This is a genomic window from Nonomuraea sp. NPDC005650, from assembly GCF_040605375.1.
GTDB lineage: Bacteria > Actinomycetota > Actinomycetes > Streptosporangiales > Streptosporangiaceae > Nonomuraea.
Map to the genome: position 1 here is coordinate 1 of NZ_JBEXCR010000010.1, position 57,084 is coordinate 57,084.

51 protein-coding genes, 2 tRNA genes, 1 rRNA gene and 1 riboswitch (1 of these 55 only partly in view) are annotated in these 57,084 nt (G+C 70.3%); of the genes, 25 read left to right on the forward strand and 29 right to left on the reverse strand.

The features are described 5' to 3' along the window. The 7 genes from ABZS69_RS18475 to ABZS69_RS18505 form a co-directional block, all read right to left on the reverse strand. Window positions 1–89 (reverse strand): 16S ribosomal RNA (locus ABZS69_RS18475); the annotation flags it as partial. Between the two features lie 425 nt (window positions 90–514). Continuing rightward, on the reverse strand, window positions 515–3,079 hold the full coding sequence (locus ABZS69_RS18480) for a valine--tRNA ligase (protein WP_355373422.1): 2,565 nt from the start codon (window positions 3,077–3,079) through the stop codon (window positions 515–517). Between the two features lie 81 nt (window positions 3,080–3,160). Next, on the reverse strand, window positions 3,161–4,444 hold the full coding sequence (clpX, locus tag ABZS69_RS18485; RefSeq protein ID WP_188192332.1) for an ATP-dependent Clp protease ATP-binding subunit ClpX: 1,284 nt from the start codon (window positions 4,442–4,444) through the stop codon (window positions 3,161–3,163). Window positions 4,445–4,628: 184 nt separating this feature from the next. Next, window positions 4,629–5,252 carry an ATP-dependent Clp protease proteolytic subunit gene (locus tag ABZS69_RS18490; protein WP_355373426.1) on the reverse strand — a complete coding sequence of 208 codons (624 nt, stop codon included), beginning with the start codon at window positions 5,250–5,252 and terminating at the stop codon, window positions 4,629–4,631. A 14-nt stretch (window positions 5,253–5,266) separates the two neighbouring features. After that, the gene (locus ABZS69_RS18495) at window positions 5,267–5,899 is read right to left on the reverse strand and encodes an ATP-dependent Clp protease proteolytic subunit (protein ID WP_355374172.1); all 633 of its coding nucleotides are present in this window, start codon (window positions 5,897–5,899) and stop codon (window positions 5,267–5,269) included. 344 nt (window positions 5,900–6,243) lie between these two features. Beyond that, on the reverse strand, window positions 6,244–7,632 hold the full coding sequence (gene tig, locus ABZS69_RS18500) for a trigger factor (RefSeq protein ID WP_355373429.1): 1,389 nt from the start codon (window positions 7,630–7,632) through the stop codon (window positions 6,244–6,246). A 200-nt stretch (window positions 7,633–7,832) separates the two neighbouring features. Beyond that, window positions 7,833–8,699, reverse strand: a complete 867-nt coding sequence (locus ABZS69_RS18505) for a helix-turn-helix transcriptional regulator (protein ID WP_355373432.1) — start codon at window positions 8,697–8,699, stop codon at window positions 7,833–7,835. Between the two features lie 233 nt (window positions 8,700–8,932). Here ABZS69_RS18505 and ABZS69_RS18510 point away from each other — a divergent pair, with 233 nt between their 5' ends. Further along, a complete protein-coding gene (locus ABZS69_RS18510; protein WP_355373435.1) occupies window positions 8,933–9,409 on the forward strand; it encodes an ATP-binding protein in 477 nt (158 codons plus the stop codon). A 19-nt stretch (window positions 9,410–9,428) separates the two neighbouring features. On the opposite strand, the gene ABZS69_RS18515 is transcribed toward ABZS69_RS18510, so the two are convergent. From ABZS69_RS18515 to ABZS69_RS18550, 8 genes are all read right to left on the reverse strand, one after another. Then, window positions 9,429–9,932, reverse strand: a complete 504-nt coding sequence (locus tag ABZS69_RS18515) for a DinB family protein (protein WP_355373438.1) — start codon at window positions 9,930–9,932, stop codon at window positions 9,429–9,431. Between the two features lie 45 nt (window positions 9,933–9,977). Further along, window positions 9,978–10,934 (reverse strand): hypothetical protein, encoded by a 957-nt coding sequence (locus ABZS69_RS18520; RefSeq protein ID WP_355373441.1) that lies wholly within the window; start codon window positions 10,932–10,934, stop codon window positions 9,978–9,980. Between the two features lie 5 nt (window positions 10,935–10,939). Beyond that, window positions 10,940–11,081: riboswitch (cyclic di-AMP (ydaO/yuaA leader) on the reverse strand. A 64-nt stretch (window positions 11,082–11,145) separates the two neighbouring features. Beyond that, a complete protein-coding gene (galT, locus tag ABZS69_RS18525) occupies window positions 11,146–12,225 on the reverse strand; it encodes a galactose-1-phosphate uridylyltransferase (protein ID WP_355373443.1) in 1,080 nt (359 codons plus the stop codon). After that, window positions 12,222–13,001 carry a DeoR/GlpR family DNA-binding transcription regulator gene (locus tag ABZS69_RS18530; RefSeq protein WP_355373446.1) on the reverse strand — a complete coding sequence of 260 codons (780 nt, stop codon included), beginning with the start codon at window positions 12,999–13,001 and terminating at the stop codon, window positions 12,222–12,224. Before ABZS69_RS18530 ends, galT begins: the two co-directional genes overlap by 4 nt. Before the next feature lie 259 nt (window positions 13,002–13,260). Beyond that, window positions 13,261–14,571, reverse strand: coding sequence for a TrpB-like pyridoxal phosphate-dependent enzyme (locus ABZS69_RS18535; RefSeq protein ID WP_355373449.1), 1,311 nt, complete (start codon window positions 14,569–14,571; stop codon window positions 13,261–13,263). 38 nt (window positions 14,572–14,609) lie between these two features. Then, window positions 14,610–15,236: a uridine kinase gene (locus tag ABZS69_RS18540; protein WP_355373452.1), complete on the reverse strand. Its 627-nt coding sequence runs from the start codon at window positions 15,234–15,236 to the stop codon at window positions 14,610–14,612. A gap of 191 nt (window positions 15,237–15,427) precedes the next feature. Further along, window positions 15,428–15,850, reverse strand: a complete 423-nt coding sequence (locus ABZS69_RS18545; RefSeq protein ID WP_355373455.1) for a nuclear transport factor 2 family protein — start codon at window positions 15,848–15,850, stop codon at window positions 15,428–15,430. 126 nt (window positions 15,851–15,976) lie between these two features. Next, window positions 15,977–16,050, reverse strand: a tRNA-Gly gene (locus tag ABZS69_RS18550). Between the two features lie 89 nt (window positions 16,051–16,139). Here ABZS69_RS18550 and ABZS69_RS18555 point away from each other — a divergent pair. Next, window positions 16,140–16,216: transfer RNA gene (locus tag ABZS69_RS18555), tRNA-Pro, on the forward strand. Window positions 16,217–16,273: 57 nt separating this feature from the next. Here the strand turns inward: ABZS69_RS18555 and ABZS69_RS18560 are convergent. Both ABZS69_RS18560 and ABZS69_RS18565 read right to left on the reverse strand, forming a co-directional pair. Continuing rightward, complete coding sequence (locus tag ABZS69_RS18560; protein ID WP_355373458.1) at window positions 16,274–18,619, reverse strand: PQQ-binding-like beta-propeller repeat protein; 2,346 nt, start codon at window positions 18,617–18,619, stop codon at window positions 16,274–16,276. 314 nt (window positions 18,620–18,933) lie between these two features. Next, complete coding sequence (locus tag ABZS69_RS18565; protein WP_355373461.1) at window positions 18,934–20,238, reverse strand: M50 family metallopeptidase; 1,305 nt, start codon at window positions 20,236–20,238, stop codon at window positions 18,934–18,936. Window positions 20,239–20,394: 156 nt separating this feature from the next. Between ABZS69_RS18565 and ABZS69_RS18570 the strand changes: the two genes are divergently transcribed. Then, window positions 20,395–20,991 (forward strand): response regulator transcription factor, encoded by a 597-nt coding sequence (locus tag ABZS69_RS18570; RefSeq protein ID WP_355373464.1) that lies wholly within the window; start codon window positions 20,395–20,397, stop codon window positions 20,989–20,991. A 127-nt stretch (window positions 20,992–21,118) separates the two neighbouring features. Here ABZS69_RS18570 and ABZS69_RS18575 read toward each other — a convergent pair whose 3' ends face one another. Further along, window positions 21,119–22,234, reverse strand: coding sequence for a PP2C family protein-serine/threonine phosphatase (locus ABZS69_RS18575; RefSeq protein WP_355373467.1), 1,116 nt, complete (start codon window positions 22,232–22,234; stop codon window positions 21,119–21,121). Window positions 22,235–22,352: 118 nt separating this feature from the next. On the opposite strand from ABZS69_RS18575, the gene ABZS69_RS18580 reads away from it, so the two are divergent. Both ABZS69_RS18580 and ABZS69_RS18585 read left to right on the forward strand, forming a co-directional pair. Beyond that, window positions 22,353–23,582: a GNAT family N-acetyltransferase gene (locus ABZS69_RS18580; protein WP_355373470.1), complete on the forward strand. Its 1,230-nt coding sequence runs from the start codon at window positions 22,353–22,355 to the stop codon at window positions 23,580–23,582. 40 nt (window positions 23,583–23,622) lie between these two features. Then, window positions 23,623–23,769 (forward strand): hypothetical protein, encoded by a 147-nt coding sequence (locus tag ABZS69_RS18585; RefSeq protein WP_355373472.1) that lies wholly within the window; start codon window positions 23,623–23,625, stop codon window positions 23,767–23,769. A gap of 3 nt (window positions 23,770–23,772) precedes the next feature. On the opposite strand, the gene ABZS69_RS18590 is transcribed toward ABZS69_RS18585, so the two are convergent. Next, the gene (locus tag ABZS69_RS18590; RefSeq protein ID WP_355373475.1) at window positions 23,773–24,240 is read right to left on the reverse strand and encodes a ribose-5-phosphate isomerase; all 468 of its coding nucleotides are present in this window, start codon (window positions 24,238–24,240) and stop codon (window positions 23,773–23,775) included. 91 nt (window positions 24,241–24,331) lie between these two features. Here ABZS69_RS18590 and def point away from each other — a divergent pair, with 91 nt between their 5' ends. Continuing rightward, window positions 24,332–24,817 carry a peptide deformylase gene (gene def, locus ABZS69_RS18595; protein ID WP_355373478.1) on the forward strand — a complete coding sequence of 162 codons (486 nt, stop codon included), beginning with the start codon at window positions 24,332–24,334 and terminating at the stop codon, window positions 24,815–24,817. 36 nt (window positions 24,818–24,853) lie between these two features. Then, complete coding sequence (locus ABZS69_RS18600) at window positions 24,854–25,558, forward strand: SDR family oxidoreductase (protein ID WP_355373481.1); 705 nt, start codon at window positions 24,854–24,856, stop codon at window positions 25,556–25,558. 88 nt (window positions 25,559–25,646) lie between these two features. Here ABZS69_RS18600 and ABZS69_RS18605 read toward each other — a convergent pair whose 3' ends face one another. Together ABZS69_RS18605 and ABZS69_RS18610 are read right to left on the reverse strand one after the other, a co-directional pair. Further along, window positions 25,647–27,050 (reverse strand): aldehyde dehydrogenase family protein, encoded by a 1,404-nt coding sequence (locus ABZS69_RS18605; RefSeq protein WP_355373484.1) that lies wholly within the window; start codon window positions 27,048–27,050, stop codon window positions 25,647–25,649. Window positions 27,051–27,177: 127 nt separating this feature from the next. After that, window positions 27,178–27,678, reverse strand: a complete 501-nt coding sequence (locus tag ABZS69_RS18610) for a disulfide bond formation protein DsbA (protein WP_355373487.1) — start codon at window positions 27,676–27,678, stop codon at window positions 27,178–27,180. 210 nt (window positions 27,679–27,888) lie between these two features. On the opposite strand from ABZS69_RS18610, the gene pepN reads away from it, so the two are divergent. The 9 genes from pepN to ABZS69_RS18655 all read left to right on the forward strand — a co-directional run bounded on the left by pepN (window position 27,889) and on the right by ABZS69_RS18655 (window position 40,479). Then, window positions 27,889–30,453, forward strand: coding sequence for an aminopeptidase N (pepN, locus tag ABZS69_RS18615; protein ID WP_355373489.1), 2,565 nt, complete (start codon window positions 27,889–27,891; stop codon window positions 30,451–30,453). A 124-nt stretch (window positions 30,454–30,577) separates the two neighbouring features. Beyond that, on the forward strand, window positions 30,578–31,777 hold the full coding sequence (locus ABZS69_RS18620) for an ROK family transcriptional regulator (protein WP_355373492.1): 1,200 nt from the start codon (window positions 30,578–30,580) through the stop codon (window positions 31,775–31,777). After that, window positions 31,774–32,670, forward strand: coding sequence for a sugar ABC transporter permease (locus ABZS69_RS18625; RefSeq protein WP_355373494.1), 897 nt, complete (start codon window positions 31,774–31,776; stop codon window positions 32,668–32,670). The genes ABZS69_RS18620 and ABZS69_RS18625 overlap by 4 nt, the downstream gene beginning before the upstream one ends. Then, the gene (locus ABZS69_RS18630; RefSeq protein ID WP_355373497.1) at window positions 32,663–33,469 is read left to right on the forward strand and encodes a carbohydrate ABC transporter permease; all 807 of its coding nucleotides are present in this window, start codon (window positions 32,663–32,665) and stop codon (window positions 33,467–33,469) included. Before ABZS69_RS18625 ends, ABZS69_RS18630 begins: the two co-directional genes overlap by 8 nt. Window positions 33,470–33,481: 12 nt before the next feature. Then, the gene (locus tag ABZS69_RS18635; protein ID WP_355373499.1) at window positions 33,482–34,726 is read left to right on the forward strand and encodes a sugar ABC transporter substrate-binding protein; all 1,245 of its coding nucleotides are present in this window, start codon (window positions 33,482–33,484) and stop codon (window positions 34,724–34,726) included. 19 nt (window positions 34,727–34,745) lie between these two features. Next, on the forward strand, window positions 34,746–35,843 hold the full coding sequence (locus ABZS69_RS18640) for a glycoside hydrolase family 15 protein (protein ID WP_355373502.1): 1,098 nt from the start codon (window positions 34,746–34,748) through the stop codon (window positions 35,841–35,843). Then, the gene (locus tag ABZS69_RS18645; RefSeq protein ID WP_355373505.1) at window positions 35,840–38,095 is read left to right on the forward strand and encodes a TIM-barrel domain-containing protein; all 2,256 of its coding nucleotides are present in this window, start codon (window positions 35,840–35,842) and stop codon (window positions 38,093–38,095) included. The genes ABZS69_RS18640 and ABZS69_RS18645 overlap by 4 nt, the downstream gene beginning before the upstream one ends. 46 nt (window positions 38,096–38,141) lie before the next feature. Next, window positions 38,142–39,380 (forward strand): protein kinase, encoded by a 1,239-nt coding sequence (locus tag ABZS69_RS18650; protein ID WP_355373507.1) that lies wholly within the window; start codon window positions 38,142–38,144, stop codon window positions 39,378–39,380. A 148-nt stretch (window positions 39,381–39,528) separates the two neighbouring features. Next, window positions 39,529–40,479, forward strand: a complete 951-nt coding sequence (locus ABZS69_RS18655) for a hypothetical protein (RefSeq protein WP_355373509.1) — start codon at window positions 39,529–39,531, stop codon at window positions 40,477–40,479. A gap of 147 nt (window positions 40,480–40,626) precedes the next feature. Here the strand turns inward: ABZS69_RS18655 and ABZS69_RS18660 are convergent, their stop codons facing one another. Both ABZS69_RS18660 and ABZS69_RS18665 read right to left on the reverse strand, forming a co-directional pair. Further along, window positions 40,627–40,989: a DUF5130 family protein gene (locus ABZS69_RS18660; RefSeq protein WP_355373511.1), complete on the reverse strand. Its 363-nt coding sequence runs from the start codon at window positions 40,987–40,989 to the stop codon at window positions 40,627–40,629. Between the two features lie 7 nt (window positions 40,990–40,996). After that, the gene (locus ABZS69_RS18665; protein ID WP_355373513.1) at window positions 40,997–41,287 is read right to left on the reverse strand and encodes a hypothetical protein; all 291 of its coding nucleotides are present in this window, start codon (window positions 41,285–41,287) and stop codon (window positions 40,997–40,999) included. 256 nt (window positions 41,288–41,543) lie between these two features. Between ABZS69_RS18665 and ABZS69_RS18670 the strand changes: the two genes are divergently transcribed. Continuing rightward, the gene (locus ABZS69_RS18670) at window positions 41,544–42,320 is read left to right on the forward strand and encodes a nuclease-related domain-containing protein (protein WP_355373516.1); all 777 of its coding nucleotides are present in this window, start codon (window positions 41,544–41,546) and stop codon (window positions 42,318–42,320) included. 49 nt (window positions 42,321–42,369) lie between these two features. On the opposite strand, the gene ABZS69_RS18675 is transcribed toward ABZS69_RS18670, so the two are convergent. Further along, on the reverse strand, window positions 42,370–43,104 hold the full coding sequence (locus ABZS69_RS18675; protein WP_355373518.1) for a TetR/AcrR family transcriptional regulator: 735 nt from the start codon (window positions 43,102–43,104) through the stop codon (window positions 42,370–42,372). Between the two features lie 96 nt (window positions 43,105–43,200). On the opposite strand from ABZS69_RS18675, the gene ABZS69_RS18680 reads away from it, so the two are divergent. Continuing rightward, window positions 43,201–43,983, forward strand: coding sequence for a thioesterase family protein (locus ABZS69_RS18680; protein WP_355373521.1), 783 nt, complete (start codon window positions 43,201–43,203; stop codon window positions 43,981–43,983). Here ABZS69_RS18680 and ABZS69_RS18685 read toward each other — a convergent pair. Continuing rightward, a complete protein-coding gene (locus ABZS69_RS18685; protein ID WP_355373523.1) occupies window positions 43,980–46,676 on the reverse strand; it encodes an ABC transporter substrate-binding protein in 2,697 nt (898 codons plus the stop codon). The two genes, ABZS69_RS18680 and ABZS69_RS18685, sit on opposite strands and share 4 nt — an antisense overlap. A gap of 146 nt (window positions 46,677–46,822) precedes the next feature. Between ABZS69_RS18685 and ilvD the strand changes: the two genes are divergently transcribed. From ilvD to ABZS69_RS18700, 3 genes are all read left to right on the forward strand, one after another. Then, entirely contained in the window at window positions 46,823–48,661 is a 1,839-nt protein-coding gene (gene ilvD, locus ABZS69_RS18690) for a dihydroxy-acid dehydratase (protein ID WP_355373525.1), read from the forward strand. Between the two features lie 85 nt (window positions 48,662–48,746). Then, window positions 48,747–49,241, forward strand: a complete 495-nt coding sequence (locus ABZS69_RS18695) for a WYL domain-containing protein (RefSeq protein WP_355373528.1) — start codon at window positions 48,747–48,749, stop codon at window positions 49,239–49,241. Window positions 49,242–49,309: 68 nt separating this feature from the next. Next, window positions 49,310–50,185: a serine hydrolase gene (locus ABZS69_RS18700; protein WP_355373531.1), complete on the forward strand. Its 876-nt coding sequence runs from the start codon at window positions 49,310–49,312 to the stop codon at window positions 50,183–50,185. On the opposite strand, the gene ABZS69_RS18705 is transcribed toward ABZS69_RS18700, so the two are convergent. From ABZS69_RS18705 to ABZS69_RS18715, 3 genes are read right to left on the reverse strand one after another with little or no spacing between them, the layout of a single operon-like run. Next, window positions 50,182–50,385 (reverse strand): zinc ribbon domain-containing protein, encoded by a 204-nt coding sequence (locus tag ABZS69_RS18705; RefSeq protein WP_355373533.1) that lies wholly within the window; start codon window positions 50,383–50,385, stop codon window positions 50,182–50,184. The genes ABZS69_RS18700 and ABZS69_RS18705 overlap by 4 nt on opposite strands. Window positions 50,386–50,388: 3 nt before the next feature. Beyond that, window positions 50,389–51,189 (reverse strand): GNAT family N-acetyltransferase, encoded by an 801-nt coding sequence (locus ABZS69_RS18710; protein WP_355373535.1) that lies wholly within the window; start codon window positions 51,187–51,189, stop codon window positions 50,389–50,391. A 47-nt stretch (window positions 51,190–51,236) separates the two neighbouring features. After that, on the reverse strand, window positions 51,237–51,743 hold the full coding sequence (locus ABZS69_RS18715) for an HNH endonuclease (RefSeq protein ID WP_355374175.1): 507 nt from the start codon (window positions 51,741–51,743) through the stop codon (window positions 51,237–51,239). 286 nt (window positions 51,744–52,029) lie between these two features. Between ABZS69_RS18715 and ABZS69_RS18720 the strand changes: the two genes are divergently transcribed. The 4 genes from ABZS69_RS18720 to ABZS69_RS18735 all read left to right on the forward strand — a co-directional run bounded on the left by ABZS69_RS18720 (window position 52,030) and on the right by ABZS69_RS18735 (window position 56,734). Next, complete coding sequence (locus ABZS69_RS18720; protein WP_355373537.1) at window positions 52,030–54,087, forward strand: prolyl oligopeptidase family serine peptidase; 2,058 nt, start codon at window positions 52,030–52,032, stop codon at window positions 54,085–54,087. 10 nt (window positions 54,088–54,097) lie between these two features. Then, entirely contained in the window at window positions 54,098–54,889 is a 792-nt protein-coding gene (locus tag ABZS69_RS18725; protein ID WP_355373540.1) for an AraC family transcriptional regulator, read from the forward strand. A gap of 5 nt (window positions 54,890–54,894) precedes the next feature. Continuing rightward, a complete protein-coding gene (locus ABZS69_RS18730; RefSeq protein ID WP_355373542.1) occupies window positions 54,895–55,245 on the forward strand; it encodes a VOC family protein in 351 nt (116 codons plus the stop codon). 64 nt (window positions 55,246–55,309) lie between these two features. After that, entirely contained in the window at window positions 55,310–56,734 is a 1,425-nt protein-coding gene (locus ABZS69_RS18735; RefSeq protein ID WP_355373544.1) for an FAD-binding oxidoreductase, read from the forward strand. An 11-nt stretch (window positions 56,735–56,745) separates the two neighbouring features. On the opposite strand, the gene purU is transcribed toward ABZS69_RS18735, so the two are convergent. Continuing rightward, window positions 56,746–57,084: the 3' portion of a formyltetrahydrofolate deformylase gene (gene purU, locus ABZS69_RS18740; protein ID WP_355373547.1), read on the reverse strand. The gene runs 516 nt beyond the window's last position; only the last 339 of its 855 coding nucleotides appear in the window; its start codon lies beyond the right edge, outside the window — the gene reads right to left on this strand; its stop codon occupies window positions 56,746–56,748.

The window sequence follows — 57,084 nt, forward strand, 5'->3', positions numbered from 1 at the left end:
GAGTACCCCGAAGGGCCTTTCCGCTCGACTTGCATGTGTTAAGCACGCCGCCAGCGTTCGTCCTGAGCCAGGATCAAACTCTCCAAACAATGTCTGGATTGTGAATCCAAGCAATAACCGTCAATAATGACGGGGATATGCATGTGTTACTCATGCACTGGCTTTTAACACACTGTTGAGTTCTCAAGAAACGGACGCGTACTTCCTTGCCAAGATCCTTCAGGAGACCCTAGCACGGAGGCGCACATTTCATTTCCTTCAGTCTACCAGATCCGGACGATCCTTGTCAAACCGCCCGATCCGGTAGGTTCCGGACTCGCCCCTTCCGAGGCAACCCTGCTAACTTACTCCAACTTTCGGCGCTTGTCCAACCAACCGGCTGGAATCGCCCGAAAACCGGGATCGATCAGAAGGGGTGTCAGGGCAACCGCCCTACGTCTAAAACTGTAGCAGCCCCGACGGCGTCGAAGGTCCATCTTCGGTAACGAATGGACCTTCCCCGCGTTCGTATGGTTCAAACCCCGAGCCCGGCGAGCTGTGCCTCAAGCCGCTCGATGTCCGCGGCGGACTGCTCGGCCCGGCTCCTGACCTTGGTCACCACGTCTTCCGGGGCCTTGGCCATGAACTGCTCGTTCCCCAGCTTGGCGGCCACCTGCGCGGCCTCCTTGCGGGCGACGGCCAGGTCCTTCTCCAGGCGCTTGCGCTCGGCCACGACGTCGATGGCGCCCGCGGTGTCGATCTCCACGGTCACCCCGCCCACCGTGAAGCTCGCCGTGGCGCTGAACGACTCAGGCGGATCCGTAAGACGCAGCAGCGCGCGGATCGCACTCTCCTGGCCGGCCAGCGGTGTGCCCGCCAGCCCGAGCCGGGCGGCGACCTTCTGGCCCGGCTTGAGCCCCTGGTCCGAGCGGAACCTGCGGACCTCCGTCACCAGCTCCTGCAACGCGCCGATCTCCGCCTCTGCCGAGGCGTCGGTGTAGCGGGCGTCGACCGCCGGCCACGGGGCCACCACGATCGACTCGCCACCTGTGACGGCCCGCCAGAGCTCCTCCGTCACGAACGGCACGAGCGGATGCAGCAGCCGCAGCAGCGCGTCGAACACGTGGCCGAGCACCAGCCTCGTGTGTTCGAGCCCCTCACCGAGCTGGATCTTGGCCAGCTCCAGGTACCAGTCGCAGACCTCGTCCCACGCGAAGTGGTAGAGCAGATCGGACGCCTTGGCGAACTCGTAGTCTTCGAAGGCCGCGTCGGCGGCCGCCACCACGGACTGCAGGCGCGACAGGATCCACCGGTCGGCCGCCGTCAGCTCGGCCCCTTCCAGCGATCCCACGGCCGCGCCGTTCATCAGGGCGAACCTGGTGGCGTTCCAGATCTTGTTGCAGAAGTTGCGGGAGCCGGCCGCCCACTCCTCGCTCACCGCGACGTCGGCGCCGGGATTGGCCCCGCGCAGCAGGGTGAAGCGGGTGGCGTCGGCGCCGAAGCGTTCGATCCAGTCGAGCGGATCGACCACGTTGCCGAACGACTTGGACATCTTCTTGCCGTACTGGTCGCGGACCATGCCGTGCAGCGCGACGACGCGGAACGGCGGCTCGCCGTCCATGGCGTACAGCCCGAACATCATCATCCTGGCCACCCAGAAGAACAGGATGTCGTATCCGGTGACCAGCACGGAGGTCGGGTAGAAGCGCTCCAGCGCGGGTGTCCGCTCCGGCCAGCCGAGCGTCGAGAACGGCCACAGCGCCGAGGAGAACCAGGTGTCGAGGACGTCGGTGTCCTGGGTGTAGCCGGCGGGCGGCTCCTCGTCGGGGCCCACGCACACGACCTCGCCGTCCGGCCCGTACCAGACCGGAATGCGGTGCCCCCACCAGAGCTGCCGGGAGATGCACCAGTCGTGCATGTCGTCGACCCAGTCGAAGTAGCGCTTGGCCAGCTCCGGCGGGTGGATGCGGGTGCGGCCGTCGCGGACGGCGTCGCCGGCCTCCTTGGCCAGCGGCCCGACGTTCACGAACCACTGCAGCGACAGCCTGGGCTCGACCACCGTCTTGCAGCGCGAGCAGTGGCCGACCGAGTGGAGGTAGGGGCGCTTCTCGGCGACGATCCGCCCCTCGGCGCGCAGCGCGGCGACGACGGCGGGCCTGGCCTCGAAGCGGTCGAGCCCCTGGAAGAGACCGTGCGCGGTGATGATGCCGCGCTCGTCCATGACGGTCAGCGACGGCAGCGAATGACGCCGTCCGATCTCGAAGTCGTTGGGGTCGTGGGCGGGGGTCACCTTGACCGCGCCGGTGCCGAAGGCCGGGTCGACGTGCTCGTCGGCGACCACGGGGATCATGCGCCCGGTGAGCGGCAGCTCCACCATCGTGCCGACCAGGTGCGCGTAGCGCTCGTCGGAGGGATGGACGGCCACGGCCGTGTCGCCGAGCATCGTCTCGGCGCGCGTGGTGGCCACCACGATCTCGTCGGAGTAGCGGATCGAGACGAGCTCGCCCTCGTCCTCGCTGTGCTCCACCTCGATGTCGGACAGCGCGGTCAGGCAGCGCGGGCACCAGTTGATGATCCGCTCGGCGCGGTAGATCAGCCCGTCGTCGAACAGCTTCTTGAAGATCGTCTGCACGGCCCGCGAGAGCCCTGGGTCCATCGTGAACCGCTCGCGCGACCAGTCGACGCCGTCGCCGAGCTTGCGCATCTGGCCGAGGATCCGGCCGCCGGACTCCTCCTTCCACTCCCAGACGCGCTCGACGAACGCCTCGCGCCCGAGGTCGTGGCGCGACTTGCCCTGCTTGGCCAGCTCGCGCTCGACGACGTTCTGGGTGGCGATGCCGGCGTGGTCCATGCCGGGCAGCCACAGGGTCTCGCGTCCCTCCATGCGGGCGCGCCGCGTCAGCGCGTCCTGGATGGAGTGGTCGAGCGCGTGCCCGATGTGCAGGACGCCCGTCACGTTGGGCGGGGGCAGGACGATGCTGTACGGCACGCGCGAGCTGCCCGGGTCGGCGGTGAAGTACCCCTGGGATACCCAGCGCTCATAGCTCCGGGTCTCGACGTCGGCCGGGGTGTACTGGGTGGGCAGCTCTGGCGTTCTCACGGTGACCAATTCTAGGGAGGTGGGAAAGCGAAACGCCCCAGGGATCGACTCCGCCGGGGCGCTTGCCTTGGGTTTATGGGATCAGGCCGACTTTTCCCGCGGCGTGCGCTGCTGCTTGGCGGCAAGCTGGTCGCGGGGTACGAGAGTCGGGATGGCGTGTTCGAGCACGGACTCCCGGGTGATGACCACGCGGGCCACGTCCTGGCGCGACGGCACTTCGTACATCACCGACTGGAGCACTTCCTCCAGGATCGCGCGCAGCCCGCGGGCGCCGGTGCCGCGCAGGATGGCCTGGTCGGCGATGGCCTCAAGGGCGCCGTCGGTGAACTCCAGCTCCACCCCGTCGAGCTCGAGCAGCTTGCGGTACTGCTTGACCAGCGCGTTGCGCGGCTCGGTGAGGATCTGGATGAGCGCCTCGCGATCGAGGTTGTGCACCGAGGTGATGACCGGCAGACGGCCGACGAACTCGGGGATCATGCCGAACTTCAGCAGGTCCTCCGGCATCACGTCGCCGAAGATGTCGACGGTGTCGACCTCTTCCTTCGACCGGATGATCGCGTTGAAGCCGATGCCCTTCTTGCCGATGCGCGACTCGATGATCTTTTCCAGACCGGCGAACGCACCGCCACAGATGAACAGCACGTTGGTGGTGTCGATCTGGATGAACTCCTGGTGCGGGTGCTTGCGCCCGCCCTGCGGGGGCACGCTCGCCGTGGTGCCCTCCAGGATCTTCAGCAGCGCCTGCTGCACGCCCTCACCGGAGACGTCGCGCGTGATCGACGGGTTTTCGCTCTTGCGGGCGATCTTGTCGACCTCGTCGATGTAGATGATGCCGGTCTCGGCCTTCTTGACGTCGTAGTCGGCGGCCTGGATGAGCTTGAGGAGGATGTTCTCCACATCCTCGCCGACGTATCCCGCCTCGGTCAGCGCGGTGGCGTCGGCGATGGCGAACGGCACGTTGAGCATCTTCGCCAGGGTCTGCGCCAGCAGCGTCTTGCCCGAACCGGTCGGGCCGAGCAGCAGGATGTTGCTCTTGGCCAGCTCGAGGCCGTCGTCTCTGCCCCGGTCGCCCGACTGCACCCGCTTGTAGTGGTTGTAGACCGCCACCGAGAGGGCCTTCTTCGCCTTGTCCTGACCGATGACGTAGGCGTCGAGGAACTCGTAGATCTCCCTCGGCTTGGGCAGGTTGTCCCACTTGAGCTCGGAGGACTCGGAGAGCTCCTCCTCGATGATCTCGTTGCAGAGATCGATGCACTCATCGCAGATGTAGACGCCTGGACCGGCAATGAGCTTCTTGACTTGCTTCTGACTCTTTCCGCAGAAAGAGCACTTCAGCAGGTCTCCCCCGTCGCCGATGCGTGCCACCCCAGATACTCCTTTGCGTGGGACCGCCCTGCTCCTGCGAGCAGTGTCTCCGGACATCCTCCGGACTTGGCCGAACCGCTCAGGTTTCGACGTTACCGTCTTCTGGGCCCTCAGTGAGCCCCCTAGCGGCGAGTCGCACCGGAACGTGCCCTATTGGGCAGCGCCCCGGTGCGTCACGTCTCGTCTAGGAAGCCACGGCCTGAGCGCGCTTCTTCCTGGACGGGATGATGTCATCGATCAGACCATACGCCTTTGCCTCGTCCGCGTTGAGAATTTTGTCGCGTTCGATGTCCTTGCGGACTTCAGCGGAGGTCTTCCCGGAGTGCCTCGCCACGATGTCCTCGAGGAGGGACCGCATGCGAAGGATCTCGCGGGCCTGGATCTCGATGTCGCTGCCCTGGCCGCCACCCTCGGTGGACGGCTGGTGGATCAGCACCCGGGCGTTGGGCAGCGCGAAACGCTTGCCCGGGGTGCCGCCGGCCAGCAGCACGGCCGCGGCCGAGGCTGCCTGGCCCAGGCAGACGGTCTGGATCTCCGGCCGGACGAACTGCATCGTGTCGTAGATCGCCGTCATGGCGGTGAAGGAGCCACCCGGCGAGTTGATGTAGATGCTGATGTCACGGTCGGGGTCGAGCGATTCCAGCGTCAGCAGCTGGGCCATCACGTCGTTGGCCGACGCGTCGTCGATCTGCACTCCGAGGAAGATGATGCGGTCCTCGAAGAGCTTGTTGTACGGGTTCATCTCCTTCACGCCATATGACGTGCGCTCGACGAAGGAGGGGAGAACGTAGCGGCTCTGGATATTCACTTCTCTACTCCCCCTTAGGAGACCGGGCCCTGCGAGGGCACCTGCCGCGCACTGCGGACCACGTGGTCGATGAAGCCGTAGTCCTTGGCTTCCTCGGCCGTGAACCAGCGGTCGCGGTCGGAATCGGCCTCGATCTGATCCAGCGGCTGGCCCGTGTGGAAGGCGATCCGCTCGGCCAGCGTCTTCTTCACATAGAGCATCTGCTCGGCCTGGATGGCGATGTCGGCCGCGGTGCCGCCGATGCCTCCGGACGGCTGGTGCATCATGACCCTGGCATGGGGCAGTGCGTACCGCTTGCCCTTGGTGCCCGCGGTGAGCAGGAACTGCCCCATCGAGGCGGCCATGCCCATCACAACCGTGGAAACGTCGTTCGGTACGTATTCCATCATGTCGTAGATGGCCATGCCAGCGCTCACCGAGCCACCCGGCGAGTTGATGTAGAGCGTGATGTCACGGTCGGGGTCGTCGGCCGCGAGCAGGAGGAGCTCGGCGCAGATCCGGTTGGCGATCTCGTCGTTGACTTCCTGCCCCAGCACGATGATCCGCTCCCGGAGCAGGCGCTGGTAAAGCTGGTCCTCAAGCCGGAAGGACGAGCCGTTCTCACGGCCTCGCGACTCAGGCTGATAGAAGGTCGGCGGGCTGGTCACAGCGTCACCTTCCGATGCGTCGTAATCGATTGGCTTTGCTTGTGACCTTAACGCGCGCCGCGCACAGCTCATGCCCGGTCCCCGGGACTGTTCGCTGACGGCGCAGGTTCGTCGCGCCCTCCTGGGGCTCGGCTCCCTGAAGCGCCGCGCACGGCCTGCTGGGCGCGCCACCGGCACCTGGGCCCCGTCGAGGCCCTTCGGATGCTCACGAGCCCTCTGAGGGCCTCACACGGCCCGCACGCTCTTTCCCTGAACGCCCCGGAAAACTTTCCATGAACGCCCCGGAAAAGGCCGAAGCCCCCGAGCCGGACGGCCGGGGGCTTCGGAAACGAACGAGAGGGCGGTTACGCCTCGGACTTCTCCTCGGCGGGAGTGTCCTCGGCGGCCTCTTCCTCCACGACCTCCTGGCCGTTGATCTCGGCGTAGATCGCCTTGATGTCCACCTCGTTGCCCTCGGTGTCGACGACCTTGGCCCCGTCGCCGAGCACCGCCTTGGCCTTGTCGCGCACGATCTCCACCATGGCCAGCGTGAGCTGGTCGTTGTCGGCGAGGTGCTTGGCCAGCTCGTTGGGCTGAACGCCCATCTCCATGGCGCGGCGCACGACGAAGTTGGTCAGCTCCTGCTCGGAGACGCCCAGCTCCTCGGCCTTGACGATCTTGTCGAGCACGAAGCCGACCTTGATCGCGCGGGCGGAGTTGGTCTCGAACTCGGCGAAGCGCTCCTCCTCCGTCGTCTGGTACAGACGGAAGAAGGCCTCGCGGCTCAGGCCGCTCTCGGCGATCTGGTGGTTGAGGTTGTGCTGGCGGGCGTCGATCTCGGCCTTGAGCGCGCTGTCCGGCAGCGGGATGTCGATCTGCTCCAGCAGCGTGTCGAGGGCCTTCTCGCGGGCCTGGACGACCTGGTCGATCAGCTTGTTGCGGCGGGCCTGCTCGCGGATGCTGGCCTTGAGCTCGTCGAGCGTGTCGAACTCGCTCGCGAGCTGGGCGAACTCGTCGTCGAGCTCGGGCAGGACCTTCTCCTTGACCGACTTGACGCTGATGATCACGTCGGCTTCCTCGCCGGCGTTCTCACCGCCGACCAGCTCGGTCTTGAAGCTCTTCTCCTCGCCCGCGGACATGCCCTCGAGCGCGGCGTCCAGGCCCTGGAGCACGGAGCCGGCGCCGACCTCGTAGGAGACCTCGCTGGCCTGCTGCTCCTCGATGTTGTCGCCGTTGATCTCGGCACGCAGGTCCATGACGACGAAGTCGCCGTTGGCGGCCGCGCGCTCGACGCCGGCCAGCGTCGCGAAGCGCTGGCGCAGCGCGTCGAGCTGGGCGTCGACGTCCTCGTCGGAGACCTCGGCGGAGTCGACCGTGACCTCGAGGCCCTGGTAGGCGGGAACCTCGAAGTTGGGCCGGATGTCGACCTCGGCGGTGAACTCGATCTGCTCACCGTCGTCGATCTTCGTGACCTCGATGTCGGGCTGGGCGACGGGGAAGACGTCGAGCTCGTCGACGGCCTTGCCGTACAGCTTGGGCACCGCGTCGTTGAGGGTCTCCTCCAGCACCACCGCCCGACCGAAGCGCTGCTCGATGATGCGGGCCGGAACCTTGCCAGGCCGGAACCCGGGGACGCGCACCTGCTGCGCGACCTTCTTGTACGCCGCATCCATGCTCGGGCGCAGCTCGTCGAACGGCACCTCGACAGTGAGCTTGACCCGGGTCGGGCTGAGCTCCTCGACAGCGGTCTTCACGGAATGGTCTCCTTGATCAAGCTACGAGTGATCGCGGGCGCGTCCATCGGTAACGGCACACGCGCCGCGCCCACATGAGCGGTGTTGGGCATGCTCCGCTTCGGCGGGATCCAACGCCGATGGCCAGTCTAGGGCAGATGCGTACCCAACAACGACGTCCGCGCCGTCACAAGTCGCCCGCGATCATCCGTAACCGTCCGTCAGAACTCGTCCGCGATCGTCCGCAGGAGCTCGACCGTCTCGTCCGGAGTGGTGCTCACAGCGCAGAGCCGCTCCATCACCTCGGTGTATCGGTCCACGTCCTCACGTTTGTCGAGGTAGAGCGCGCTGGCCAACTGCTCGACGTACACGACGTCGGGCAGGTCGGTGTCGGGGAAGCGCAGGACGCTGAACGCCCCGCCTTCCGCGCTGTGCCCGCCGAAACTGAACGGCATGATCTGAATCGTGATTTTGGGCTGGCGCATCAAGTCGATGAGGTGCTCGATCTGGGCCCGCATCACCTCGACGCCGCCGATGGGGCGTCGCAGCGCGGCCTCGTCGATCACGGCCCAGAACACTGGCCCGTCAGGTCTGTCGAACATCCGCTGGCGCTCCAGCCGGAGATCCACTCTTCTGGAGATCTCCTCGGCCCCGATCCCCGCCGATCCGGCGGTCACGACGGCCCTTGCGTACTCCTTGGTCTGCAGGAGTCCTGGCACGAACTGGACTTCGTAGGTCCTGATCCTGGCGGCGGCCTCTTCAAGGCCGACGAACGCCTGGAACCACGTGGGCAGGACATCGTTGAACCGGTGCCACCAACCAGGCTCGTTGGCGGTGGCGACCAGGTCGAGTACGGCGGAGCGGGCCTGCTTGTCGATGACCCCGTACAGGGTCAGCAGATCCGCCACGTCCCGCTCTTTGAACCCCACTCGGCCCAGCTCCATGCGGCTGATCTTGGATTCCGAGCCACGGATGAGGTGGCCCGCCTCCTCACGAGTGACGTTCTTCGCTTCCCTGAGCTTACGCAGCTGGGAGCCCAGGAGGATGCGCAGCGCCGTCGGCCCGGAACCCGGCTGGTTCTGCGTCACTTTGCCTCCTATCAAGGTCCGCACACACAGTGACACCACATTGCCGGTTATGACAAGGTCTCAACCTCGTGTCCGATTCGCAGAGTTATGCCCCAAAACAGAGCTTGCTACTGCACAATGCAAGTGCACGTGCATTTGGGTCTTGCAGGTGCAGCGATCGTGACCCATGATGGCTTAGTGCATATTGGGCCAAACATGCACTAACTCGGGCTGAACGGGGAGGTATCGGCAGAATGGTGGAGGATCCTCTGACCACTGCCGATGCTTTGCAGATCACCCGGGAAGTGGGCTTCGACCACCTCCTCATGGGCGGCAAGCCGTACACGACCTCGTGCCCGTTGCCCTTTCAGGCCGACTCCGTGAAGACGGCCAGGGACGTGACCCGCTCGACCCTCAAGGGCTGGGGCCTGCAAGAACTGAGCGACGACGCCGCGCTGGTGGTCTCGGAGCTGGTCACGAACGCGGTGCGGTACGCGATGTACGCGGCGGGCCGGCGGGAGATCGAGCTCTTGCTGATGCGCGTACAGCCGCACGTGCTGCTGGCGGTGGCCGACCCCAGCGACGAGGTGCCGCGGCCCAAGGAGCCGGACTTCATCTCGGAGAACGGGCGCGGCCTCTACATCGTCGAGACCTACAGCCAGTGCTGGGGCTGGGACCCCCTGGCCCGCGGCGGCAAGGCCGTGTGGGCCCTGTTCCGCACCGAGCCCTGATCCGGGGCCCCGATCCCCGTCAGTCGCCGATCGCCCCGTCGATGCGCTCGCGCAGCAGGTCCGCGTGACCGTTGTGCCGGGCGTACTCCTCGACCATGTGGATGAGGATGTAGCGATGGGTGCAGACCTGCCCGTTGCGGTCGCCGACGGCCTCCAGCGGCTTGGCTGCCGAGATGGCGCGGGCGCGCTCGATCTCCTCCTCCCACGTGGTGAAGGCCTCCTTGACGGAGGCGGTGTCCACCTCTTTGAAGTCGGCGTCGTTGTCGCGGTCCTTGTCCCAGAGCTTGGGAATGTCCTCGCCGTTCAGCACGCGGCGGAACCAGCTGCGTTCGACGTGCGCCATGTGCCTGACCAGGCCGAGCAGGGACAGGGTCGAGGGCGAGGCGGAGCGCAGGCGTAGCTGGTCGTCCGACAGGCCCTCACACTTGAAGGCGAGGGTGGCGCGGTGCCATTCGAGCCAGTTGTTCAGCGTGGTCCGCTCGTCACCGGTGAGGGGCGGCGGGATCCGGGTGTCTTCAGTCACGATGTCCGACCTTATGGCCCCGATGCGTCGACACAGCGCATCGGCTCAGTTCATCGAGATGTGGACGTGATCGAAGTGGTTCTCGGTGACGCTGCCGCGGTCCGACATCCCCCGCCAGCCCGAGCCCATGTTGATGCGTTGCTTCCAGATCACGTACTTGACGCCGAGCTTGGCCTTGTTCTTGAGCGCCCACTCCGCGATGCGGTCGCCCAGGGCGTTGTTGATGCCCGACGGCATCGAGCCGCCGCTGCTCATCATGAAGTCGCAGGCCCGCCCCAGCGGGTGCTCGCCGCTTGAGCCCGAGCGGAAGCAGCCCACCGAGAACGGCAGCTTGAAGTTCTTCTCCAGCTCCGCCTTCATCAGCCGGGTACGGGCCGTGATGTTGTCCGAGCCTGTGGGCAGCTCGGGCGCCCAGCTGCCGTTGGCCTGACGGCCGGGCCCGAACGGCACGAGGTCCTGGAGCTTCTTCTTGATGTCGTCGATGACGTCCTCGGCCTCGTCGCGCTGCGCGGCCACGTCCTTGGCGTCCACGCCGATCTGGGTGGCGAGCGCGGCGGCCTCGTCGGAAGCCCTCTGCTTGTCGTCACGGGCCTTGGCCACGCCCTGGACCAGCGCCTGCTGCTCGGCCGTCAGCTGTTCGAGCAGGGCGGCGCCGCCCCCGTTCTGGACCATCAGGGCGGAGGGCAGCGAGGGGTCGTGGTTCTGGTAGCGCATCCTGGCGAGGTCGCCGACCCGCTGCTCGGCCGTGGCCAGCGCCTGCTCCGCGGCGGCCAGTCGCTCCTTGGCCGCCTTGGCGGCCTCCTGCGCCTTGGCCAGCTCGACCCGCTTGAGGTTGTACCGCTCGATGAGCTTGTCGACCTTGCCGTTGAGCTGCTTGAGCTGGGTGCGGAGCTCGGTCTCGGACGGCTTGGGGGCCGCCGAGGCCGCGGTCGCCGGCAGGAGGCCGACGGCGGCCGCGGCCAGCAGGCTGATGGCAAGGGCCGCGGGGGACGGAGCCGCCACGTGGATGTTCCTCTCCCTCTGCCGACCGGGTTAGCTGACGGGTTCGGGCTGGGAGCTGCGTGCCCTACCACCGAAGTGGATTCACCCCAGGTGCAGATGGGTCCCCGGCTCCCGGGCGACTCGCCCGGGATTAGGCGTGTGGCTGCTGTTACGGCAGCCACAAAAGGGATATTAGTGGTAGATCACGAGTCACGCGACCCCCATTAGAAATCTAATAGTGATCTACTCGTGATCGAAGCATCCGTGCGGCCTCCTCCGGCAGCACATCGTTCACAAAGGCCCCCATCGCGGACTCCGACCCGGCCAGGTACTTGAGCTTGCCCGGCGCCCGCCTGATGCTGAACAGCTCCAGGTGCAGGTAGCCGAGCTCGCGGTCCTGCCGCACGGGCGCCTGGTGCCAGGCCGAGATGTACGGCATCACCACGCCGAACAGGTCGTCGAAGGCCCGCAACACCGACGTGTAGAGCGGCGCGAACGCCGACCGCTCCTCCTCCGTCAGCGCGGCCAGGTCGGGCACGTGCCGGTGCGGGTAGATGTGCACCTCGTACGGCCACCGCGCGGCGGCGGGCACGAACGCCGTCCACAGCTCGTTGGCGGCCACCACGCGCGTCCCGGCGGCCCGCTCGGCGGCCAGCACGTCGGCGAACAGGTTGCCCTTCGTGTAGCGCCTGGCGGCGGCGAGCTGGAGCTTGGTCCTGGGCGTGACGTACGGGTACGCGTAGATCTGGCCGTGCGGGTGGGCCAGCGTGATGCCGATCTCCTCGCCCCGGTTCTCGAAGCAGAACACCTGCTCCACGCCCTCGATGCCGGACAGCTCGGCCGTCCGGTCGGCCCACGCCTCCATGACCAGCTCCACCTGGTCCTCGGTCAGCTTGGAGAAGGACGACGAATGCTCCGAGGTGAAGCAGACCACCTCGCACCGCCCGACTCCCGGCCGGACCCCACTCAGGCCCCCTGGATCCACATAAGTCCCGAAATTTCCGGAGAAGGAGGGAAATCGGTTCTCGAACACCGCCACGTCGTAGTCGTACGCCGGCACCTCCGTCGACCTCGTGGCCGACGACGGGCACAGCGGGCACTCGTTCGCCGAGCCGGTCGGCTGGAACGTGCGCGTCTGCCGGTGCCCCGCCATCGCGATCCACTCCTCGGTCAGCGGGTCGTAGCGCAACTCGGAGGCCACCGGCCGGGGGTCGAGCACCCGCCGGTCGATCGCGCTCCTGTCGGCGTCGTCCCGCCGATCGAAATAGATCAGCTCACGGCCGTCGGCCAGGTGGGTGATGGTGCGCTTCAAGGCGAGCCCTCCGCGATGATCAGTTCTCCGGCCCGTTCGGCCAGCTCCATGCGTGCGTCCTCAGGCAGCCCCGCGTCGCTGATGACCACGTCGGCCTCGGTCAGCTCGGCGATGGTGCTGATGCCGACCGTGTTCCACTTCGTGTGGTCGGCGGGGACGACCAGCCGGTGGGCGGCCGTCACCAGCTCCCTGTCGGTCTCCGACTCCAGCAGGTTGGGGGTGGTGAACCCGGCCCGCACGCTCATCCCGTGCACCCCGAGGAACAGCGTGTCCACGTGCAGGCGGCGGATCGCGGCCACGGCCACCGGGCCCACCAGCGCGTCGGACGGCGTGCGTACGCCGCCGGTCAGCACGACCGTGCGGTCGGGACGCGGGTTGCGGTGGAAGACCTCGGCGACGGGGATCGAGTTGGTGATCACGGTCAGCTCGGGGACGGCGATCAGGTGGCGGGCCAGCGCCCACGTGGTGGTGCCCGCCGAGAGCGCCACGGCCGTGCCGGGCCGGACGAGGCCGGCCGCGCGGCGCGCGATGGCCTCCTTCTCCTGCTGCTGGCGGGCCGACTTGGCGGTGAAGCCCGGCTCCTCGGTGGAGCCGGGGCCGAGCGCGGTGGCGCCGCCGTGCACCTTCTCCAGCAGCCCGCGCTCCGCCAGCACCTCGAGGTCGCGGCGGATGGTCATGTCGGACACGCCGAGCTCGCGGACCAGGTCCGCGACCCGGACGCCGCCGTTGCTGCGCACGCGTTCGAGGATCGTCTGCTGACGCTGCTGTGCGAGCACGCCCGCTCCTTCCAACAGATTCCACCAAATTATGACACGGAATTGTTGGGGAATGTTAGTTCGCGTGCTGCGCTTGCGCTGGTCAGCGCGGGCGGGAGAGGCTCGTGACGTAGCCGATCATTGGGCCGATCATCGGAGGCGAGCTTATGGCCAGGCGCTCACGCAAGGGCAAGGCACGCAAGAAGAAGAAGGCGAACCACGGCAAGCGCCCCACGGCGCGTTGACCGGGTGGCCGCCTCTCGCGGCGGCCACCCCGCCCTCATCCGGGCAGTTCGGACAGGGCCTGCTCGATGCGGTCCTGCGGGAGCGTGTAGTCCTCCAGCCGCCCGGCCAGGTAGCGGTCGTACGCGGCCAGGTCGAAGTGGCCGTGGCCGCAGAGCGCCGTCAGGATCACCTTCTCCTCGCCGCTCTCCTTGCACAGCAGGGCCTCGGCGATCGTCTCCGCGAGCGCGTGCGTGGGCTCCGGGGCGGGCACGATGCCCTCGGTCCTGGCGAAGCGGACACCGGCCTCGAAACACTCGCTCTGGGCACGGGTGACGGCCTCGAACAGGCCCAGCTCGTACATGTGCGACAGCAGCGGCGACATGCCGTGGTAGCGCAGGCCGCCCGCGTGGATCGGGTCGGGGACGAACCCGTGCCCCAGCGTGTGCATCTTGAGCAGCGGCGTCAGGCCCGCGGTGTCGCCGAAGTCGTAGGCGTACACGCCGCGCGTGAACGACGGGCAGGCGGCCGGCTCGACCGCCCTGAACACCGTGCTGATCCGCCCGGCCAGCTTCTCGCGCAGGAACGGGAAGGTGAGGCCGGCGAAGTTCGAGCCGCCTCCGGTGCAGCCGATGACCAGGTCCGGCATCTCGGGCAGCTGTTGCAGCGCCTCCTCGCCGATCACGGTCTGGTGCATGAGCACGTGGTTGAGGACCGAGCCGAGCGCGTAGCGGGCGTCGGGCGTGGCGGCGGCCACCTCGACGGCCTCGCTGATCGCGATCCCCAGGCTGCCGGGCGAGTCCGGGTCGTCCGCCAGGACCTTGCTGCCCGAGCCGGTGAGGGGTGACGGGCTGGCGTGGACGGTGGCGCCGTACACCTGCATGAGAGAGCGGCGGTACGGCTTCTGGTCGTACGAGGCGCGCACCATCCAGACCTGGCACTCGACGTCGAACTGGGAGCAGGCGAACGCCAGGGCCGATCCCCACTGCCCGGCACCGGTCTCCGTGGTCAGCAGCCGCACGCCTTCGCGGGCGTTGTAGTACGCCTGGGGCACGGCCGTGTTCGCCTTGTGCGAGCCCGCGGGCGAGACGCCCTCGTACTTGTAGTAGATCCTGGCCGGCGTGCCGAGGGCCTTCTCCAGCCGGCGGGCCCGGATCAGCGGCGTCGGCCGCCAGAGCCGGTAGACGTCGAGCACCTCTTGCGGGATCGGGACGAACCGCTCACCGCTCACCTCCTGCCCGATCAGCTCCATCGGGAAGAGCGGAGCCAGGTCGCCGGGCCCCACGGGCTCGCGCGTCGCCGGATGCAGCGGCGGCGGAGGCGGAGCGGGCAGGTCGGGAACGATGTTGTACCAGTCGCTGGGGATCATCGCCCCAGTGTGCGCCGCTCACGCTCCGTATTCCAGCATCACGCGTCGCGGGTCATGACGGCCGGCCTGCCGGGGTGATCGGCCCTGACCACGACGTCGGCGGCCTGCTGGGGCCGTGCCTCGCGCTCGTACCGCTCGTACGCGGGCAGCCGCCACCGCTCGTCCTCGGGGGTCCCGCGCTCCAGCGCCCCCGCCGACAGCCACACGTGCACGCTCACCTCGAACGCCAGCCCCCGTCCCAGCAGCAGCGTCCCGTCCACGACCAGCACGCCGCCCGGGGGCAGCTCCTCGTACGGCGCCCGGTACGCCCGGTCGACGCGGCTGTCCCAGAGCCGCGGCAGCACCCGTCCCGAGCCGCCCCCGTCCAAGGGCTCCAGCACTTCCCTCCGGAGCGCCTTGACGTCGAGCCAGTCCTCGTAGAAGGCGTCGGGGTCGGTCCTGCCGTGTTCCAGACGCAGCGACGCGGGCCGCAGGAAGTCGCCCGCCGACACGCGCAGCACGGGCCGCCCGCGCAGCCTCAGCGGGGCGACCAGCTCGTCGGCCAGCGTCTCGGGGCGCGCCGCCGGGGCCCCGTCCACGGCCACCCGCACCCACCCCGGCCGCCCGGCGACCAGCTCGGCCAGCTCCTCGACCAGGCCGTCACGGGAGATCGCTCGCGCACGCATGCCTAGGAACGCGGGCCCGCGGTCACGTCCCTGGGGCGGGCGGTCAGGCAGCCCCCTCGGGGCAGGATGACGGCCGCCCGAGCCGGATCGCCTTCGTACCGGGTCGCAATCCCGAAGATCGCCTCAGCAGCCACCTGCGGAGTATAGGCACACGCCCGGCGGCCAGGTCGTCCCCGGCCCTCTGGAACGGCTCACACCCGCCCGCCGAGCGCCCGCGCGACCGTGAGGCTGTCCTCGTAGATGTGATACCGGGTGACCAGTCCGCCCTCAACGGTGAGGTGCAGGGCGAACGGCGAGGTGTACGCCGTGCCGCCGGCCCGCACCGTCTGCGCGATCTCTCCGAGCACGACGGCGTGCGTGCCGTCGACCAGGATCCGCGTCACCGACGTGCCGTTCAGCTCGGGCACGTGATGGGCCTCCAGCGACCGGAAATGATCCGCCACATCGGCCCGGCTGGACCTCGGAATGATCCACGGCACCGCCGGATGCCCCTCGGCGGGCCAGTCGAGCTGCCAGTCGACCGGCTCGGCGAACAACTCGGCCGTCCGCTCGTGATCGCCCTCGGCCATCCGGCGCAGCAGCTCTTCCACGACGTCACGGGTGTCATCACTCATGCCGCAACCCTCTCGGCCCGGGGTGCGGCGCGTCGATTACCTCGGAGGTAACGAAAGATCGGGCAGAAAGTGGCGGAGACCACGAAGGCCAGGTCGCCTCATGAGGCTGACCTGGCCTTTCGACTCTGGAGCGGACGACGGGAATCGAACCCGCGTAGCTAGTTTGGAAGACTAGGGCTCTACCATTGAGCTACGTCCGCGCGAACCGGTCGAACTCTGGTCTAGACTTCATCCGGTCGTCAGGGCGTAAGCGTACCGGAGTCCCGGAGCGCATGCGCACTCGGCGAGGCGGGGCGTGGCGCAGCTTGGCAGCGCGCTTGCTTTGGGAGCAAGAAGTCGCAGGTTCAAATCCTGTCGCCCCGACCAGCTCAAGCGGCCCTTTCCATCCGGAAAGGGCCGCTTGCTTGTGTAACGGCACGGGTGTCATTTGGCGGAAGGCCACCGAAGGGCCAGCACCGAGGTTTCGTCGGTGACGTAGAGCGTCTTTCCTGAGGCGGCCAGGCTCTCCGGGTCCTGCAACGGTTCCTCTCTGAGGAGACGGCCGTTCTTCAGGTCGAAGGTGCACACCGCGTCCGCGCTCGCGAGATGGACGGCTCCGGCGGCGACCACCGCTCGCCCCAGAGAGGACCCCTTCACCGTCTGCCGCCACCGCACCTTTCCTGTGGCGGTGTCCATGGCGAGGAGGGTCCGGTTGAAGTCGTACGCGTACACCAGCTCGCCTGCCGGTACGGGCGTGATACCGGGCAAGACAGTCTTGTCTATAACGTCCATGTCCTCCAGGCCGGTGGCGATCGGCCTCCGCCAGCGGCGCTCGCCGGTGTCGGCGTCGAAGGCGTAGAGGGTTCCCGTGTCGTCGACGCTGTATACGACACCCCTCCCCGGGACGAGGTCGCCACTGACGGTGTACTCGCGCAGTCGCATCGCGCTGCTCCACCGTCGACGTCCGGATCCGGCCTCCAGGGCGTGGATCGTCCCGTCACTCAGCCTGGCGTAGATCGATCCGCCGGACTTCATGAGGCTTACGAAGCCGCCGCTCGGACTGCCTGGCAGGGCGCACTTCCACCGGACGCGTCCAGTGGTGATCTCGATGGCGTGGACCTCGGTGGCATCGCCGCCGAAGCCGGCGTAGAGCAGGTCGCCCGCGGACGTGAAGCTCCCCTCGTAGCGGCCGCTGCCGCCACGCGTCCAGCGAGAGGTGCCGTCCGCCGCGTCGTAAGCGGATAACTTCTCCCGTCCTTGCACGACGACCAGCCCCTTGGCCACGACTGGCGGCTGCTGCTCGATTTGCGACTCCACCTTCCGCTTCCATCTGGACTTGCCGTTCTCGAGCCCGTAGGCGGAGATGGAGAACCTGTCACGAAGATAGACGACCCCCTTCTTCACGACGGGGACCAAGCTGTCTAGTCCGCCCGCCGGCTCGTACCCGGGCGCCGACCACAGCACCTTGCCCGTGTCGGGATCCAGCGCGCGCACCGTGCCGCCGAAGACCGTCGTGAACACCACACCGCCCGCGACGGCCAGGGGTCTGCCACCTATGCCGAAGGACATCGGAGTACGCCAGCGGATCGCCTGCCGCGCGCTCACGCGCGGGGGCTCCGAAGTGTCGCGCGGGGAGGCCGGCGAGTCATCGCTCGGCGTCTTCGGCTTGGAGCTGTCGCCCGATGTCTTCGACTCTGGGGGGAATGCCATGAGTGCACCGACCCCGCCGATCGTCGCCACGACCAGACCTGCGCGTCCGTATGCCAGGATCCGCCGCCTGGACGGACCCTGGCCGGAAGGAGGCGGTGCGCCGCTAGGCTTCGGCCGGGTGGTGGCGGCGGCAGGGGTCGCGGGCTGCTCCTCCAGACGTCGCGTGGCCGGGACCTCCGGCGGCGCGGCGGGCGGCTGGTCCAGGCGTCGCGTGACGGAGGCGCCCAGGTCGGACGGCAGCCATGAGGTGCCCTGCAGCATCTCCATCTGGGGGACGTGCGGTGACAGCCGTTCCAGGATCCGCCCTGGGGTGGGTCGGAACTCCGGCTCCTTGACCAGGCAGGCGGCGACGAGGTCCCGCAGGTTCGGATCCGCTATCCCGTCCAGCCGGGGTTCCTCGTGCACGATCCGGTAGATCAACGCCTCGATCGCGCCGAGCCCGAACGGGCCCACGCCGGTGAGCGCGTAGACGAGCACTGCGCCGAGCGCGAACACGTCGGTCGCGGCACTGGTCTCCACGCGCCCGGTGGCCTGCTCGGGCGCCATGAAGCCGGGAGAGCCGAGGACGGATCCGGAGGCGGTCACCGTGCCGGTTCCCGCCGCTCTGGCTATGCCGAAGTCGATCACCCTGGGACCGTCGGGGGTCAGGATCACGTTGGACGGCGTCAGGTCACGATGCACCACGCCGGCCTGGTGGATGGCCTCCAACGCCTCGGCCAGGCCGGCGCCGAGCGCGAACACGCTGTCCACCGGCAACGGGCCGTGCTCCGTGACGGCCCGCTGCAGGGACAGGCCATGCAGGTAGACGGTGGCCAGCCAGGGTACGGGCGCGTCAGGATCGGCATCGATCACCGGGGCGGTGAAGGCTCCGCTCACCGCACGCGCCGCCGTCACCTCACGGCGGAAGCGGGTCCGGAACTCCGTGTCCTCGGCCATTCCCGGGTGGACGAGCTTGAGCGCCACCTCGCGGCCGGAGCGGGATCTGGCGAGATAGACCTGGCCCATCCCGCCGGCGCCGAGGCGGGTGATGATGCGGTATCCGCCGACCCACCGTGGGTCGTCAGCTCTGAGGGGGTGCATAGGGTCACCTACTTAGCCACCGCGCCACATGATCGTCAAGGGCCGCGACCGGCGGCCCTGCTCGCATTCAAGGTCAGGGCATGCGGGCGATCAGCGACTTCGGGGCGATCTGGCGGTACTTCCCCCTGCGCCCCTGGAGGCGCGGCGCACCAGAAGGCGATCCGGTCGTCGTGGTGGTGGTCGGCGAACATCACGAACGTCCTCTTCCCCCGGACGAACCAGGTCGGCTCCCCGTGGCTGAGCCGTTCGGCGACCTCCGGCAGCGCGAGGCAGAGGGCGCGCAGCCCCGTCCCAGGGCGTCCACGACGGAGGCGTCAGCCCGTCAGCGTGAGCGGGTTGACCAGGTCGGCGTAGACCAGCAGGCCGGCCATGATCATCATGACGAACGCGATCGCGTACGTCAGCGGCAGCACCTTCGCGATGTCCACGTACGCGGGCTCCGGCCGTCGCATGATCTTGGCGTACGCCCGCTTGATGCCCTCCCACAACCCGCCGGCGACGTGACCGCCGTCGAGCGGCAGCAGCGGGATGAGGTTGAACAGGCCGATCGCCAGGTTGAACCCGGCCAGCAGGTTGACGAAGATGGCGATCTTCTTCTCGTTGGACAGGTCGGAGGCGAGGATCTCGCCGCCCATGCGGCCCGCGCCGACCACGCCCACCGGGCCCTCGGGGTCGCGTGCCTCGCCGGAGAAGGCCGCCTGCCAGACGCCGACCATCTTCTGCGGCAGGTTGAGGATCGAGCCCGCCACCCGGCCCGTCAGCTCGCCCATGTAGCCGAGGACCTGGCCGATGCTCTGCTGCTGCATGACCTCGGTGGGCAGCACGCCGAGGAAGCCGACGTTCTTGTCGATCTTCTTCGGGTCCTGGAGGTTGGGGCGGTCCTGGGCGATGAGCGTGACGTTGAGCGTCATGGGCTTGCCGTCGCGGACGATGCCGAGCGCGACCGGACCGGGCCCGTGGGAGCGGATCAGGCGGGTGGCGTCCTCCCAGGAGGCGATCTTCTGGCCGTCGAAGGCGACCATGCGGTCACCGGGCTTCATGCCCGCCTGGGCGGCGGGGGTGGGCTGGTCGCTGGACTTGCACGTGGTGCGGTGCTCCGAGATCGGGATCACGCACGTGTCGGTCTCGGGCGACACGACCGGCGCCCAGGTGGGCAGGCCGATGCCGACCAGCAGGATGCTGAAGAAGATGAACGCGAGCACGAAGTTCATCGCCGGGCCGCCGGACATGATGATGACCTTCTGCCACCACTTCTTCCGGTAGAAGACCCGGTCCTCGTCGCCGGGGCGCACCTCCTCCTGCGCGGCGTCGCGCGCCGAGTCGATGAGGCCCTGGAACGGCCCCGTCGAAGTGCTCCTGAGCTTGGTCGGGTCGTCGCCCGGGCGCGGCGGCAGCATGCCGATCATGCGGATGTAGCCGCCGAACGGGATCCACTTGATGCCGTACTCGGTCTCGCCCTTCCGCCGTGACCAGGCGGTCGAGCCGAAGCCGACCATGTACTGGGTCACCTTGACGCCGAAGATCTTGGCCGGCACGAGGTGGCCGATCTCGTGCAACGCGATGGAGAACATCAGCCCGAGGAGAAAGAGGATGATCCCCACGATGTAGAGCCAGTTCATCTATGCGCGCTCCGTAGCCGACGACAGGGGCGGACGAACCGTCCGACAGCCCCAGGGTAGTCGAACGAGCCCTGCTCCACGGCTTGCGTGCCATTTAGAGAGGATTGACAGTCCGCTATCAAACAATCACTCTGAGTTACGACGGAGGGGGACGTCTTGATTCAGATACTGATAGCCGAGCACCTGCCCTTGGTCCGCCGCGGCCTGCTCGCCACTTTGAGTGCCGAGCCCGATCTGCGCGTCGTCGCCGAGGTCGGGTGCCCCGAGGAGGCGGTGCGGGCGGCGCTGGCGTACGGGCCGGACGTGGCGGTCGTCGACCTCGACCTGCCGGGGCTGCCGGTGGCCGTCCAGTTGGCGGAGCAGGCGCCGCGCTGCGGGGTGCTGATGCTGTCGGCCCAGCCCAACCCCGGGCAGGTGCGCAAGGCGCTGTCCGGGCCGGCGCTGGGGTTCATGAGCCTGTGCGTACGGCCGGAGCGCCTGGCCGAGGGGGTGCGCCAGGTCGCGGAGGGCCGCCGGGCCATCGAGGCGGAGCTGGCCGTGGCCGCGTTCCAATGCGCGACGAACCCGCTGACCCGGCGGGAGCTCGACGTGCTGCGGATCGCCGCGGGCGGGGCGCGTTCGACGGAGATCGCCGATCAGCTCTTCCTGTCGGTGGGCACTGTGCGTAACCATCTGTCGCGGATCATGTGCAAGACGGGCGCCCGCAACCGTCTCGACGCCGTACGCATCGCGAGCGACTCCGGGTGGATCTGAGACGGGTCCGGTGGAGCCGCGCCGCTCCGCCGGGCCCGAACCCCTCGAGGATCTCAGCACGGCGAGCACGCTGCCAGTGAGCGCCATCACGACCGCCCCGTGTGAAACGTCACCGGGCGGGAGCGGCCTAGGGCCGCCAGATCAGCACGAGCGCGCAGTCGTCGTTGTGCCCCGAGGCCATGGCGTTGACCAGGGCCCTGGCGCCGTCGCGGAAGCCGGACGGCAGCAGCCGCTCCGCCTCGCCGAGCAGCCTGTCGAGCCCGGCGTCGATGTCGCGCCCCGGCTGCTCGATCAGCCCGTCGGTGTAGAGCAGCAGCGCGTCGCCCTTGCGCAGAGTGCCGCTGTCGGGCTCGCAGTGCAGGTCGGGGACGACGCCGAGCACCACGCCCTTGGCCGAGGCCACCTGCCAGTTCCCCGTGCCCGCGTCGAACTTCACCACCGGCGGGTGACCGGCCGAGGTGATCGTGTAGTCGCCGGTGTCGAGGTCGAGGCGTACGTGCACCGCGGTCACGAAGCCTTCGTCGCCCCGCTGCCGGTGCAGGTAGGTGTTGCACGCGGGCAGGAAGTCCTCGACCGAGCCGAGCAGCCCGCCGAACGTGCCCGACAGCAGCAGCGCCCTGGTGCCCGCGTCGACCCCTTTGCCGGACACGTCGACCAGCGCGATCTCGACGGAGTTGCCGTCGCGCATGGAGACCAGGAAGTCGCCGCCGAACGAGGACCCGCCCGCCTGCTTGAGCACGACCTTGCCGCCCCAGTCCTTCGGCAGCGCGGGCAGCTCGCCCTGGCTCTTGAGCCGGTCGCGCAGCTCCAGCAGCATCGCGTCGCCGCGCAGCCCCTGAACGCCCAGCTTGCCCCTGGTGCGCGCCATGAGCACGGCCAGCACAGTGGTGAACCCGATCGTCACCATGAGCCCCAGGCCGACGCGGCCCACGCCCAGCGTGATCGCGATGTAGCCGAGCGCGACCCCGACCCCCACCAGCAACTTGACCAGGCTGCCCAGCCGGAGCTGGAGACCGCCGACCAGGGTGACCAGGATGAGCAGCGACGGCGAGAACCATTCGGTCGACACCTTCGCCGCCAGGAACCCGATGACGAGCGCGAGCGCCGTCAGCGCGACGAGCAGGTTGCGGTCGCGGGCCAGCGGGCCACGCCGGACGAACCGCACGGCAGCCACCAGAAACGGCACCCGCACCAAGACCGCGCGGACCCGTGGCGGGATCAGCGGCGCCGGACGGGTACTCATGATGCGCCTGACTGTATCGGTCTGACCCGTGTTTGGGCAGCCCACTTGACCAAGGCCTTGATCATTAAGCACGTATATTGGGTGGCCGTCCCCCTTTGCCCGCTCCTACCGTGGACGGATGACGTATCCGATCCGTCCGATTGACGAATCCGAGTGGCCGGCCTACTTCTCGGTCCTCGAAGAAGCGTTCGGCTGGACGCCGCACCCCCAGCAGCGGGACCGGTTCAAGGCGGAGACCGAGTTCGATCGCACTCTGGCGGCCTTCGACGGCGACGTCGTCGCGGGCGTCGCCGCCGTCCTGAGCTTCACCATGACCGTCCCCGGCGGCCGGCTCCCCGTCGGGGCCGTGACGAACGTCGGCGTGCTCCCCTCGCACCGCCGCCGCGGCATCCTGTCCGCGCTGATGCGCCGGCAGCTCGCCGACATCCGCGAGCGCGGCGAGAGCGTCGCCGCCCTCTACGCCTCCGAACCCGCCATTTACGGCCGGTACGGATACGGCAAGGCCGCGCAGGAGCTGTCGTTCCGCATCAGCAAGGCCGGCTCGGCCTTCGTCAGGAACGCCCCGGTGGACCCGTCGCTGAGGATCAGGGTGGCCACCCCCGCCGACGTCCGCGCCGACCTGGAGCGGGTGTTCGCCTCCGTCGTGACCAGGCACCCGGGACGCTACGAGCGCAATCCGCACCGCTGGGACGCGATGCTGGCCGACGAGGAGTTCGACCAGCAGGGCAACGGGCCGCTGCGCTCGGTGCTCGCCGAGGACGACGGCGGCGTGCGCGGATACGCGCTGTTCCGCATCAAGACGGCCTGGGACGCCAACGGCATCCCCGACGGGGAGCTGAAGCTGCAGGAGCTGGAGGCGACCGATCCGGCGGCCTACGCCCTGCTCTGGCGCAGCGTCCTGGACCGCGACCTCGTCTCCAAGGTCGAGGCGGGCGGCCGGCCCGCGGACGACCCGCTGATCGCGCTGATCGCCGACCAGCGCCAGCTCCGCGCGACCTGGGCCGACGAGCTGTGGGTACGCGTGGTCGAGGTCGACAAGGCGCTGGCCGCACGCGCGTACTCGGCGCCGGTGAACGTGGTGATCGAGGTCGAGGACGACGTGTGCCCGTGGAACGCCGGCCGCTGGCGGCTGACCGCCGACCCCACCGGCGCCGAGTGCAAGCCGGCCGAGGAGGAGCCGGACGTGACGCTGCCGGTGGTCACGCTCGGCTCGGCGTACATGGGCGACGGCCTGCTCGTGGAGTCGATGGGGGCGGGCCTGCTGCGCGAGCACACCCGCGGCTCGGTGCGCGCGCTGGCCACCGCGATGTCGTGGAGCCCGAAACCGTGGTGCGGCTACGTCTTCTGACGACCCCCCACTCCGACCATGCTGGCGTAAGGTCGAAGGCATGGCATTGCAGAGCCTGCAGATCACCGCGACCATCGCCATGCGCGCCCGCGACGTGTCGAAACCGTCGAAGGAGCAGCAGGAGGCCGCCGACCGGCGGCCTCTGCGCGACGAGATGCCCAGGCGCGAGGTCAAGCGCAAGGGCTGAGGGCTAGGGCAGCGAGGGCAGCTGGCCGATCGTCTCGTACGTGGTCAACTGCGCGATGCGCCTGCTGTGGCGCTCGCTGCCGGAGAACGCCGTGCCCAGGAAGACCTCCACGAACCTGGTGGCGTCTTCCAGGGAGTGCATGCGCGCGCCGACGCTGACCACGTTGGCGTTGTTGTGCTCGCGGGCGAGACTGGCCGTCTCCTCGCTCCAGGCCAGCGCGGCGCGGATGCCGCGCACCTTGTTGGCGGCGATCTGCTCGCCGTTGCCGGAGCCGCCGATGACCACCCCCAGGCTGCCGGGGTCGCCCGCGACACCCTCGGCGGCGCGCAGCACGAACGCGGGATAGTCGTCCTCGGCGTCGTAGACGAAGGGACCGCAGTCGGTCACCTCGTGACCGTGGTCCTTCAGCCAGGACACGAGGTGGTTCTTGAGCTCATAGCCGGCATGGTCGGCACCGATGTAGACACGCACCCGCCCAGTCTTCCACAGCCCCCGCCGATGGGCCGCGCTGGCTAGAGTAAGGACCCCTACCGTTGTCCAGTCCTTACGAAAGTAGAAATCCATGCGTGAGATCCGCGTCATCGGCGATCCGGTCCTGCGCACGCCCGCCGAGCCCGTGACGGATTTCGACCGCGAGCTGCGCCGGCTGATCGACGAGATGTTCCAGTCGATGTACGCCGTCAACGGCGTGGGCCTGGCCGGCCCGCAGATCGGCGTGTCGCGCCGGCTGTTCGTGTACGACATCGCCGGGCGCAAGGGCCACATGATCAACCCGGTGCTGACCGTCGACGACCCGGAGGAGGTGACGGACGAGGAGGGCTGCCTGTCCGTGCCCGACCGGCAGACGCGGCTGCCGATCTACGCCCCGGTGGCGCGGGCCGCGGGCGTGACCGTCGAGGGGATCGACAGGCTGCAGCGCCCGGTACGGATCAAGGCCCGCGGGTCGCTGGCGCGCTGCTTCCAGCACGAGACCGAGCATCTCGACGGCAAGCTGTACGTCGATCGCCTACCGCGAAACGAAGCCCGCAAGATCATGCTCAGAGCATAGGTTGGGCGCATGAGCATACTTTCCGGGAAAGGTGCGTTGGTCACAGGAGGATCCAGGGGAATCGGCAAGGCCATCGTGGAGCGGCTGACCGCCGACGGGGCGGAGGTCGTCTTCTGCTACGAGCGTTCGGCCGAGGCCGCGGAGCAGGTCGCCAAGGAGACGGGCGCGCACGCCGTACAGGCGGATCTGGGCAGCAAGGAGGATCTGGCGCGGCTGTTCGGCGCGGCCGAGTCGCGGCTGCCCGGGCTCGACATCCTGGTCAACAACGCCGCCGCCGTCCTCGGGCAGAAGCCCATGGCGGAGATCACGGACGAGGAGTACGACCGGGTGTTCGCGGTCAACACCCGGTCGGTCTACCTGGCCATGCAGTGGGCCGCGCGGGTGATGCGCGACGGCGGGCGCATCGTCAACATCTCCACGCTCAACACCCAGGTGCCCGCTCCCGCCCTGACGCTCTACTGCGGCAGCAAGGGGGCCGTCGAGCAGTTCGCCAAGGTGGCGGCGCGGGAGCTGGGCGGGCGCGGGATCACCGTCAACGTGGTCTCGTCCGGCGCCACCGACACCGACATGCTGCGTGGCACCAATCCGCCGGAGGCGCTGGAGCGGACCGCGGCGATGACGGCGCTGCAGCGGCTCGGGCAGCCCGACGACATCGCCTCCGTGGTCGCCTTCCTGGCGGGACCGGACGGGCGCTGGATCACCGGGCAGAACCTGAACGCCACGGGCGGCCTGCTCGTCTGACCCCCTTCCCCTCGGCGTCGTCCCTCACGTCGGGGGCGGCGCCGCCCACAGCCGCTCCGACGCATACGAACGGCGCAGCAAGCGTGCGTCAGAGCTGCATGGCCTTCGTTTCGAGGTATTCCTCGAGCCCCTGCTCCCCCAGCTCGCGCCCCACCCCCGACTGCTTGTAGCCGCCGAACGGGGCCAGTGGGTTGAACCGGCCGCCGTTGATGGCCACCTGCCCCGTGCGCAGCCGCCGGGCGACCGCGATCGCGTGGTCCTCGCCGGCCGCCCAGACCGCTCCGGCCAGGCCGTACTTCGTGTTGTTGGCGATCGCGACCGCGTTGTCCTCGCTCGTGTACGGGATCAGCGACAGCACCGGCCCGAAGATCTCCTCCTGCTCGATCGTCATCCCCGGCTCCACCCCCGCGAACACGGTGGGCTCCACGTAGTAGCCCCGCTCGTGGGGCCGCTCGGTGCCGCCGGTCACCAGCCGGGCGCCCTCCTCCTGGCCCCGGTTGATGTAGCGGACCACGCGGTCGCGCTGGACGGCGGAGACCAGCGGGCCGATCTTGGTGGACTCGTCGAAGGGGTCGCCGACGGTGTAGCCGCGCGCCGCCGCGACGGCCAGGCGGACGGCCTCGTCATACTGGTCGCGGTGGACGATCATCCGGGTCAACGCCGAGCAGGTCTGGCCGGCGTTGACGAAGCAGTTGGCGACGCCGACCTTGACGGCCAGCGCCAGGTCGGCGTCGGGGAGGATGATGTTCGCCGACTTGCCCCCGAGCTCCAGCGCGACCCGCTTGACGGACTCGGCGGCGAGCGAGGCCACCCTGCGCCCGGCGGCGGTCGAGCCGGTGAAGGAGACCATGTCCACCTCGGGGTGGGCGGCCATGGCCTCGCCGACGACCGGGCCGCGCCCGCTGACCAGGTTGAACACGCCCGGCGGCAGACCCACCTCGGCGAAGATCTCCGCCAGCGCGTACGCCGCCAGCGGCGCCACCTCGCTCGGCTTGAGCACCACGGTGCAGCCGGCGGCCAGCGCCGGGGCCACCTTGCAGACGATCTGGTGCAGCGGGTAGTTCCACGGGGTGATCGCGGCCACCACCCCCACGGGCTCCTTGACCACCATCGAGTTGCCCACGCGTGACTCGCGGGGATGGCTCTCGGCCAGCTGCGCGTAGGAGGACAGCACGCCCGCCGGCATGAGCGTCTGCACCTTGCGCGCGAAGCCCAGCGGCGCCCCCATGTCGGTGGCGATCGTCTTGGCGATCTCCTCGGAGCGCTGCTTCAGCAGCTCGGCGGCGTCGCCGAGCAGCTTGCCGCGCTCCGAGGCGGCCGTTTCCGACCAGCCGGGGAAAGCCTTTCGAGCGGCGCCCGCGGCCGCTTCGACGTCGTCGGGAGACCCCGCGGGCACGCGGTCGACGATCTCTTCCGTGGCCGGGTTGACGACGTCGATGGACTCGTCCGACGCGGAAGCGGTCCAGGAGCCGCCGATGTACAGCTGACGCATAGCCACCATCCTGTCAGCACCGAAGGTGGCGGTGAGAGCCTCATCCTGAGGCGGGGATAAGTCTTCTACACCGCAAGCAGCGTTCTTCCGTCAGCGTACGACGATTGGCCCCCTAAGAATGAGAGGGTTAGTCGAATTCGGGCCGCTTTGTGCGGCTGCGCTTGAGTTCGAAGAAGTCCTCGAAGGAGGTGACGGCGAGCACGCCGTCCCAGAGCCGGCCCGCGTCCTCACCCCTGATGATCTTGGTGATTACCGGTCCGAAGAAGGCGTTGGCACCGACCCGGATGACCGGGGTGCCGACCTCCTGGCCGACGAGGTCGATGCCCTCGTTGTGGGAGGTGCGGATGGCCTCGTCGAATTCGTCGGAGTCGATGGCCTCGATGAGCTCCTTCTCGAGCCCCGTCGCTTCGAGCGCGCCCGCGATGACCTCGCGCAGGCGCTCCGGCTCCTTGCTCAGGCCCTGGTTGTGCAGGCGGGTGCCGAGTTCGGTGTAGAGCTGCCCGAGGATCTGGTCGCCGTGCTTGGCGGCCGCGGCGGCCACCACGCGGACGGTGCCCCTGGCCCGCTCGGTCGACTTGCGGTACTCATCCGGGATGTCCTTGTCCGCGTTGAGGACGTAGAGGGACATGATGCGCCAGCGAGGCTCGATGGGACGGACCTTCTCGACTTCGAGAAGCCATCGTGACGTGACCCATGCGAAGGGGCAGGCAGGATCGAACCACAGATCCACGGGAATCTTTTCGCTCATGTGGACCCGTAACCTGAGGTGGATCGAGTCCTATTCCCAGCGTGGCACGATTCCGACAGACTTCGATGAAGTGGTGAAAAGGAGCGCAACTTGGCAGGCAACCTGACCCGGGACGAGGCTCGTGAGCGCGCCCGGTTGCTGAAGGTGGAGTCGTACGAGGTCGCACTCGACCTGACCGAGGGGGAAGAGCGCTTCGAGAGCGTCACGACGGCCCGCTTCACCAGCGCCCGGCCAGGCGCGTCCACCTTCATCGACCTGCACGGCGCCCATGTGCGCAGGGTGACGCTCAACGGCGAGGACCTCGACGTGTCCGCCTACGACGAGGAGAAGGGCCGCTTCCCGCTCCCGTCGCTGGCCGAGTCCAACGAGCTTCGCGTGGACGCCGACTGCAGCTACATGCGCACCGGCGAGGGCCTGCACCGCTTCGTCGACCCGGTGGACAAGAAGGTCTACCTGCACAGCCAGTTCGAGACGGCCGACGCGCACCGCATGTACGCCTGTTTCGACCAGCCCGACCTCAAGGCCACCTTCCAGCTCACCGTGCTGGCCCCGGCCGACTGGGAGGTCGTCTCCAACGCCGCCGCCTCGGCGGTCGAGGAGCTGGCGGAGCAGGGCGGCAGGCACGGGGCGGTGGCTCCGGCCAGGCGGTGGGAGTTCCCGCCCACGGCGGCCATCTCGACGTACATCACCGCGCTGGTGGCGGGGCCGTACCACAAGGTGACCTCGGAGCACGACGGCATCCCGCTGGGGATCTTCTGCCGGGCCTCGCTGGCCGAGCACCTCGACGCCGACAACATCCTCGAGGTCACCCGGCAGGGCTTCGACTTCTTCCACAAGGTGTTCGGGGTGCGTTACCCGTTCGGGAAGTACGACCAGTGCTTCGTGCCCGAGTTCAACGCCGGCGCCATGGAGAACGCGGGCTGCGTGACGTTCCTGGAGGACTACGTCTTCCGCTCCCGCGTCACCGACGCGGTGGTCGAGCGGCGCGCCGAGACGATCCTGCACGAGATGGCGCACATGTGGTTCGGCGACCTGGTCACCATGCGCTGGTGGGACGACCTGTGGCTGAACGAGTCGTTCGCCACCTACATGTCCGTCCTGGCGCAGGCCGAGGCGACCAGGTGGGGCAAGGGCGCGTGGACCACGTTCGCGAACGTGGAGAAGGCCTGGGCCTACCGCCAGGACCAGCTCCCCTCGACCCACCCCATCGCCGCGGACATCCCGGACATGCAGGCGGTCGAGGTCAACTTCGACGGCATCACGTACGCCAAGGGCGCCTCGGTGCTCAAGCAGCTCGTGGCCTACGTCGGCCTGGACAACTTCCTGGCCGGCGTGCGCGACTACTTCGCCGAGCACGCCTGGGGCAACACCGAGCTGAAGGACCTGCTCAACGCCCTGGAGCGGACCTCTGGCCGCGACCTGTCGTCCTGGTCGAAGGAATGGCTGGAGACGTCCTGGGTCAACACGCTGCGGCCCGCGTTCGAGGTGTCCGACGGCCGGTTCACCGGCTTCGAGGTGGTGCAGGAGGCGCCCGCCGAGCACCCGACGCTGCGCTCGCACCGGGTCGCGATCGGCCTGTACTCGCTGGTGGACGGCGAGCTGAAGCAGACCAAGCGGGTCGAGCTGGACGTGGTCGGCCCCCGTACGAGCGTGGCCCAGCTGGTCGGCGAGGAGCAGCCGGACCTGGTGCTGCTCAACGACGACGACCTCACCTACGCCAAGATCCGCCTCGACGATCGCTCGATGCGGACGCTGGTCGAGGGCGGCATCGCGGCGTTCACCGAGTCGCTGCCGCGGGCCCTGTGCTGGTCGGCGGCCTGGGACATGACCCGTGACGGCGAGATGGCCACGCGCGACTACGTCAGGCTGGTCATCTCCGGCGCCGCCACGCTCAAGGACATCACGGTCCTGCAGGCGGTGCTGCGGCAGGCGCGCCTGGCCGTCCAGCAGTACGCGGACCCGGCCTGGCGGGCCGAGGGCCTGTCGCTGCTGGCCGCGGAGCTGCGCGAGCGGCTCGCCCAGGCCGCGCCGGGCTCCGACCACCAGCTCGCGTTCCTGCAGGCGTTCGGGCCGGTGGCCACCTCCGGCGCGGACCTCGACCTGCTGCAGCGCATCCTCGACGGCTCCGAGGTGCCCGAGGGCCTGAGCGTGGACGCCGACCTGCGCTGGTCGCTCGTGCACGCGCTGGTCGCCGGCGGCCGGCTGGGCGAGGCCGACATCGACGCCGAGCTGGAGCGGGACCCTACCGCCACGGGTGAGCGGTCGGCGGCGCAGTGCCGGGCCGCGATCCCGACCGCCGAGGCCAAGGCGGCCGCCTGGGAGCGGGTCGTGGGCGGCAAGCTGGCCAACCACATCGCGCGTACGACGATCGCCGGGTTCCAGGACCCGCACCACCCCGAGCTGCTGGCGCCGTACCGGGAGAAGTACTTCGCCGAGGTGGGGCGGATCTACCGGGAGTGGACGTTCGACCAGGCGTCGAACTTCGCGGTGGGGTGCTTCCCCGCGCTGCTCATCGAGCCGGAGACGGTGCGGGCCGCGCAGGACTACCTGACGGCCGAGCAGCCGCCGCAGGCGCTGCGGCGGCTGATCCTGGAGGGCGCCGACGGCGTCAGCCGGGCACTGCGCAACCGCGAGAAGGACGCCGAGTCCGCCTGAGGCACCGAAAGGACCCCCGCCCACACCGGCGGGGGTCCTTTCGCGTGTCCGGGGGTTGACAGGCGGCCCGCACGAGGGGGATATTTCGGGACTAACTTTACTTCTGAAGAAAGTCCCCTATCGCATGGTAAGCACCGATCGCGGCGACCTCACCCGGACGGCGATCCTCGCCCTGCTGGGCACGGTCGGGCCGCTCAGCCGCAGCGAGATAGCGCGCCGGCTCGACCTCAGCCCGGCCACCGTCACCCAGCTCACGCGCGAGCTCATGGGGCACGGGATGCTCGAGGAGCTCGACCTGAAGCCGTCGCGCGGCGGGCGGCCCGCCGTGCGGCTGGGGCTGGTGGGCAGCGCGGGGCGGGCGCTGGGCGTCAAGGTGACGGCCGATCACCTGGTGCTCGTCGACGTTCGGCTCGACGGGGAGGTGCTGGGCTCCTGGGAGCGGCCCTTCGACCCGGCCGCGCCCGACGCGCTCGACTCGCTGGCGGGGGCGATCTCGTCCGTGGTGGCGGAGAGCTCGGCCGACGAGCGGACGCCGCCGCTGCTGGGAGTCGGGGTCGGGGTGCCCGGCAGCGTGGACGACCAGGCGGCCGGGACGGTGAACGCGCCCACGCTCGGGTGGCAGGCCATGGCGGTGGGCGATTGGCTGCGCCGCCGGCTCGAACTTCCGGTGCTGGTGGAGAACGACGTGAACGCGCTGGCGGCGGCCGAGCGGCTGTACGGGCGGGGGCGTACGCACCGGGACTTCCTCGTGGTGACGATCGGGCGCGGCGTGGGCGCGGCGATCGTGGCGGACGGGCGGGTGTACCGGGGGGCGCGCGGCGGCGCGGGCGAGTTCGGCCACCTGCCGGTGGACCCCGGCGGGCCGGTGTGCGGGTGCGGGGCCCGGGGCTGCCTGGAGGCGTACGTCGGCGCCGCGGGCCTGGTCGCCGCGGCCCGGGCCAAGAACGTCCATCTCGATCTGCCGGCGCTCGGGCGGGCCGCCGCCGGGGGCGAGGCGGGGGCGCGGGAGGTGTTCGCCGAGGCCGGGGCCATCCTGGGCCGGGCCACCGCCGGGCTCATCAACGTCGTCGACCCCGAGGTCGTGGTCGTGCTCGGCGAGGGGACGGCCGACTGGCCGTTCTGGCGGGCGAGCTTCGACGCGGCGCTCAGGGCGCAGCTCTACCCGGGCCGGCGCGACATCTCCGTCGAGGTGGAGAGCTGGGACGACACGAGCTGGGCCCAGGGCGCGGCGGCCCTGGTGCTGGCCACCCCGTTCGACGCCGCGGGGGCGGCGGGCGAGCAGGGCCGCCTGGTACGCGCCCGCCTGATCGGGGCGGCGCCGTGACCCTCACCCAGGGCCCGCCCAGGAAGGGCTGGCGGTACGGGCTCACCGTCGCCGTGTTCCTGCTCCCCAGCCTCGTCCCCCTGACCCTCTACACGCTCATCCCGATGCTCGGCTCGTTATGGACGAGCCTGCACGAGTGGGACCTCATCACCGAGATGCGCTGGGTCGGCCTGGACAACTACATCGAGCTGATCGGCGACCCCGAGACCCGGGCGGCCTTCCTGCACACGCTCTCCTTCATCGCCGGCTACCTGCCGCTCGTCTACGTCGGCGGGCTGGGCCTGGCCGTGCTGCTGAACCGGGCGATGCGGGGCCGGAGCCTGCTGCGCGGCGTGTACTTCCTGCCGGTGATCACGAGCTGGGTGGTCGTCGCGCTGATGTGGAAGTGGCTGCTCAACCCCGCCAGCGGCATCGTCAACTGGGCGCTCGGCCTGCTCGGGATCAGCGGCCCCGGCTGGTGGACCGACCCGGACTGGGCAATGCCGTCGATCATCCTCGCCTCGGCCTGGAAGGACCTGGGCTTCGTGATGATCATCCTGCTGGCCGGGCTGCAGGCGATCCCCCGCGAGTACCAGGAGGCCGCCATGGTGGACGGCGCGTCTGCCTGGCGCAGGTTCCGGCACATCACGCTGCCGCTGCTGTCCCCCTCGACGTTCTTCGTGATCGTGATCTCGCTGATCAACGGCTTCCAGGTCTTCGACCAGGTCAAGATCATGACCGGCGGCGGTCCCGGGGGCGCGACGCAGGTGGTGGTGTCGCAGATCTACGACCTCACCTTCAGGTACGGCAGGGCGGGCGCGGCCTCGGCGCTGTCGTGGCTGCTGTTCGCCGTGGTGCTGCTGGTGACCGTCGTGCAGATCCGGGGCCAGCGGCGGTGGGTGACCTATGGGTAGGGTCCTCCGCTACCTGCTGGTCGGGCTGGGCGCGCTGGCGATGCTGTTCCCGTTCGCGTGGGCGGTGATCACCTCCGTCACGCCCGGTGACGCGGTGCTGGCCGTGCCGCCCGACTTCACGCCCGAGGGCGCGAGCCTCGACGCGTACGGCAAGCTGCTGGAGACGCTGCCGTTCTGGCGCATCGTGCTCAACAGCGCCTGGATCGGCGCCGCCTCGACCGCCCTGCAACTCGTCACGAGCGCGATGGCGGCCTACGCGTTCGCGCGGCTGCCGTTCCCCGGCAGGGGCGCGTTGTTCTCGGTCTATCTCGCGACGTTGATGATGCCGCTGCCGGTGCTGGTCGTGCCGCTGTTCATCGAGATGCGCACGTTCAACCTGGTCGACACGTACTTCGCGCTGCTCGCGCCGACGATCGCCTCGGCGTTCGGGGTGTTCCTGCTGCGGCAGGCGATCAATCAGGTGCCCCGGGAGTTCGACGAGGCGGCGGTGCTGGACGGCGCCGGACATTTCCGGATCTTTCTGTACGTGGTGCTGCCGCTGATCCGCCCGGCGCTGGCCACGTTCGCCATCTTCGGCTTCATGGCCAGCTGGAACAGCTACCTCTGGCCGCTGATCATCATCAAGTCGCCCGAGTTCATGACCCTCCCCCTGGGCCTGGCGACGCTGCACGGCCAGTTCACCACCGAGTGGGACGTGGTCATGGCGGGCTCGGTGGTCAGCGTCGTACCGATCCTCATCCTCTACGTCTTCGCGCAGAAACACGTCATCGCCAGCGTCGCGCAGAGCGGGCTCAAGTAAAGGAATCCCCCCATGTCCAGACATTTCCTCATCGTTGCGGCGGCCACCGCGCTGCTCGCCTCCGCCTGTGCCCAGGGTTCGGCCACGAAGGCCACGACCGGCGCGGACGGCCGGGTGACGCTGCGGTACTTCACGTTCTCGGCGGCCCCCGACCACGTCAAAGACCTGGACAAGATCGAGAAGGCCTTCGAGAAGCAGAACCCGAAGGTGGACGTGGTCGTCGAGACCGCGCCGTTCGACGAGTACTTCACCAAGCTCCAGACCAGCATCGCGGGCGGCACCGCGCCGGACACGTTCGAGCTCAACTACGAGAACTTCGTCACCTACGCCGGCGCCGGCTCCCTGCTCGACCTGGCGGGCGGCGACACCTCGGCGTATGCGCAGGAGTCGCTCGACGCGTTCAAGCGCGACGGCAAGCAGTACGCCCTGCCCGCGTCGTTCTCGACGGTCGTGCTCTTCTACAACAAGGACCTGTTCGAGAAGGCCGGGGTCGCCCTGCCGACGGCGGACTGGACGTGGGCCGACGAGCAGGCGGCCGCGGCGAAGCTGACCGACCGCAAGAAGGGCGTGTACGGCGACTTCCAGCCGGTGCAGTTCTTCGAGTTCTACAAGACGCTCAAGCAGGCGGGCGGCGAGTTCCTGTCGGCCGGCGGGAAGAAGGCGGCGTTCGACAGCCCGCAGGGCGTCAAGGCGGCGCAGTGGCTGGTCTCCAAGGTGGGCAAGACCATGCCGACCGAGGCCGAGATCGGCGGCACCGCCGACTACGACACGAACCTCTTCAAGTCCGGCAAGCTCGCCATGTGGCACAACGGCATCTGGCAGTTCGCCGGGCTGAAGGACGTGCCGTTCGAGTGGGACGTGGTCGTCGAGCCCGGTGACGCCGCCAAGGCCAGCGCGGTCTTCCACAACGCGGTGGCCGCCTCGTCGACCACGAAGCACGCCGAGCAGGCGGGGGCGTGGGCCCGCTTCCTGTCCTCCTCGGACACCGCGGCCACCACGCGCGTCGAGTCCTCCTGGGAGCTGCCGCCGGTGGCCGACCAGCAGGTGCTCGCCGGCTACCTCAAGGACCCGAAGCCGGCCAACCGGCAGGCCGTGTTCGACTCGCTCAAGTCCATCGCGCTGCCGCCGGTCATCAAGCGGCAGCAGGAGATGCAGGACGCGGTGACCAAGCAGCTCGGCGAGGCCGCGGCCGGGCGCAAGCCGGTGGCGGACGCGCTCAAGGCCGCCGCCGCCGACGTGAACGCCCTGCTCGGCTGATCTTTTAGGAGAGTTCTCGTTGTCCCTCGTCGCGCACAGCCTCGACGTGATCAAGAGGTTGCAGTCCCCCACCGGGGCCTATCCGGCCTCGCCCACCTTCTCCGCCTACCGCGGCTACTCGTGGCTGCGGGACGGGGCGTTCATCGCCGAGGGGGTGAGCAGGCACGGCGACGTGGCCGAGGCGGACGCCTTCCACGCCTGGTGCGCCCGGGTGGTCGCGGACCGGGCGGACCAGGTGGACTCGCTGGTCTCGCGGGCCGCCCGGGGCGAGGCCGTACCGGTCGCGGAGATGCTGCCGACCCGCTTCACCCTCGACGGGGCGGACGGGGCCGACGACTGGTGGGACTTCCAGCTCGACGGGTACGGGACGTGGCTCTGGGCGCTGCGCGAGCACTGCGCGCGGCACGGCGCGGTGGTCCCCGGCGTCGAGAAGGGGGTCAGGACGGCCGTCCGATACCTGGCGGCGTTCTGGCACCTGCCCTGCTACGACTGGTGGGAGGAGCACGTCGAGCAGCGGCACGTGGCCACGCTCGGCGCGATCCACGCGGGGCTGCGCGCCGCCGCCGCGCTCGGCGTGCTGAGCGCGGCCGAGGAGGCGTCGGCCGGCGAGGCGGTCGCGGGCATCACGGCGCTGGTGGAACGCGAGGGCCTCGTCCGGGACGGGTCCGGCCCGCCGCGGCTGCGGAAGTGGCTCGGCGGCGACGCCGTGGACGCCAGCCTGCTCGCGTGCGTGGAGCCGTTCGGCCTCTACCCGGCCGCGCACCCGGTCGGGGCGGCGACGGTCGCCGCGGTGGAGCGTGCGCTCGCCAGGGACGGCGGGGTGTATCGCTACCTCGCCGACACCTTCTACGGCGGGGGGCGGTGGGTGCTGCTGGCCGGTTTCCTCGGCTGGAACCACGCCAGGGCGGGACGCCCCGACGCGGCCCGGCGGTATCTGGACTGGATGGCCGCCCAGGCCACCGCCGACGGTGACCTGCCCGAGCAGGTGTCCGACCTGCTGCTGGCACCCGGGCGGCGGCAGGAGTGGCTCGACCGCTGGGGGCCCGTGGCCACGCCGCTGCTGTGGTCGCACGGCATGTATCTGATCCTCGCCGACGAACTGGGAGTACACGCATGATCCGGCATCGGCCGCACGGCTCGGGGCACCCGTACGCCGAGACCGAGGACCAGCGCGTCCCGGCCAGACCCGCCGACGGGGAGCCGGTGGAGCTGCGGGTGCGGGCCTCGGCGAACGCGGTCGCCGTGGTGTGCGAGTGGGCCGCCGACGGCGCGCCGCCGGTCGAGCTCCCCCTGACCAGGCGCGACACGGGTGCAAGTGCGGGTGCGGGTGCGGACGGCGGGCATCTGGCCGCCGCCCAGGCCAGGGCCACGCGGGCGGCCGCCGGGTCGTGGGCCGTCCGGACGCCCGCGCTGCGGGCCGGGCACCGGTACGCCTACCGCTTCCGCGCCACGACCGCCGGCGGCGCGACCCGTACCGGCAGGTGGTTCGAGGTGTCGGCGGCGAGCTGGTCGGACGACGGAGGGAAGCTCGACGTCACCGGCGCCGACCGGATCGTGCCGGGGAGCGTGCGGTGGCTGTCGGACGGCGACGGGCCGCTGCGGGCGCGGTTCGAGCTGGCGCTGGGGCCGGAGGAGCACGTCGTGGGGTTCGGCGAGCGGTTCGACGCCGTGGACCAGCGCGGGCGCGAGCTGGACGCGGTCGTCTTCGAGCAGTACAAGGCGCAGGGGCGGCACGGCCGCACCTACCTGCCGATGCCGTTCGCGATGGTCGTGGGCTCTGCCGACTCCCATGGGGCCGCGAGCTGGGGCTGGCACGTGCGGACCTCGCGGCGCACCTGGTACGACGTGGCCGCCTCCACGCCCGGCCGGATTCTGGTGGAGGCCGAGGTGGGCCGGAACGGCGAGCTGGGCGTGCGCTTCCACGACGGCGACGCGCCCGCCGACGTCCTGCGGGGCTTCCTCGACGAGGTCGGGCGGCCCACGGAGCTGCCGCCGTGGGTGTTCCGCCTGTGGGCCAGCGGCAACGAGTGGAACACGCAGGAGCGGGTGCTGGCCGAGATGGACCGGCACCGCGAGCACGGCATACCCGTGGGCGCGCTGGTCATCGAGGCGTGGAGCGACGAGAGCACGTTCACAGCGTTCAGAGGGGCCGAGTACGAGCCCTCCGAGGAGCCGCACCGCCTGGCCGACTACGCCTTCCCGCCCGACGGACCCTGGCCCGACCCCAAGGGCATGGTGGACGAGCTGCACCGCAGGGACATCAAGGTGCTGCTCTGGCAGATCCCGCTGCAGAAGACGCGCCCCCACCCGAGGCACCAGGCCGCCGTGGACGCCGGGCAGCTCGTCGAGCGCGGGTACGGCGTGCGCGAGCCCGACGGCCGCCCCTACCGCAACCGGGGCTGGTGGTTCCCGCTCGCGCTCATGCCCGATCTGTCCTCCCAGGAGGTGCGCGACTGGTGGACGGCCAAGCGCCGCTACCTGGTCGAGGAGGTGGGCGTCGACGGGTTCAAGACGGACGGCGGCGAGCACGCCTGGGGCCACGACCTGCGCTACGCCGACGGGCGCGACGGCGCGGAGGGCAACGGGCTGTTCCCCGTCCACTACGCGCGGGCCTTCGGCGACCTGCTGCGGTCGTGCGGCAAGGCGCCGGTGACGTTCAGCCGGGCCGGGTTCGCCGGGTCGCAGCCGCACGGCGCCTTCTGGGCCGGGGACGAGGACTCCACGTGGGAGGCGTTCAGGTCGTCGATCAGGGCCGGGATCACGGCCTCCGCCTGCGGGATCGTCTACTGGGGCTGGGACCTGGCCGGCTTCTCCGGCGAGGTGCCGGGGGCCGAGCTGTACCTGCGGGCGGCCGGGGCGGCGGCGTTCATGCCGATCATGCAGTACCACTCCGAGTTCAACCACCACCGCGCGCCCCTGCGGGACCGCACGCCGTGGAACGTCGCCGCCCGGACCGGGGACGAACGGGTGATCCCGGTGTTCCGGCGGCTGGCCGAGCTGCGCGAGCGGCTGGTGCCGTACCTGGTGGAGCAGGCCCGTACGGCGGTCGGCGGCGGCGCCCCGCTCATGCGCGGCCTGTTCTTCGACCACCCGCGCGACCCGCGAGTCTGGCGGTATCCCCTTCAGTACAAGCTCGGGGACGCGCTTCTCGTGACCCCCGTGACCGAGCCCGGCATTTCGGAAATTTCGGTGTACCTACCGGACGGCGAATGGGTCGACGTCTGGACCGGGCATGACCTGCCGGGCGGCCGGGAGGTGACGCTGCCCGCCGAACTCGATCGCCCGCCCGTCACCTGCGAGAAGGCGCACTGGACACGCCTCGCGGAAGTGTTCACCGACTTGCCGAAAGCACACCAGGCGCGGTGTTAGCCTCGGGTACGTGCTTGGGGCCGGGACCACTCTCAATGATCGCTACGTGCTCGCCGACCGTCTCGGCGGCGGTGGCATGGGCGAGGTGTGGCGTGCCGACGACACGGTCCTCGGGCGCGCGGTGGCGGTCAAGGTGCTCATGCCCGCGCTGTCGGAGAGCCCGGCGTTCATCCAGCGCTTCCAGAACGAGGCCCGCGCCATGGCCACGCTCCGGCATCCCGGCGTGGTCGACGTCTACGACTACGGCATCTGCGAGGTCGAGGACCGCCAGGTCAGCTTCCTGGTGATGGAATACGTGCGCGGCGAGTCGCTCGACCGCGTCCTGCGGCGCGGCCCGCTCGGCGCCGAGGCCACCATGCGGCTGATCGGGGAGGTCGGCGACGCGCTGGCCGCCGCGCACGCGCAGGGCATCGTCCACCGCGACGTCAAGCCGGCCAACCTCATGATCAGGACCGACGGCGGCGTGGTGCTCACCGACTTCGGCATCGCCCACTCGGCCTCGGCCGGCCATCTGACGGCCACGGGCACGATGCTCTGCTCGGCCGGCTACTGCGCCCCCGAGCTGGCCACGGCCAGCGACGTGACGCCGGCGGTCGACGTCTACGCCCTGGGCGTGGTGGCGTACGAGTGCCTGACGGGGGAGCTCCCGTTCCAGGGCGACACACCCGTACAGATCATCTTCAAGCACCTCAACGCCCCCATCCCGCGCCTGCCCGACGACGTGCCGCCCGGGCCGCGCCAGGTGGTGACGCGGGCGCTGGAGAAGACGCCCGACCGGCGCTGGCCCTCGGCCGCGGCGATGGCGGAGGCCGCGCGCAGGGCGCTGGCCACCCCGGACCGGCCGCTCGCGCCTCGCCGCCACCGCACGATGCGGGCGGTGCTCACCGCGACCGCCGCCGTGATCATCTCGGGGGTGGTGGCGGGGTCGGTCTGGCTGCGCCCGGCCGATCCGACGACCACCGTCGAGGAGGTGTCGCCCACCGTGGACGCCACCTCGGTCACCGTCTCCCCGCCGTCGCCGAGCGCCAGGAAGCCGTCCACGCCTCCGGCCAGGCGCGCCCCGACCCCCAAGCCGACGGCTCACGGCACCGTGACGCCCGCGCCGAGCCCCAGCGCCTCGGCCTCCGCCACCCCAACCGTGACGCCCACTCCCACGCCGACCGCCTCCGACCCCGAGCCCACGGCGGAGCCGACCACGGCCGGCCCCGAGGAGCCGCCGACCGCCGACCCCACGGTCAGCCACTCCTCGGGCGAGATCCAGTGCATCCGCTCGCCCTGCCCGTGACGCCCTGCCCGTGACGCCGGGCCCGTGACGCCGGGCCCGTGACGCCGGGCCCGTGACGCCGGGCCCGTGACGCCGGGCCCGTGACCCCGTGCCCATGAGGCCCTGGCGCGTGGCCTTGGGCGCTCGCCGGTCGTGAGAGAGTCTTCGGGTGGACTCGACTCGCGACCTGCTCATCGCCCTGGCCCGCCGCTATGCCTTCGCCGATCTCGGCGCGCTCGCGCCGGCCGCGGAGATCGCCGAGGTGTGCGAGTTCGGGCATCGGCTGATCACCCTCGACGCCGAGGACTTCGCGGCCGAGGCCAAGGGCGTCCCGGCCGACCTGCGGCGGCGCGCGCGGGCGTGCCACATGCCGCAGACGCCGCGCGAGCAGCCGCGCGGGGCGCTCGAGTCGCTGCGGCCCGCGTACGGCCTGCTGCTCGAAGTGATCGCCGTACGGTGGCACCGGCGCGAGCTGAGCCCGATGATCGCCGCGGTCCACATCGCCAGCGAATACCTGCCGCTGCTGGCCTTCGAGCCCCAGCTCGGCCACGCCGGCGACCCGGCCCGCTGGCCCGAAGGGCTGAGCGCGCCGGGCAGCCGCTTCGGCGTGATCGGCGACCGGGAGTGCGACCACACCAAGTCCGAGCAGTCCGCCACCAACCGGACGCTGCGGGTGTCGCTGGAGCCGGGCGAGGGCTGGCGCGCGTACTTCGATCGGCAGCACAGCCAGGTCGCCGGCGCGCTCGCCGTCTGCGTCGCCACCTGCCGCAACCCGTGCACGGCCATGGACTGGATCGCGCCCGAGGCGCGCGCCGACCTCCACGTCCGGGCCCGCACGGCGCTCGCCTTCGCCGAAAGCCCCCTCGTCCGGCTGCGGCACGCGGCCCCGGTGGGGCACGGGTTCGGGGTGCCGTCGCCCGAGGAGGTGCTGGACGCCTGGGAACGCAGCCGCACCGCCCTCGACAAGAACCCCGTCGGGGCCGCGGCCATGAAGGACGACGGGTTCCCGCTCCCCGGGCTGCCCTCGCTGTTCTCGGCCGTCGCCGCCGCACCCATCGAGCCCTCGACGCTGCTGAACGGCGTCAGCGAGCACATCGTGGGCCTGCTCGAACGCCTCTAGCAAGGCGCGGCAACGCCTCGCAGCGGCACGCTGTGGCCTGCCCGAACGCCTCTATCGGCGCGCCGTAGCCCGCTCGGACGCCTCTACCGGCGCGCCGTGACCCGCTCGAACGCCCCTATCGGCGCGCCGTAACCCGCTCGGACGCCTCTACCGGCGCGCGGTGGCCTGCTCCCCCAGGGCGCCGATGCCGTAGAGGAGGCCGCCCACCAGGTCGCCCACGCTGAACGCGGTGGCCATCGACATCGCCGTGAGCCGGCAGGCCCCGTCCGACAGCCGCCTGCGGGCGTTCTCGCCCGTCACGACCTCCAGCGCGCGGCCCTTCAGGTCGACGAGGAGCACCACGGCGTCGTCGGCCTCCTCGCCCAGGGCCGCGTGCAGGCGTTCGGCGAAGTGGCGGCGCGAGCCCACCGGATCCCCCAGGAACACCCCGAACCGCAGCCCGCTGCGCCGCTCGGCGGTGTGCAGGGCGCGCCTGACGTCGTCGGCCTGTGCGGCGGTCAGTCCTCGCATCGTCACATCACCATCCCGCGGAGGCTCCGCCGACGTGCCTGCCGGGCTCGGCGGTCTCGGCGGCGGCCACCCAGTCGTGCTCCGGAACGTCCGCCCAGTGCGCCACCCGGCCGGCCAGGACCAGGTCCGAGGTGCTGACGCCGCGCTCGCTCCTGGACGGCCCGCCCAGCCACACCGGGCCGGACTCCACCCGGCGCTGCGCGCTCCGCCCCGGCAGCATGACCAGCAGGCTGATCACGATGAACAGCCCGAACGACACCCCGATGAGAAAGAGCAGAATCTCGCCTGCGCTGTGCACATCATGAACGTAATCCCGATGCGCTCAGCGGGCCAGACCCCACGTGGGAGTGTCCACCAGGTAAGATCTTTTTTGAGACGACATCTCTAGAGAAGAACGTAGAACATACCCCGAAAACATGCGTGGAACACGATGAGCTGGGCCATAAAACTATGGACAGGGCAACACTAGGAAACGTTCCGATCTCCGAGCTACGGTGAGTGACGTGGACTCCGACATCCAGCGAGAAGACGGTCACAATGCGTCACCAATCTGGGTGAGCGACCGGCCAGAGAGCGAGCAGACCGCCGCCGCGACGCCTTCGGCGCCCACCTCCACGTACGCGCCCGTCGAACGCGCGTCCGTGCGTAGCCTGCTGCAACAACCACGCGTCCGCCGCCTGCGCAACCGCGTCCTGGTGGGGATCGGCGTGGCGGTGGTGGTGGGCTTCCTCGTGAGCGACTGGCGGCTGGGCGTGACCGCGGGGGTGATCGCGGGCGTCGCGGACGCGGTCTATCGCTCGCGATCCCATTCGACCGTGCCCGCCTGGCGGCGCACGTCCGTGGCGGAGCGCCGTACCGAGGCGCAGCTGCGCAAGCTCGAACGCAGCGGCTATCGCACGCTCCACGCCAGGGCGATCCCCAACAGCGAGGCCCAGATCGACCACCTCGTGGTGGGCCCGACCGGCGTGTACGCGGTCGACTCCGAGAAGTGGGACAAGCGGCTTCCGGTACGCGTGCAGATGGGCAAGAAGCTCTTCCACGGCCCCTTCGACAAGAAGGCCCGCCTCACCGAGGCGAAATGGGAGGCGTCGCAGGCCAGCGAGCTGATCACCCAGTCGTTCGGCCGCGAGGTCGCGGTCGTGCCCTCGCTCGCCATCTACGGCCCGCCGGTGCCGTGGAAGATCATGACCATCCGCGGTGTGGACGTCTACCAGGGCGACCGCGCGCGCAGGTGGATCACCAAGCGGGAGCGGGCCCTGACCGACGGCGAGATCGACCGGATCTTCGACATCGCCGCCCAGGTCCTGCCCGCCCGCTACGGCGAGGACTAGGCCCCGGCCCGGACATACCCGTTCGATATGGCGGGGTCCGGGCCAGAGCTCATCCCCCGGCCCCGCCCGGCTCGGTCCCACCCGGCTCGGTCCCGTGGGGCTGCTCGCCGTCTGAGGCCAGGCGGGCGCCGAAGTCGTCCAGGGCGGCGGCCAGGTCCGCGCTCGGCGGGAGCGTCTTCGGCAGGCGCGAGTACAACGCGGTGCCAAACCCCGCGATGCGCACGATGTGGTCGATGAGCGCCTCCCTGTCGCGCGGCCACGGGAACGACGGCTGGGCGATCAGCAGCGACACGCAGCCGTGCACGGCCGACCACAGGCCCAGCGCGAGCTCCTCGGGATCGCCCTCGATCACCCGGGTCTCCATGCAGGCCGAGACCGCGTCCACCATGTGGCGGAAGCACTCGGCCGCGGCCGGCGGCACGCCCGGCCCGGTCGAGGCCCGCATCATCAGCACCCGGTACTGCACCGGATGCTCCAGGGCGAAGCGGGCGTAGGCGCGCCCGCACCTGCCCAGGGCGAGGAACGGGTCGCCGCCCAGGTTCTCGCTGAACAACCGGCCGAGCTCGCCCCAGACCCGCATGCAGACCGCCTCGACGAGCGCCTCCTTGTCGGCGAAGTGCAGGTAGACGGAGGGCGTGGAGACGCCGGCCCGCATGGCGACCGCGCGCAGCGTGAGCGCCTCCTCGCTGCCGGACTCGGCCAGCAGGTCCTCGGCCGCGCGCAGGATCTCCTCGCGCAGCAGCACTCCCTCTCCGCGCCTGGCGCGTACGCGTCTGATGGTCATGCTTCTCAGATTGACGCCGTCAGGTTAACGGTGTCAATCTGAACCCCTGGGGAAAGGATTTACTGAAAAATGGGGACTTTTAGCGAAGCAACCGCCGTGACCGACCGCGGCGACGGCGAATTCGGGGCCGTGCTGGACGCCCAGTGGAGCGTCGGCAACCGGCTGCACGGCGGATACCTGCTGGCCGTGCTCGCCAGGGCCGCCTGCGAGAGCCCGGCGGGCGCGGGCCATCCGCACGTGACGGCCGTCAGCGGCTCCTTCATCGAGCCGCCCGAGCCCGGCGAGGCCGTCGCCCGGCTGGAGACGCTGCGGGTCGGCAGGAGCGTGGCCCAGGTCAGGGCCGCGCTGGTGCAGGAGGGCCGCGTCCGCGTCGAGTCGCACATCACGCTCGGCCTGCTGGACGACACCGGCCCCTGGTGGTCGTCGCACGAGCCGGTCGAAATGCCGCCCGAGCAGGACTGCTTCCTGGCCCCCACCAACCCTCCGGGCACGGATCTCGAGGTGCCGCTGATGGCCGTGGTCGAGGAGCGCATCGTGCCCGAGCACCTGTCCTTCGCGTTCGGCGCCCCCACCAAGGGCGGCGTCATCGCGAGCTGGCAGCGGCTGGCGGACGGCTCCGACTGGGACCCGCTGAGCCTGCTGGTGGCGCTCGACCCGGTGCCGCCGGTCTCGTTCGACCTGGGCCTGTCCGGGTGGGTGCCGACGATCCAGCTCTCGGCGTACATCCGCAGGCTGCCCGCTCCCGGGCCGATCAAGGTGCGGCTGGCGGCCACGGACGTCGGCGGCGACCGGATGGACGAGGTGGCCCACGTCTGGGACGACAAGGGCCGCCTGGTGGCCCAGGCGACCCAGCTCGCCGCCGTACGCCTGCCGGCCTAGCGGTAGATCTCCGGGACCGAGGCGCACCACGGGAAGACCTCGCTCCGGCTGGAACGGGTGACGTCGCCGCACAGGCCGACCTGGGTCGGCCGCTCGGCCCCCTTGGCGCGCAGGATCAGCACGGCCTTGTCCAGCGGGTACTGCCGGGGCGAGCCAGCGCCGAAGTCGAGCGCGCCCGTGGCGCCCTCGATGGCGTGCCCGCTCTGGTCCGGCGTGTAGAGCGTGCCGAGCTGGCGCCAGACGGTGTACGAGTTCACCGGCACGCGGTGCCGCTCCCTGCCGAGCCGCCGGATGGCGGTGATCATCGTCTCCGTGGCGTCGTAGGCCAGGGCAGCGTGCCCGTCCAGCGTCCGGCCCGGCCCCGGCTCCTCGCACTCGAAGGGGAACGTGGCGAACAGGTCCGCGTAGAAGTCGTGGCGCTGTGGCTCGCCGCACTTGTTCGGCGCGGCGGCGAACGACTCGTAGTAGTAGCCCACGCCGCTGACGGCCGACCTGATGCGCACGTCCGCGACGTACCTGGTGACGTCGTCGCCGCCGAGGATGGTCGGCGGCGCGGCGGCGCACTTGTCGGCCACCCCCTTCACGAACTCGGAGAAGTCGGGGATCCCGCGCCCGGCGAAGTACACCAGCCCGTCGAACCCGCACGCCGACACCCCCGCGTCCCTGGGCTCCCCCGCGTAGGCGTCGTCACTGCGGTCGTCGGGGCCCGGCTTGGCGCCTCCGACGGGCGTGAACCTGAGCCCCTCGACCGCGAACCCGCGCTCCTCCAGCCGGGCGACGGCCCGGTCCTTGAGGTTGGAGGCGTAGTAGTCGGTCACGTCGTGCGAGTAGTAGACCCGGGCCCGCCGCTTCACCTCGCCCTTCTTGACCAGGGAGTCGGCGAAGGCGGCCGCCATCCACGCCTGGCGGGAGTTCTGCGGGGCGACCTGGAAGTAGAACGGCGACTCGTTCACCAGGCGGTCGGCCGACAGCGTCGAGGCCACCATGGGCAGCCCGGCCTTGCCCAGCTCCTGGATGGCCGCGACAGTCTCCTGGCGGCTCTGGTCCAGGCCGACCACGCCCACGATGGGCGCCTCCTCGTCGCGGTAACGCAGCAGCAGCCGGGCGATGCCGGCCCCGTGCTGCATCCTGCCGCCCGCGTTCGCCAGGAGGATGCGGATCAGCGGCTCGCTGGCGCCGGCGGAGCTGTTCTGCCGCTTCTGCGCGATGGCGACGCCCGCCAGGCCCTCGCGGGCGGCGGCCAGCGTGTCGCGGTCCGCCGAGGTCAGCGCCGCGAGGTAGGCGATCGTCACGTACGGCCGGTCGCTGCCCTCGTGCAGCCTGGCGGCCCGCTCGTTCTCCTGCTGGAGCACGGCCTGGACCTGCCGCATCTCGGCGTTGCCCGGCGAGAACAGGTAGTCGGGCTCGGCCACGCCCACGCACTCGGTGCCGGCCAGCTGCCTGCCGCTCTCGGTCCACGGCGTCCACAGGCCGCTGGCGCAGGCGGTCCGGTGCCAGGCGGCGGTCTGGCCCGCGTACGCGCCGACGGCGCCCGCCAGGGCCATCCAGAACAGCGCGATGGCCGTCCACGTCGACCACCACGGCGCCAGGCGGGCGGGCGGCACCCACGGGGTGTCCGCGACGTCGTACCTGGTGAGGTCGTCGGGGACGGGCGGCGCCGAGATGCCGATCGGCGTGTCCAGCACCCGGCGCCAGGCGTCGGGGGTCTCGGCCGTGACCAGCTCCCGCCGCCAGCGGATCAGACGCCACACCGGATCCTCGTCGTCCTCCAGGAGCACGGCTTCCGGGGTGCAGGAGACCACCACGATCGGATCGAACCTGCCGAGGTCCGCGCGCCGCTCCTCGACGAGCTCGACGAGCGCGTCGCCGTGCTCGTTGAGCAGCAGCAGCGGGTAGAAGACGTGGCCCGCGCCCCGCACGTGCAGCGGGGAGCGCCGGAGCTGCGCGCCCAGGTCGTCCATGAACGCGCGCAGCAGCAGCCGCGCGATGCCCTGCTCGTCGGCCGGGTCCACCTCGGCCAGCAGGGCGGCGACGGCGCGCGCCTTGGGGTCGTCCCCTGACAGCGCGCGCCGCAGCCAGCGGAAGCGCCCGCCGAGGCCGGGCACGCGCCCGCTGAGTCGCAGGTCGTGCAGGAACCCGGGTAACAGCTTCAGCAGCAGGTTGATCGGGAAGGGGACGTGCTCGGCGCCCCTGCCGGCCGTGTCGACGCCCCATCCCCAGTTGCGGTCGGACTCGCGCAGCACGCGGCCGGCCTGGTCCTCCTTGCCGTGCGACTCGGCCAGCCGCTCGACGACCCGGGCGGTCAGCTCGTAGCGGGGGAAGCGGAGCCTCGAGCCGCGCAGCGCGGACACGACGCGGGAGAGGATCTTCGGCACCGGCTCGCCCCGCTGGATGTCGGGGCGGGCACGCGGGATCTCGCGCGAGATGACGTGCGTGGCCTGCCTGCCCTGGGGCGCCAGGATCTCCGGCCAGCGCCCCGCCTCGCTCAGCCGGACCAGCGGGACGCCCATCCGGTCGACGTGCTGCTTCTTGTCCTCTCCCCCTCGCCATCTGGCCAGCAGCGGCTGCCTGGCGACGTGCGGCGAGTCCTGCACCCCCTCGCCCCTGGCCGGTCTGCGGCACAGGCGGTCTATGGTGTGGATGAAGTTGCCGACCCTGGCGGGGTCGTCGAGCTTGACTGCCCCGTTGCTCATCTGATCTCTGTAACACGGGATCGGGCGCGGACGGCCGCTTTTTCGGGCTCGATCCGGTAACCAACCGTCCGATGTATGGACACGTGTCTCAGTTGCCGGGCAGTGGCCGTAACATGTGAAGACTCGCTAGCGATGGGAGATGCCCAATGCCCGCCCTCAGGTCACGTACAGTCACCCACGGCAGGAACATGGCCGGTGCCCGGGCCCTGCTCCGGGCGACCGGCGTAGCCGGGAGCGACTTCGGCAAGCCGATCATCGCGGTGGCCAACAGCTACACCCAGTTCGTGCCGGGCCACGTGCATCTCAAGGACGTCGGCGACGTGGTGTCGGCCGCGATCCGGGAGGCCGGGGCGATCCCGCGGGAGTTCAACACGATCGCCGTGGACGACGGCATCGCGATGGGCCACGGCGGCATGCTCTACTCGCTGCCCTCGCGCGAGCTGATCGCCGACTCCGTCGAGTACATGGTCAACGCGCACTGCGCGGACGCGCTGATCTGCGTGTCCAACTGCGACAAGATCACGCCGGGCATGCTGCTGGCCGCGCTCAGGCTGAACATTCCGACGATCTTCGTCTCGGGCGGCCCCATGGAGGCCGGCAAGATCCCCGGCAAGAAGCTCGACCTCATCGACCCGATGATCGCCGCCGCCGACGACTCCGTCTCGGACGCCGAGCTGCTGGAGATGGAGGAGAGCGCCTGCCCGACCTGCGGCTCGTGCTCCGGCATGTTCACCGCCAACTCCATGAACTGCCTGGCCGAGGCCATCGGCCTCGCGCTGCCCGGCAACGGCACGATCCTGGCCACGCACAAGGCGCGCAAGAAGCTGTTCGAGGACGCGGGCCGCCAGCTCGTGGAGATCACCCGCCGCTACTACGAGGACGACGACGCCTCGGTGCTGCCGCGCTCGATCGCCACCCGCGACGCGTTCGAGAACGCGATGACGCTCGACGTCGCGATGGGCGGCTCGACCAACACGATCCTGCACATCCTGGCCGCCGCCCGCGAGGCCGGCGTCGACTTCGGGCTCAAGGAGATCAACGAGATCTCGCTGCGGGTGCCGTGCGTCTGCAAGGTCGCCCCGGCCACGAACAAGTACCACATCGAGGACGTCCACCGCGCCGGCGGCATCCCGGGCATCCTGGGTGAGCTCGACCGGGCCGGGCTGCTGCACCGCGACGTGCCCACCGTCAACGGCGGCACGCTGGCCGACCTGCTGGCCGGTTGGGACGCGCAGTCGCCGACCGTGCTGCCCGAGGCCGTCGAGCTCTGGCACGCGGCCCCCGGCAACGTGCGCACGGTCAAGGCGTACTCGCAGGACAACCGCTGGGACGACCTCGACCTCGACCGCGCGGCGGGGTGCATCCGCGACCTGGAGCACGCCTACACCGCGGACGGCGGCCTGGCCGTCCTCTACGGCAACATCTCGCGCGACGGCGCCGTGGTGAAGACGGCCGGCGTGGACGAGTCGATCTGGAAGTTCAGCGGTCCCGCGGTGGTGTTCGAGTCGCAGGACGACGCGGTCGAGGGCATCCTCGGCGGGCGCGTCAAGGAGGGCGACGTGGTGGTCATCCGCTACGAGGGCCCCAAGGGCGGTCCCGGCATGCAGGAGATGCTCTACCCGACGTCCTTCCTCAAGGGCAAGGGCCTCGGCAAGGCCTGCGCGCTGGTCACCGACGGCCGCTTCTCCGGCGGCACCTCCGGCCTGTCCATCGGCCACGCCTCGCCCGAGGCCGCCGAGGGCGGGACGATCGCGCTGGTCGAGGACGGCGACATCATCGACATCGACATCCCCAGCCGGTCGATGGAGCTGCGGGTGCCCGAGGCCGAGCTGGCCGAGCGGCGCGAGCGTCTCCTGGCCGACCTGGGCGGTTACCGGCCGCGCGAGCGCAACCGGCCGGTGAGCGCCGCGCTGCAGGCGTACGCGGCGATGACCACGTCCGCCTCCACGGGCGCCTCGCGGGATCTGTCCCAGCTCTCGAAGTGAGTAAGGCCTGTGCGGCAGGTGACAAGGACCTTGCCTGCCGCACAGACTTTCGAAAAATGTCGGTCGCCATCTCTAATATCAGGGTATGACGACAGTCGTGAAGCACGATACTCGCCCGCTGACGACCGCCGAGATCGCCGCCCTCGCCCTCTCCCTCGCTCACCTCGGATCGGGCCCGCAGGCCGTCACCGCACGGCGTGGCCTGCAACACGCACTCGAGCACCTGGAGCTCGACGACGACGTCATCGCCACCACGCTCACGACGCTGACCGAGCCGCTGCCCGTCGAGGTCGCCTCCAGAGCCAGGCTCATGGCCGACGCCATCACCAGCCGCCTCATGATCCGCCTCCACTACCGCGACGCCTCCGGCATCGTCACCTCGCGCGACGTCGAGCCGGTGACGTGCCTGGTCCACCGCGAATACTGGTATCTGGTCGGCGTGTGCAGGATGCGCCGGGCGATCAGGGCGTTCAGGTTCGACCGGATCATCGCGGTCGAGCCCACGCTCACACCGTCCCGTCCGCACCTGGCTGACCGGTTCCTGCCGTTCCAGCGCCGCAAGCGCACCAAGGCCGCCTAGAAAAACTGACCGGCGTTTGACCCGCCGCGCCCCCGGGCTTTGGGGTGGCGGCTGGCAGGCTCCCGCACATGCGTGTTCGGCGGATCTCCCTCGTCGGTGCCCTGCTGGCCGTGGCCGGCTGTGCGAACCCGTCAGCCGTCGTCCCGCCCCAGGCCGCCTCCTTCGGGCGGCCCGGCGGGGTGGTCGTCGAGAGCGTGCTGCCCGTTGCCGCGCGGCGCGCTCTCGACCGTACGCTGGATCGCTACCTGCGCGAACGCCCGGGGCGCGCGGCGCTGGCCGTCTACGACCGCACGACCGGCGTCAGGTACGCCTACCGCGAGCGCACGCCGTTCGTGCTGGCCAGCGTGGCGAAGGTGGACATCCTGCTGGCGTTCCTGCTCGGCAAGGTCGGCGAGCTGAGCACCTACGAGCGCACGCTGACCTCCAAGATGATCCGCCAGAGCGACAACGACTGTGCGCACGAGCTCTACATGATGGTCGGCGGCCAGAAGGGGCTCACCCGGGTCCTGCGCCGGCTCGGCGTCGAGAACACGTGGCCGGGGCCGGGGCTGTACTGGGGGACGACCCGGAGCCGGCCGTCCGACCAGGTCAAGGTGCTGGAGTGGCTCACCGACCCCGGAGGGCCGCTGCCGGAGCGCCACCGGCGCTACGCGCTGAAGCTCATGTCGTCCGTGGAGCCGTCGCAGGCGTGGGGGGTCAGCGCGGCAGGAGGCGACGTGGCGCTCAAGAACGGCTGGCTGCCCGTGGACGCGCACGACGGGCTGTGGACGATCAACAGCGTGGGGCAGCTCGGCGTGGACGGGCACGACGTGCTCATCGCCGTGCTGTCGGAGCGCAGCCCGACCATGGAGACGGGGATCGACACGGTCGAGGAGCTCGCTCAACTGGCGGTGGAGGCGCTGACGCGCTCTCAGACGACCTTCACCGCCGCCCAGGTGTTCTAGGAGCAGCAACCTCCGCCGCAGCAGCCTCCGCCCGCCGCCTTGGGAGCGGCCGCGCCGCCCGTCATCGACACCGTGGACAGCAGTTTCACCGTGTCGCCGTGCCCCTCGGGGCAGGTGGCCGGGTCGTCGGAGGCCGACATGGGACGGGAGACCTCGAACGTGGAGCCGCAGGCGCGGCAGCGGAAGTCATAACGCGGCATGCCCTAAGCGTAATAGGTCATGTGCTCGTAGTCCGAAACGGGCACGTAGCCGATCGACCGGTAGATGGCGTTGCTCGTCGGGTTGCCCAGGTCGGTGAAGAGCACCACCTGGTCGCAGCGCTCGGCCAGGCCGGTCTGGCTGGCGTACGCGGTGACCGCGGCGCCGAAGCCGTTCCTGCGGCACGAGGGCGGCGTGTAGACGGGCCCGATGCGGCAGACCCCGCCGACCGCCGGGGAGAGCGCGGCCAGCGAGACGGGCGCCCCGCCCGCCTCCCACACGAACAGCTCGCGGGCCGCCAGCCGCCGCGCCACCGACTCGGTCGCGTCGTCGCCCATGCCCATCCGCACCTCCGCGGCGAACGCCTGGTACCAGCTGACCAGCAGCGGGAAGTCGGCGGGAGCGGCGAGCCTGCCGCGCCCGGGCGTGCCGGGGACGGCGAGCGTCCCCAGGCGGTAGAGCCGCTCGGGCACCAGGCGCCCCGGCTCCCCCAGCAGTCGCTTGACCTCGGAGGTCAGCTCGACCCTGCCCACGACCTCGGAGAGGTCGCCGAGCGCGGCGAGGAGCGGCGCGACGGCCTCGACGGGCATGCCGGCGAGGCCGACCGGATGCGGCGGGGTGTGGAAGACCGCGCCCAGGACCTCGCCGTCGGCCGTCCACCAGCCGAACCGGGGACCCTTCGCGGGCATGCCGGCCCGCAGGTTGGCCAGGACGGTCAACGCGACCGTGTTGCGCACCGGGTCGCCGAGCAGGAACGGCTCGGCGACCGCGGCGTACTCCTCAACATCTGAGGTGAAGGTCCACATGCCTGCTCATGGTGTCAGGCGGCGGCCTTCCCTTACAAAGCGGTATATCAGGCCGCAGCCTCAAGGTAAGGCGCCCATTGGGGGTCTCCGATCGACGAGGCGCCGATGAGCCTCCAGTGGGCACCCCGGGGCACGGCGGGGCTGAAGCGCAGCGTCCACCCCAGCTCCTCGAGGTACTTGTCGGCCTTCCTGTGGTTGCAGGTGGTGCAGGAGGCGACGCAGTTTTCCCAGGTGTGCGTGCCGCCCCTGGACCGCGGGATGACGTGGTCGATGGTCTCGGCCCGCTGCCCGCAGTAGGCGCAGCGGTAGTCGTCGCGCCGCATGAGGGCGGCCCTGGTCAGGGGGATGCGGGACCGGTAGGGGATGCGGACATATCTTCTCAGCCTGATCACCGAGGGCACGTCGAGCGTGTGGCTCGCGGAGCGCAGCACCGCGCCCCTGCCGTCACGGTGGACGACATCGGCCTTCTCCCGCAGCACCAGCACCACGGCCCGGTGCAGGGAAAGGGTGGTCAGCGGTTCGTAGGTGGCATTCAGCAGCAGGACCTGGCGCATCATCGGGCCTCTCCCTGCTGCGCGCGTATCAAAGGGGACATGCCGCGGCATGTCCCGACTGTCGGCCCCTCCTGGGGCACTTGTGCTTCCGTCACGTGGACCTCCGCCGGACGGCCCAGCGGATGGTCACCACGGCACCGTCCTGTCACCAAGTCTGGCGTTTGCACCGTGGTCCCCGCCACCCCAAAAAATCCTCCAACCGGAATGGACCAGAGGGACACACGTTACGTTTTATGCCCGCTTCACCAGCGCTTTACGCATGTCCTTTGGCAGTAGGGTTCCCAGCATGAAGCTGGAGCCGAATCCGACCGCACGCCGCGAAGACACCGTCGACACCCTGCACGGCACTCCCGTGCCAGATCCTTATCGATGGCTTGAGGATCCGGACAGTCCCGAGACGAAGGGGTGGTTGCTGGAGCAGGCCGACCTGTTCGGCCGGAGCAGCGGGCCGCAGCGGTTCAAGAGCCGCATCGCCGAGCTGCTCAGGTCCGGCTCGGTCGGCGCGCCGGCGTGGCGCGGCGGGCGGCAGTTCTTCAGCCGCCGCACGCCCGACCAGGAGCACGCCGTCTACTACGTCGTCGAGCCCGACGGCACCGAGCGGGCGCTGATCGACCCGATGGAGATCGATCCGTCGGGGCTGACCACGCTCGACGCCGTGCAGCCCGACAAGGAAGGGCGGCTGCTGGCGTACCAGATCTCCATGGGCGGCAACGAGGAGTCGATCCTCTACGTCATCGACGTCACCACGGGCGCGCGGATCGAGGGGCCGATCGACCGCTGCCGCTACTCCCCCATCGCGTGGCTGCCCGGCGGGGAGGCCTACTACTACGTACGCAGGCTGCCCAGCACCGAGGTCCCCGAGAACGAGTCGCAGTTCCACCGCCGCGTCTACCTGCACCGCGTCGGCACCTCCACCGAGGACGACGTGATGATCTTCGGCCAGGGCCTGAAGATGACCAACTACTACGGCGTCTCGGTCTCGCGTGACGGGCGCTGGCTGCAGGTCTCGGCGCACGAGGGCACCGCGCCGCGCAACGACATCTGGGTGGCCGACCTGACCGCGTCCCCGATCGACCGGCCGGACCTGCGGGTCGTGCAGGAGGGCGTGGACGCGCAGGCGGGGCTGTTGTTCGGCCGCGACGGCAGGCTCTACGTCCACACCGACCGCGACGCGTCCAGGGCCCGGGTGTGCGTCACCGACCCGGCCGAGCCGGGCTACGAGACCTGGCGCGACCTCATCCCCGAGGACCCCGAGGCGGTGCTGAACGACTTCGCGATCCTCGACGACCTGGAGCGCCCGGTCATGCTGGTGGGCTGGACCCGCCACGCGATCAGCGAGATCACCGTCCACGACCTGGAGACCGGCGAGCGCGTCGGCGAGGTGCCCACGCCCGGGCTCGGCACCATCGGCGGCATCTCCGAGCGTCCCGAGGGCGGCCACGAGGCGTGGTTCGCCTACACCGACAACACCAGGCCGCCCTCCATCCAGCGCTACGACGCCAGGACCGGCGAGACGACGCTCTGGGCCGCCTCTCCGGGCGCGGTCGAGGTGCCTCCGGTGCGCACCTCGCAGGTCGTCTACCGGTCCAAGGACGGCACCGACGTCCGCATGCTGATCATCTCGCCCGACGACGACACGCCGGGGCCGCGGCCCACCATCCTGTACGGCTACGGCGGCTTCGGCCTGTCGATGACCCCCGGCTACTCGGCGTCGGTCCTGACCTGGGTCGAGGCCGGCGGCGTCTACGCCATCGCCAACCTGCGCGGCGGCGGCGAGGAGGGCGAGGAGTGGCACCGCGCGGGCATGCTCGGCAACAAGCAGAACGTGTTCGACGACTTCCACGCGGCGGCCGAGCACCTCATCGCCACCGGCGTCACCACGTCCGAGCAGCTCGGCATCTCCGGCGGCTCCAACGGCGGCCTGCTGGTGGGCGCCGCGCTGACCCAGCGCCCCGAGCTGTACGCGGCCGTGGTGTGCTCGGCGCCGCTGCTCGACATGGTCAGGTACGAGCAGTTCGGGCTCGGCGCCACCTGGAACGTCGAGTACGGCACCGCCGAGGACCCCGAGCAGCTCGGCTGGCTGCTGGGCTACTCGCCCTACCACCACGTCCAGGAGTCGGTGCCCTACCCCGCGACGCTGTTCACCGTCTTCCAGTCCGACACGCGCGTTCACCCGCTGCACGCGTGGAAGATGTGCGCGGCGCTGCAGCACGCCTCGACCGGCGACCGCCCGGTGCTGCTGCGCAACGAGACCGAGGTGGGGCACGGCGCCCGGTCGGTGAGCAGGACGGTCGATCTGTCGGCCGACACGCTCACCTTCCTCGCGCGGCACACGGGCCTATAGCCTCGATGGCATGAGGACGCTGGGGCTGGCCATGGTCGAGGCCACCCCCAGCGCTGCGCTGCGGCCCTACGTGACGCGGCTGTGCGCGTACCGCGAGCACTACGACACGCCCGTGGTGCGGTCCGAGACGGCCATGCCGGGGGCCGTGCTCATCCTGGCGTTCGGCGCGCCGATGGAGGCGGGCGGGCGGCGGGTCACGGCGTTCTCGGGCGGGCTCGGCGACCGCTTCACCGTCACGCGCACGATGGGGCCGTGCGAGGGCGTGCAGGCGGTGCTGACGCCGTTCGGGGCCAGGAGGCTGTACGGCGTGCCGATGCGGCACCTGACGAACCTCGTCCTGCCGCTCGGCGACCTGCTGGGGCCGTGGGCGGAGACGGCGCTCGACCGGCTGGCCTCGACCCCGTCGTGGCAGGACCGGCTGGCGCTGGCCGACCGGCTGCTCCGCGAGCGGATCGCCGCCGGGCCCCGCCTGCGCCCCGAGGTGCCGTGGGCCTGGGCGCGGCTGCTGGAGTCGGGGGGCCGCGTGGGCGTGTCCCGCCTCGCGGAGTCGCTCGGCTGGAGCCATCGCCACCTCGTCGCCCGCTTCCAGGACGAGGTCGGGCTGCCGCCCAAGACGGCGGCGCGGGTGATCAGGTTCGGGCGGGCGATGCGGCTGCTGCGGTCGGGGCCGGACATCGCCTCCGTGGCGGCCGAATGCGGCTTCTACGACCAGGCGCACATGAACCGCGAGTTCCGGGCGCTGGGCGACACGACGCCAGGTCAGATTCGTCCAAGACCCACGGCGGCGCGCCCGGCATCCTGAGCCTCATGAGCCGAACCGTTTACGCGATAGCCCGCTACCACGACTGCCAGGCCGCGATCGACTTCCTGACCGGCGCGTTCGGGTTCCGGGCGCACGAGGTGTCGAAGGACGACCAGGGCGAGATCAACCACGCCGAGCTGATGGTCGGCGACGATCTGATCATGATCGGCCCGGGGAAGGCCGGCGGGCCGGGGATCTACATCGCGGTCGAGAACGCCGACGCGCATCACGACCGCGCCAGGGCCGCCGGGGCCGAGATCACCATGGAGCTCGTCGACCAGCCGTACGGGTCGCGCGAGTACGCCTGCAAGGACCCCGAGGGCAACCTCTGGTATTTCGGCACGTACCGGCCATGACCCGGCACATGCCTACCTGCCTCTGAGGAGGGCAGGAGTACCCCTGGTTGCATGGGGAGGGGCCATGCTTGAGCTAATCGCCAGGTCAGGAGCCACCGCGACGGTCCCCGAGCGCTACGTCGAGCACTTCGCGGAGCAGTTGCGGGGCGGTCTGGTCAGGCCGTCCGACCCCGGGTACGACACGGTACGCGGCGTATGGAATGGAATGATCGACCGGCACCCCGGCCTGATCGCCCGCTGCGCCGGTGCCGCCGACGTCATGGCCGCCGTCAGCTTCGCCCGTGAACATGACCTGCTCCTGGCCGTCCGCGGCGGGGGCCACAACGTCTCGGGCAACGCGGTCTGCGACGGCGGCCTGGTCATCGACCTGTCCGCGTCGAGAGCGGTCCACGTCGACCCGGTGGGCCGCACCGTACTGGCCCAGGCCGGCGCCACCATCGGCGACCTCGACCATGAGACGCAGGCGTTCGGGCTGGCCGTGCCCATGGGGGTGGTCTCCCAGACCGGCGTCACCGGCCTGACCCTCGGCGGCGGCCTGGGCTGGCTGCGCCGGCGGTACGGGCTGAGCAGCGACAATCTCGTCCAGGCCGACGTCGTGACGGCGGACGGCCGGCTGATCGTGGCGGGGCCCGAGGACCACGCGGACCTGCTGTGGGCCCTGCGGGGAGGTGGAGGCAACTTCGGCGTGGCCACGTCGTTGACCTACCGGGCCCATCCCGTCGGCCCCGAGGTGTTCTTCGCCGTCGTCCTGCACCCGCGCTCGGACGCGAGCGGCGCGCTGAGGTTCTTCCGGCAGTGGCAGGCGACCGCGCCCGAGGAGATCAGCGCGCTCGGCGTGCTGTGGCACGCACCGAGCATCGACGAAATCCCCGCCGAGTACCACGGCAGCCCTGTCGTGCTGTACCTGGCGCTGCACTGCGGAAGCCCGGCCGACGGCGAGCGGGCGCTGGAGCCGCTACGGGGGTACGGCTCCCCCATCGCCGACCTCAGCGCCGCCATGTCCTACCTCGACGTACAGCAATACCTCGACGCGGACTACCCCGCGCACACCAAGCGGTACTACTGGAAGTCCCGCTTCCTCGGCGGCCTGCCGGACGACGCGGTGGACCTGCTCATCGGCCTCAACGACGCGGCCCCGACGCCCGACAGCACGCTCGACCTCTGGCAGCTCGGAGGAGCCATGAGCCGCGTGCCTCCCGGGGACTCGGCGTTCGGCGGGCGCTCGGCGCCCCTGCTGCTCGCCATCGAGGCCAACTGGGAGCACGCCCGGCACGATGACGCCTGTATCGCCTGGGTCCGCAGGGTGTACGCCGCGGTGGAGCCGTACGCGTCCGGGGGCGAGTACGTGAACTTCCCCGGCTTCTACGAGGACAGCGAAGCCGTGGTCCGCAGCACCTTCGGCCAGAACCTGAGCCGCCTCACGGCGCTGAAGCGGCGTTACGACCCGGGCAACATGTTCCGGCTCAACCACAACATCCGTCCGGACTGAGCGGGATCCGCCTAGCGGGGGAAGACGATCGTCTTGTGCCCGTCCAGCAGGACCCGCTGCTCGGCGTGCCATTTGACCGCCCTGGCCAGGGCCAGGCACTCCACGTCGCGCCCGATCGCCACGAGGTCCTCGGGAGAGTGGCTGTGGTTGACCCTGGCCACCTCCTGCTCGATGATCGGCCCCTCGTCCAGGTCGGAGGTCACGTAGTGGGCCGTGGCGCCGATCAGCTTGACGCCGCGGTTGTGGGCCTGGTGGTACGGCTTGGCGCCCTTGAACGACGGCAGGAACGAGTGGTGGATGTTGATCGCCCGCCCGGCCAGCTTCTCGCACAGCTCGCCCGAGAGCACCTG

Excerpts from the sequence above, each read along its gene's own strand:
- ABZS69_RS18510 (WP_355373435.1), top strand. The coding sequence starts at position 8,933 with ATGGTGGAGGATCCTCTGACCACTGCCGATGCTTTGCAGATCACCCGG.
- ABZS69_RS18535 (WP_355373449.1), bottom strand. The coding sequence starts at position 14,571 with ATGATCCCCAGCGACTGGTACAACATCGTTCCCGACCTGCCCGCTCCG.
- ABZS69_RS18540 (WP_355373452.1), bottom strand. The coding sequence starts at position 15,236 with ATGCGTGCGCGAGCGATCTCCCGTGACGGCCTGGTCGAGGAGCTGGCC.
- ABZS69_RS18545 (WP_355373455.1), bottom strand. The coding sequence starts at position 15,850 with ATGAGTGATGACACCCGTGACGTCGTGGAAGAGCTGCTGCGCCGGATG.
- ABZS69_RS18560 (WP_355373458.1), bottom strand. The coding sequence starts at position 18,619 with ATGCACCCCCTCAGAGCTGACGACCCACGGTGGGTCGGCGGATACCGC.
- ABZS69_RS18565 (WP_355373461.1), bottom strand. The coding sequence starts at position 20,238 with ATGAACTGGCTCTACATCGTGGGGATCATCCTCTTTCTCCTCGGGCTG.
- ABZS69_RS18575 (WP_355373467.1), bottom strand. The coding sequence starts at position 22,234 with ATGAGTACCCGTCCGGCGCCGCTGATCCCGCCACGGGTCCGCGCGGTC.
- ABZS69_RS18580 (WP_355373470.1), top strand. The coding sequence starts at position 22,353 with ATGACGTATCCGATCCGTCCGATTGACGAATCCGAGTGGCCGGCCTAC.
- ABZS69_RS18585 (WP_355373472.1), top strand. The coding sequence starts at position 23,623 with ATGGCATTGCAGAGCCTGCAGATCACCGCGACCATCGCCATGCGCGCC.
- def (WP_355373478.1), top strand. The coding sequence starts at position 24,332 with ATGCGTGAGATCCGCGTCATCGGCGATCCGGTCCTGCGCACGCCCGCC.
- ABZS69_RS18605 (WP_355373484.1), bottom strand. The coding sequence starts at position 27,050 with ATGCGTCAGCTGTACATCGGCGGCTCCTGGACCGCTTCCGCGTCGGAC.
- ABZS69_RS18610 (WP_355373487.1), bottom strand. The coding sequence starts at position 27,678 with ATGTCCCTCTACGTCCTCAACGCGGACAAGGACATCCCGGATGAGTAC.
- ABZS69_RS18620 (WP_355373492.1), top strand. The coding sequence starts at position 30,578 with ATGGTAAGCACCGATCGCGGCGACCTCACCCGGACGGCGATCCTCGCC.
- ABZS69_RS18630 (WP_355373497.1), top strand. The coding sequence starts at position 32,663 with ATGGGTAGGGTCCTCCGCTACCTGCTGGTCGGGCTGGGCGCGCTGGCG.
- ABZS69_RS18635 (WP_355373499.1), top strand. The coding sequence starts at position 33,482 with ATGTCCAGACATTTCCTCATCGTTGCGGCGGCCACCGCGCTGCTCGCC.
- ABZS69_RS18645 (WP_355373505.1), top strand. The coding sequence starts at position 35,840 with ATGATCCGGCATCGGCCGCACGGCTCGGGGCACCCGTACGCCGAGACC.
- ABZS69_RS18660 (WP_355373511.1), bottom strand. The coding sequence starts at position 40,989 with ATGCGAGGACTGACCGCCGCACAGGCCGACGACGTCAGGCGCGCCCTG.
- ABZS69_RS18675 (WP_355373518.1), bottom strand. The coding sequence starts at position 43,104 with ATGACCATCAGACGCGTACGCGCCAGGCGCGGAGAGGGAGTGCTGCTG.
- ABZS69_RS18685 (WP_355373523.1), bottom strand. The coding sequence starts at position 46,676 with ATGAGCAACGGGGCAGTCAAGCTCGACGACCCCGCCAGGGTCGGCAAC.
- ilvD (WP_355373525.1), top strand. The coding sequence starts at position 46,823 with ATGCCCGCCCTCAGGTCACGTACAGTCACCCACGGCAGGAACATGGCC.
- ABZS69_RS18695 (WP_355373528.1), top strand. The coding sequence starts at position 48,747 with ATGACGACAGTCGTGAAGCACGATACTCGCCCGCTGACGACCGCCGAG.
- ABZS69_RS18700 (WP_355373531.1), top strand. The coding sequence starts at position 49,310 with ATGCGTGTTCGGCGGATCTCCCTCGTCGGTGCCCTGCTGGCCGTGGCC.
- ABZS69_RS18705 (WP_355373533.1), bottom strand. The coding sequence starts at position 50,385 with ATGCCGCGTTATGACTTCCGCTGCCGCGCCTGCGGCTCCACGTTCGAG.
- ABZS69_RS18710 (WP_355373535.1), bottom strand. The coding sequence starts at position 51,189 with ATGTGGACCTTCACCTCAGATGTTGAGGAGTACGCCGCGGTCGCCGAG.
- ABZS69_RS18715 (WP_355374175.1), bottom strand. The coding sequence starts at position 51,743 with ATGCGCCAGGTCCTGCTGCTGAATGCCACCTACGAACCGCTGACCACC.
- ABZS69_RS18720 (WP_355373537.1), top strand. The coding sequence starts at position 52,030 with ATGAAGCTGGAGCCGAATCCGACCGCACGCCGCGAAGACACCGTCGAC.
- ABZS69_RS18725 (WP_355373540.1), top strand. The coding sequence starts at position 54,098 with ATGAGGACGCTGGGGCTGGCCATGGTCGAGGCCACCCCCAGCGCTGCG.
- ABZS69_RS18730 (WP_355373542.1), top strand. The coding sequence starts at position 54,895 with ATGAGCCGAACCGTTTACGCGATAGCCCGCTACCACGACTGCCAGGCC.
- ABZS69_RS18735 (WP_355373544.1), top strand. The coding sequence starts at position 55,310 with ATGCTTGAGCTAATCGCCAGGTCAGGAGCCACCGCGACGGTCCCCGAG.